We start from the raw sequence: 57,050 nt of genomic DNA, 5'->3' as shown, positions 1-57,050 counted from the left end.
GCGCCTGCCGCGCGCACCGCAGCCCCAGCTCCTCGACGGCGACGACGCAGCCGAAGCGCTCGGAGAACAGCTCGGAGAGGAGCCGCGGGATCGGCTCGCGGGGCTGTTCGCCGTCGAGCCAGCGCCGTACCCGCGAGGTGTCCGTGCTGATGTGGTGGGCGCCGATCTGGCGAGCCCTGCGGTTCACCTGGCGCGCCAGCTCGCCCTTCGACCAGCCGCTGCGCACGAACCACGAGCCGAGCAGCTCGTTCGGGCGCTTCTGCGCGCTACTGCCACCGCCACCGTCGCCGGTCACGTGTCACGCCCCCATCCGGCCCGGCCGCCGTACCCGGAGCCCACGTGCCTCCGGCATAGGCGTTCGCCGAGCGATTTTCGTCGCTGTGAGCACCGAAAGTAATCCTACGATCACTGTCTCCGCGAGGGCGAGAGCGAAATCGCCACCATTCGCCACCCCTTCGAATGAACCTTTCGCCAGGCACACGCGCTTCACTTGACGCGGGGACGGGGTCGCGAGGCCGCACCCTGGCACACTCCTCCGTCACCCTCCGCTGCGCGGACGTCACCAGCGGTCGTAACCATCGGCACTCGGGACCCGTTGGAGGGAGCATGGGCTTCACGATCGGCGCCATCGGCAGCGGCATCCGGGAGATGCGGGATCTCCGCGAGACCCGACCCGGCGGACGGCGGCGCGGGCGCGCGCCGGAGGGCACCACCGTGGCGGAGTACACCGGGCTGTGGGGCTGGGCGGTGGTACCGGGCGCGCGCGCCGGGCGCGGCGGCCGGGTGGCTCCGGCCGGGGGGCGTACCGCGTGCTCGTGCGGTTCCGCCCGCTGCCCGGCACCGGGCGCGCACCCGCTGCCGGGGGCCGACGAGGTGCCGGCGGGCGCCACGCTGGACGAGGCGACGCGGGCGTGGGCACGGACGCCGGGTGCGGCGATGCTGCTGCCCGCCGGGCGGACGTTCGACGTGCTGGAGGTCTCCGAGGAGGCCGGGCGGCGGGCGCTGGTGCGGCTGGAACGGATGGGGCTGCCGACCGGGCCGGTGGCGATCGCCCCGCACGGGCGCGCGTGGTTCCTGGTGGCACCGGGGGCTGCGGAGGACCTGCCGGAGCTGCTGTACCGGATGGGCTGGGACGACACCACCGGGCTCGACCTGCGATGCCTCGGCAAGGGCGACCACATCACCGCACCCCCGTCCGACCACGGCGGTCGGGGGCCGGTGCGGTGGCTGCGGGCACCCGGGCTGGAGCAGGCGGCGTACCCGCCGGAGGCCCGGCTGCTGCTGGGCACGCTCGCCTACGTCAGCCACCGGGCGCTGTCGCTGCACGGGGCGCCCGGACGACTGGGCTGAGCCCCTCCGCGCCGCGACCGGCCGGCCGTGCGGCTGAGACCGGCGCCTCGTCAAGCCGACCGAGGGGCACGGGCTGAGGCGGCCGGCTTCCCCCCGGTGCCGGGGCCGGCCACCTCTGGGCGGCGGCCCCGGGTGCACCGGCGAGGAGCGTGGGCCGGGGCGGGCCGGGCGCCGGCCCGCCCCGGAGGGGTCAGTCGCCGATGAGGGCGTCCACGAAGGCTTCGGGTTCGAAGGGGGCGAGGTCGTCCGCGCCCTCGCCGAGGCCGACGAGCTTGACCGGGACGCCCAGCTCGCGCTGGACCGCGACCACGATGCCGCCCTTCGCGGTGCCGTCGAGCTTGGTGAGCACGATGCCGGTGATGTCCACGACCTCGGCGAAGACCCGGGCCTGGACCAGTCCGTTCTGGCCGGTGGTGGCGTCGAGCACGAGCAGCACCTCGTCAACCGGGCCCTGCTTCTCCACGACCCGCTTGACCTTGCCCAGTTCGTCCATCAGGCCGGTCTTGGTGTGCAGGCGGCCGGCGGTGTCGATGAGGACCACGTCGGCACCCTCGTCGGTGCCCTCCTTGACGGCGTCGAACGCGACGGATGCCGGGTCGCCGCCCTCGGGGCCGCGCACGGTGCGGGCGCCGACACGCTCGCCCCAGGTCTGGAGCTGGTCTGCCGCGGCGGCGCGGAAGGTGTCGGCGGCACCGAGCACCACGGACTTGCCGTCGGCGACGAGCACCCGGCCGAGCTTGCCGGTGGTGGTGGTCTTGCCGGTGCCGTTGACGCCGACGACCAGGACGACGCCGGGCCGGTCGACCGCGCCGCGCGTCTCCGTGTGGACGGTGCGGTCCTCGTCGGGGCCGACCAGGGTGAGGAGTTCGTCCCGCAACAGGCCACGCAGTTCCTCGGGGGTGCGGGTGCCGAGGACCTTGACCCGTTCGCGCAGCCTTTCGACGAGTTCCTGGGTGGGGGCGACGCCGACGTCGGCGGCGAGGAGGGTGTCCTCGACCTCCTCCCAGGTGTCCTCGTCGAGGTGTTCGCGGGAGAGCAGCGTCAGGAGGCCCTTGCCCAGGGCGTTCTGCGAGCGGGAGAGGCGGGTGCGCAGCCGCACCAGCCGGCCGGCGGTGGGCTCGGGGGTCTCGATCTCCGGTGCGACGGGGGCGGGCGCCGCCTCGGGCTCGGCGACGGCGCCGGGGGTCTCCGCTTCCGGGAGCCCGACCTCCTCGATCGTTCTGCGCGGCTCCTCGAGCCGGGTCTCGGCGTCCTCGCCGAGGTGCGGTTCCGCGGGGGGCGCGGTGGTGGTCCTGGTGTCCCGGGATCCGGCGGCCTTCTTCTTCCGGCCGCTGACCACGAGCCCGGCGATCGCGGCGAGCGCGAGCACGGCGATCACCGCGGCGAGGATGACGATTTCCATCGGTGCCTTTCGAACGGGCGAGGACCGGCGGTGCCGGTTTCCGGTTGTCGGGACGGGGCCTGTGGCGGGGCCCTTCGGCGCCGCCCAGTATCCCAGAAGGGTCCGGACCGGGGGGTGAGCCCGCCTCCGCCTGTGGAGAACCTGCGGCCCCGGCTCACGGGGAGCCGGGGCCGCAGTGGTGCCGAGGAGCGGGCAGCGGGGTTCAGCCCATCTCCTCCAACGCCTTGCCCTTCGTCTCCGGCACCCACTTGAGCAGGAACGGGACGGAGAGCACGGCGAAGACGGTGTAGAGGACGTACGCGCCCGAGAGGTTCCAGTCGGAGAGGCTCGGGAAGCTGACGGTGATCAGCCAGTTGGCCACCCACTGGGCCGAGGCGGCGACGCCGAGGGCGGCGGCGCGGATGCGGCTGGGGAACATCTCGCCGAGGAGCACCCAGACGACGACGCCCCAGGAGAGCGCGAAGAACAGCACGAAGCTGTGCGCGGCGACCAACGCGACGGTCCCCTGCAGGTCGGGGAGGGTGATGTCCTCCCCGGTGCCGGACTTGGACGAGAACGCCCAGGCGGCGAGGCCGAGCGAGACGGCCATGCCGACGGAGCCGACGAGTGCGAGCGGCTTGCGTCCGACCCGGTCGACGAGCAGCACCGCGATGACGGTGCCGACGATGTTGATGATGGAGGTGGTGAAGCTGTAGAAGAACGAGCCCGCCGGGTCGATGCCGACCGACTGCCACAGCGAGGCGCTGTAGTAGAAGATCACGTTGATGCCGACGAGTTGCTGGAAGACGGACAGGCCGATGCCGATCCACACGATGGGCAGCAGGCCGAAGCGTCCGCCGAAGAGGTCGCGCAGGGTGGGCTTGTGCTCGCTGCGCATCGACTCCTGGATCTGCGCGACGCGGGCGTCCAGGTCGACGTCGGCGCCCTCGACGCGGGCGAGGACGCCGCGGGCCTCGGCCGAACGGCCGGCCGCGATGAGGTAGCGGGGCGACTCGGGGATGACGAAGGTCAGCAGGCCGTAGAGGACGGCGGGGAGGACCATGACGCCGAGCATCCACTGCCAGGCCTCCAGGCCGGCGAGGACGCCCCGCTGGTCGCCGTCGGCGAGGTTGAGGATGCCGAAGTTGACCAGCTGGGAGACGGCGATGCCGATGACGATGGCCGCCTGCTGGAAGGACGCCAGCCGGCCGCGGTAGGCGGGCGGGGCGACTTCGGCGATGTAGGCGGGTGCGACGACGGAGGCCATGCCGATGGCCACGCCGCCCAGGACGCGCCAGAGCGCGAGGTCCCACAGGGCGAAGGGCAGCGCGGAGCCGACGGCGCTCACCGTGAAGAGCACGGCGGCGATCTGCATCACGCGGATACGGCCCACCCGGTCGGCGAGCCGCCCGGCGGTGGCGGCGCCGACGGCGCAGCCGATCAGAGCGGCGGCGATCACCTGCGCCAGCACCTCGGCGCCGACGGCATAACGGTCCTGCACGGCGACCACGGCTCCGTTGATCACGGAGCTGTCGTAGCCGAACAGGAACCCGCCCATGGCCGCGGCGGCGGCGATGAAGACGACATGGCTGAGGTGCTGTGGCCGGGCGCCCTGCGCATCCGACTGCACCTGGGTGGCGCTGGTCACGGTGTTCTCCATATGAACGTAAGAACGGCTCCGCAGACACTATGCGTTCAACAACCGAAGTCAAGAGTGCGAAACGTCACGCCAGACGCCCAGGAGACCTCACAGGGCGCCTTCACCATGTGAAGAATGCGGGAAGAACGAAACGGGGCGCGAGGAGGTCAGCCGGAGTCAGCCGAGGCGCTGGCTGATCACCTTGGAGACGCCGTCGCCCTGCATCGACACGCCGTACAGCGCGTCCGCGACCTCCATCGTCCGCTTCTGGTGCGTGATGACGATGAGCTGGGAGCTGTCCTTCAGCTCCTTCATGATCCGGATCAGCCGCTGGAGGTTGGTGTCGTCCAGCGCCGCCTCCACCTCGTCCATCACGTAGAACGGGCTGGGCCGCGCCTTGAAGATGGAGACCAGGAGTGCGACGGCGGTCAGCGAACGCTCACCGCCGGAGAGCAGCGACAGCCGCTTGACCTTCTTTCCTGGCGGGCGGGCCTCCACGTCGACGCCGGTGGCCAGCATGTCGTCCGGGTCGGTCAGCACCAGGCGGCCCTCGCCACCGGGGAAGAGCCGGGAGAACACGCCTTCGAACTCTCGCGCGGTGTCGTGGTAGGCCTCGGTGAAGACCTTCTCGACCCGCTCGTCGACCTCCTTCACCACCTGGAGCAGATCGGCACGGGTCTTTCGCAGGTCCTCCAGCTGCTCGCTGAGGAACTGGTGCCGCTCCTCCAGCGCCGCGAACTCCTCCAGCGCCAGTGGGTTGATCCTGCCCAGCTTGGTGTACGCCCGCTCCGCCGCGCGCAGCCGCTTCTCCTGGTCCGCGCGGACGAACGGCACCGGCTGGTTGCGGGGGTGCTCGGGGTCCTCCGGCAGTTCCTCGCCCTCGGCCGGCGGGGAGGGCGGCACGAGCTGGTCGGGACCGTAGTCGGCGGCCAGCCCGGCCGGCTCCACACCGAGTTCCTCCAGCGCCCGGGTCTCCAACTGCTCGATACGCAGGCGCTTCTCCGCGCCGAGCACTTCGCCGCGGTGCACCGAGTCGGTGAGCTTGTCGTGCTCGTCCTTCAGCTCGCGCCCCTCGTTCCGTTCGGCCGCCAGCGCCTGTTCGCGTGCGGCCTTGGCACGTTCGGCGTGCTGCCGTTCCTCGTCGGCCCTCCGGAGCGAGACCTCGACGTACGCGAGGAGCTGCCGGGCACCCGACGCGACGGCCGTCGCCACCTCGGCCTCCCGGCGCATCCGGGCGCGGCGCGCCTCGGCGCGCGCCCGCGCCTCCCGCTCGGCGCGCGCCGCGCGGGTCAGCGAGTCGGCCCGTCCCGCCAGGCCCTTCACACGTTCCTCGTGGGTGCGCACCTGGAGGCGCGCCTCCATCTCGGTCTGCCGCGCGTTCGCTCCGTCGGCGGCCAGGCGGTCGCGGAAGGACGTGTCCGGCTCGTCGTCCTCCTCCTGCGCCTCCTCGGCCACGGCGAGGCGCTCGGCCAGGACCTCGGCCTCCTCGGTGGCCCGCTGCAACGCCTCCTCGGCGCGGGTCACGGCGGCGGCGGTGCGTTCCGCCTCGCCGGCCGCGGCCCGGGCCTGCCCCCCGAGAGTGCCGAGGCGCCCGGCGACCTTGGACTTCTCCCGGTCGGCGGCGCTGCGGCGACCGCCCAGTTCCTCGACCTCGCCGGCGCGGGCGCGGCGCGCCGCGGCGGCGTGCTCCTTCGCTCGTGCGGTCTCCTCACAGCGGAGGGCCAGTTCGTCCCGCTCGGCGGCGGCCTCGTCCACGGCAGCCTGCGCCTCGAGGAGGCTGGGTGCTCCGGCCGAGCCGCCGTGGGCGAAGTGGCTGCCGAGGGTGTCGCCCTCGGCGGTCACGGCGACCAGCTCGGGGTGGGTGGCGACGAGCAGTTCCGCGTCCTCCAGCGTGCCGACCACGACCACGTCGCGCAGCAGCCGCCGTACGGCGGGCATCAGGTCCGCCGGTCCCTGCACCAGAGCGCCCGCGGCGGGCCACGGGGACGGCGGCTGCACCGTGGGCGCACCGCCGGGGTGCGGCGCCGGAGGTCCTGACGGCACGGGCGTCCCGCCGGGCGTCGGCTGCGGCGCTCCGACCGCGTCCCGCTCCCCGTCGCCGGGTCCCTCGCCGGAGGGCGGTCGGCCCGTTCGTACGGCGCCCTCCCCCGGAGGCCCGGCGGCGGATACCTCCGCCTCGGCGGCGGGGCGGGTCTCGCCGGCGGGGCGGGTCTCGCCGGCGGGGCGGGTCTCGGCGGGGAGTGCCGCGGGCGGGTCGCCGCCGTGGCGGCGGGCGGGCGGAACGGTGTCGGCGACGAGGGTGTCGCCGCTGTCCGCGGCGGAGGCGGGCGGAGCGGCGTCGGTGCGCTGGGCGGGAACGTCCACCGGGCCGGCGAGCAGCAGGGACGCGCGGCCCGCGTCGTGCTTGCGCAGCAGCCGCAGCGCGTCCGCGGCGGTGGCCGGGTCGGCGACCGCCAGCGCGTCGGCCGCCGCGCCGAGGGCGGCGGCGACCGGTACTTCGTGTCCGGGCCGGACGGTGAGGAGTTCCGCGGCCGGGCCGAGCAGGCCGGTGAGCCGGTCGGTGGCGGCGAGCAGGGCCTCGGAACCGTCCTTGCGGCGCAGCCCGAGGGCCAGCGCGTCGTGCCGGGCGGAGGTGGCGGCGTGTTCGCGCTCCGCGGCCACCGCCGCGTCGCGGGCGGCGCCGGCGGCGGTCTCGGCGTCGGCGAGACGGCGCTTGGCCTCCTCGTGCGCGGCGGCGAGTTCCTCGTCTCCGGCGTCCAGTCCGTCGACCTCCGCCTGGAGTGCCTCGTACTCCTCCCTCGCCTGGGCGGCGCGCGTCAGCGCGTCCTCGTGGGAGGCGGCGAGCCGGTCGATCTCGGCCTGCGCCGACGCGGCGCGGCTACGGGCCGCCCCTGCCTGCGCGTTGAGCCTGGCGAGTCCTTCGCGGCGGTCGGCGAGTGCGCGCGCGACGTCCTTGAGGCGCCGGTCCTCCTCGTGCAGCCGGCGTTCCAGCTCGGCGCGGTGCTCGACCGTGTCGTCCAGGGCGCGGGACGCCGCCTCCAACGCGGCCTCCAGTTCGGCCTCCTGCTCCCGTACGCGGTCGGCCTCGCGTTCCAGATCCTCCGGATCACGGCCGCGTCGCTCCTCCTCCGGCTGCGACGTGGCGCTCCTGACCCGTGCGTCCGCGAGGCTGACGGTGCCGCGTACGCGCTCGGCGAGCTGGGAGAGTTCCTGCCAGGTCTCCTGGGCGCGGCGCAGCCGGGGGGCGAGGGTGCGCACCTCCTGTTCGAGGTCGGACTCCCGCTTGAGCGCCGTCTTCAGCGCGGCCTCGACGGACTCGCGGCGCTCCTTCAGCGCGGCCTCGTCGGCGACTTCGGCCTTCAGCGCCTCACGGAGCGTCACCAGGTCGTCGGCGAGCAGGCGGAGGCGGGCGTCGCGCAGGTCGGCCTGGATGACCTGCGCGCGGCGGGCGACGGCGGCCTGGCGGCCGAGGGGCTTGAGCTGGCGGCGGAGTTCCTCGGTGAGGTCCTGTACGCGGGCGAGGTTGGCCTGCATCGCGTCGAGCTTCCGCAGCGCCTTCTCCTTGCGCTTGCGGTGCTTGAGGACGCCGGCCGCCTCCTCGATGAACGCCCGGCGGCCGGTGGGGTCGGCGTGCAGCACGCCGTCGAGCTGGCCCTGGCCCACGATGACGTGCATCTCCCGGCCGATGCCGGAGTCGGAGAGCAGCTCCTGGATGTCGAGCAGCCGACAGGTGTCGCCGTTGATCTGGTACTCGCTGCCGCCGTTGCGGAACATGATCCGCGTGAGGGTGACTTCGGCGTACTCGATGGGCAGGGCGCCGTCGGCGTTGTCGATGGTGAGCGAGACCTCGGCGCGGCCGAGCGGCGGACGCCCGGTGGTGCCGGCGAAGATGACGTCCTCCATCTTGCCGCCGCGCAGCGACTTGGCTCCCTGTTCGCCCATCACCCAGGAGAGGGCGTCGACGACGTTGGACTTGCCGGAGCCGTTCGGGCCGACCACGCAGGTGATGCCGGGCTCGAAGCGCAGCGTGGTGGCGGAGGCGAAGGACTTGAATCCTCGCAGGGTGAGGCTCTTCAGGTGCACGCCGTCGGACTCTACCGTTCAGGTCCGCCCGGAGGCCGTCTCCCGCCCCGGCACGCCTCGCCGGATGCTCTTGGTTTCGGCCCGTCGGGCCGGGGGCACATCACTCGGTAAGCGGGCCGGGAACGGACGGTAGCCGGGAGACGGAGGGGGTCACCGCAGGGCGAGGCGAAGGAGGAACGACGAAGGGACGCCGGAGCGCCCCTTGAGTTCCCTGAGCGGTGCCGTACGCCGGGAGTTGACCGGCGTGCGCCCGACCGACCTGCCCTTGTGGGGGGTGTCAGGTGAGCGCGGGCTCCGCCGTGGACACGTCGATGCCTTCGAGCAGCGAGTCTTCGCGACGTGCGGCAGCGGACAGCGCGTCGTTCTCCGCCTGGATCCGTACGATCTCGGATTCCAGGTCCTGTACACGCTGCTGAAGCCGTCGCATCTCGGAGAGGACTCGGGGGTCGGAGCCGCCGACGTAACCGAGAAGCGCCTTTGCCATGATGGATGGTCCTCCACACTGAATGACCGACCGGAACGGGTGGTGGGTCGTGAGGGAATCGCACCCGCGGTGTCTGCTCTGTATTTGTCTCTTCAGGGCACACAAATCAGGTGCGCGGGGTGATTCCAGAGTCTCACCAAATGCGGGGACGGTCAACACGATCACGCTCCGCCACCCGGGGGGCCTCGTCTCGACGGCTCGGACTGTCGCGCTCATGAGCCGGAGGCGGCGCCCCGGGGAACTGCGGAGATCACCTTCCGCGGAAGCCTTGCATGCCTGGCCAGAAATGGCAACCAGTCCTTGACACGCTCGTCGATCATCGGATTTCGAAGCCTTCGTACCCTCCTCGGGGAGCTCCCCAGATCTCGGTGACGCCGTCCACGCGTCCCGGCGTGTCGCCGGCGCGGAGCCAGTCGAGCAGCTCTTCGCACAGCGCGGGTGACCCCTCCGCCACGACGTGAACCCTTCCGTCTCCGAGGTTGACGGCGAACCCCTCGAGCGCACCGATGCGCAGCGCCGCCTCCCGGGTGAACCAGCGGAAGCCCACTCGCTGGACCCGTCCGCGCACCCACACCGTCATGCGCACCGACTCGGCCCCGGGCGCGGCCGTTCGCGACGTGTCCTCCGTCACCTGTCGTCCCTCGTCTCCGGTCGCCACCTGCACGTCCGGAAAGGTATCCGGCGATTGGTCCGGTAGTTCCAGCGGGGCGGGGGTGAATGCCGTAGTCTCCCGGGGCAATGGAGTCACCCGTACGGGTGAGTGCCACCCCTGTAGCCGAGTCATGCGAGGACGGCAGAGATGGGCCGCCACAGACGTGCCACCCCCACCAGCGCCGCCCCTCAGCGCTCCCGGACCCCAGCCGGCGACCCGGCCGCGGGAACCGTACGGACGCCGGCCCCGGCACCCCGCTACGGCCGGCACCGGGGGGCGCGCCGTCGCCCCGCCCCGGTGCGCTCCGGCCTGCTGGGCGCGTCGGCGGCGCTGGCCGTCGGCGCGGTAGGCGTCTCCTCGGGCCTCATACCGGGGCCCGACGGTGTGTTCACCGTCGGGGACACCGGGACGAGCGGACGGGTGCAGGCGGACGGCGCCTCCGTCACCCCCTACGGCGGCACCTCCGGTTCCCCCTCGGACCGCGCGTCGCGCGGCGCCGAGCGTGACGGGCTGCGGGACGGGGCCGCCTCGCCCTCCGACAAGGCGTCGAAGACGCCGGAGGAGCAGAAGAAGGAGGAGAAGTCCGCCGCGCCGACGAAGACGGCCGAGCCGTCGGACGCCCCGAGCCGGACCGGCTCGCCCGGCGGCAGCGCCTCCGACGGCGACGAGACCCGGAGCGCCCCCGCCCGGACCCGGTCCGCGGACCCGGGAACCGGCGGCTCCGGTGAGGGATCGGGCGGCGGCTCGTCGCAGGACACCTCCGCCGAGGCGCAGGTGCTCAGCCTGGTCAACGCGGAGCGCGCGAAGGTGGGTTGCTCGCCGGTGACGGCCGACTCGGAGCTGGCGGCGCTGGCCGAGGGCCACAGCCGCGACATGGCCGAGCGCGGCTACTTCTCGCACACGACGCCGGACGGCAGGAGCCCGTGGGACCGGGCCGACGCTGCGGGCGTCGACAACATGGGCGGCGAGAACATCGCCCGCGGCCAGTCCGACGCCCAGGCCGTCATGGACGCCTGGATGAACAGCGACGGCCACCGCGCGAACATACTGAACTGCGACTTCCGGACCCTGGGCGTGGGCGCGCACTTCGCGCAGGGCGGCCCCTGGTGGACGCAGGCGTTCGGCTACTGACGGCGGGCGGCGGGACCGGCCGTGCCGGTGCCGCCGCCGCTCGCACCGGCCGGACGGAGTGAGCGCGGCGCGTACGGCCGCTGGCAGCGCGGGCAGAAGTAGCTGGACCGGTTCATCCACTGCCTGCGGCGCATCGCCGTGCCGCAGCGCCGGCACGGCTCGCCCTCCCTGCCGTACGCGTCCAGCGAGCGGTCGAAGTAGCCCGATTCGCCGTTCACGTTGACGTACAGGCTGTCGAAGCTGGTGCCGCCGACGGCCAGCGCGGCGTGCATCACGTCCCGGACGTGGCCGAGGAGTTCGGCGGACCGGGGCCGGGTGAGCGTCGCGGTCGGCCGGTCGTAGTGCAGCCGGGCCCGCCACAGCGCCTCGTCGGCGTAGATGTTGCCGACCCCGCTGATCAGCGACTGGTCGAGCAGCGCGCGCTTGATCGTGGTGCGGCGCCGGCGGAGCGAGGCGGCGAACGCGCCCTCGTCGAACCGCGGGTCGAGCGGGTCGCGGGCGATGTGGGCGATGACGTCCGGCAGCCCGTCGGCGGCGCCCTGGGCCTCGGGATGGAGGGACAGGCCGCCGAAGGTGCGCTGGTCCACGAAGCGCAGTTCGGTACGCGCGTCGTCGGCGAACCGGAAGCGGATGCGCAGGTGCTTCTCCTCCGGGGCGTCCTCGGGCTGGATCAGCAGCTGCCCGCTCATCCCCAGGTGCGCGAGGATCGAGGTGCCCTCGCCTGCAAGGGGAATCCACAGGTACTTGCCGCGGCGGTGGGCGGTACCGAGGGTGTGACCGGTGAGGCGCGCGGCGAAGTCGGCCGCGCCGGCGGGGTGGCGCCGGACGGCACGGGGGTGGCGGACCTCGACGGACGCGACGGTGCGCGCGGCGGCCCACCGTTCCAGGCCGCGGCGCACGACTTCGACCTCGGGCAGCTCGGGCAACGGGCTCTCCTCCGGAGGGTGGAAGGCGCCTGCTCCGCTTCCGGCCCGGACGCCGGTCCCGGAAGCGCCGGGCGGGTCCGCGGGAAACAGGCCCGCCCGGCGCCACCGGGCATGTGCGGTCAGGAAGCCGGGGGCGGTTCGGGAGCCGGCGTTGCGGCGGAACCGTCCGCAGCCGACTGGGCCGCGGCGTGGATGGCGCGGTACGCCGCCTCCGCGGCCTGCTGCTCCGCTTCCTTCTTGCTGCGGCCGGTGCCGGTGCCGTACGCGACACCACCGACGCGGGCGGCAGCCGTGAAGGTCTTCTCGTGGTCGGGCCCGGTCTCGGTGACCGCGTACTCCGGGACGCCGAGCGCCTCGGCGGCGGTCAGTTCCTGGAGGCTGGTCTTCCAGTCCAGTCCGGCACCGAGTCCGGCCGACTTCTCGATCAGCGGGTCGAAGAGCCGGTGCACCAGCGTGGACGCCGCCTCCAGGCCCTGGTCGAGGTAGACGGCACCGATCACCGCTTCGAGGGTGTCGGCCAGGATGGACGCCTTGTCGCGTCCGCCCGTGCCCTCCTCGCCGCGTCCGAGCCGAACGAAGGAGCCGAGTTCGAGGCCGCGGGCGACGTCCGCGAGGGCGCGGGAGTTGACCACGGCGGCGCGCAGCTTCGCGAGCTGCCCTTCGGGCAGGTCGGGGTGCGTCCGGTAGAGGGTGTCGGTGACCACGAGGCCGAGGACGGAGTCGCCGAGGAACTCCAGTCGCTCGTTGGTGGGCAGCCCGCCGTTCTCGTACGCGTACGAGCGGTGTGTCAGCGCACGCACCAGAAGGGCGGACTCGAGTCGGTACCCGAGCCGCCCTTCCAGAAGCGTGAGGGACGAGGCCGCGTCCACCAGGTCCGCCGGGGCCGCCTCGGGCGGCGTCGTGGCGTCTGACATGGAGCGTGTCACCCGCCGATCAGACCTCGAGAACCTGACGCTTGTTGTAGGTGCCGCAGCTCGGGCACGCGATGTGCTGCTGCTTCGGCTCCTGGCAGCGCTCGCACTTCACCAGGGTCGGGACCGCAGCCTTCCACTGCGACCGGCGGTGGCGCGTGTTGCTGCGCGACATCTTCCGCTTCGGAACAGCCACGGCTACTTCTCCTGCTTCTCGTCGGCGCCCGGTGCGGCGCCGTTCTGATCGTCCTTCTCGCCGTCCCGGATGGTCTCGGCGAGTCCCTGCAGTGCCGCCCAACGGATGTCGACGGCGTCGTCGTGCCCGTGGTCCGGCTCGTCCGCGAGCCGCGCCCCGCAGTCGGGACACAGGCCCGGACAGTCGTCCTGGCACACCGGCTGCAGCGGCAGCGACAGCACCACCGCGTCCCGCAGCACGGGCTCGAGGTCGAAAAGATCGCCCTCGAGGAAGAGCGTGTCCTCCTCCTCGGCGTCGTCGCCGGTCTCCGCGCTTCCGCGGCTCCGGTCGTCGGCGTCGGGGTAGGAGAACATCTCCTGGAAGTCCGCCTCGGCCTCCTGCTCCAGCGGCTCCAGACACCTTACGCACTCCCCCCGCAGCGGCGCATGTGCGGTGCCTGTGACGAGCACCCCTTCCATGACCGACTCCAGGCGGAGATCGAGCTCCACGGCCGTACCCTCCGGCACCCCGAGGAACTCCACCCCCATGTCCGCGGGGGCGGGGACCGAGCGGGACAGGCGCTTCATCGCACCGGGCCGCCTGCCCAGCTCGCGTGTGTCGAACACGAGCGGGTCACGGTGGTCGAGCGGGGCGTTCAGAGCTTCCTGCCTTCTACGGGGTGGGCTGGTGCCGTCCGGGGCCGGTCACGGCCCGCGGTGCGGACGCCGTCCGGGCAGCCCGCAGCGCGGGCGCAGGTACGGCCGAAGAGACAGGATACGGCACGGGCCGCCCGGTACCCAATTCGGGACGGGCGGACGTCGTCTGCCGGGGTCAGCCGCGGCCGTCGCCGCCCGGGCCGTACGGGCCGGGGTCGTAGGACCGGCCGTAGTCCTGCGGATACCCCTGGTCGCCCTGGTACGTGCCGTCGCCCCGGTACGCCGGGTCCTGCTCCCGGCCGTACTGCGGCGGGTAGCCCGCGTCCTGCTGGTACTGGTCGGCGGCGTACTGCTGCTCGTAGCGGGCGACCTGGTCCAGGTCGATCATCCCGGTGTCGAAGAAGCTGGTCTCGTCCAGCGCCGCGGCAGGCTGTCCGCCGTACTGCTGCGCACCGTAGCCGGGCTGCTGCGCGCCGTAGTACGGGTCCTGCGGGTAGCCGGCGCCCTGCCCGGCGTCGTAGTAGGCGCCCTGGCCGTACGGGTCCTGCCCTGCCGCGGCCGGCTGCGCGTACGGGTCGGCCGGCTGCTGCGGGACGGCCCCGGGCGGGACCGTTCCCGGCGGCATCGCGTCCGGCACCTGCGGCGGCACGGCGGTCGCCGGGGACGCCTGCGCCGGCACGTCCGCCAGACCGGCGAGGTAGTCCGCGTCGCTGGTGTGCGGCGCCTGGTCCCCGCCCAGGTCCTGCGCGGCCAGGTGGGCGCCGAGTTCGTCGACCGGGCGGTGCCCGAGGAGCTTCTGCCGCCCGCGGCCGACCGCCTCCAGCGTCTTGGTCAGCACGGCCGCGACGGAACCGAGGCGGGCGTCCACGTACTCGTCGGCGCGGTGCCGCAGCTCCTCCGGGTCGGCGGTGCGCTCCGGTGCGTCGTCGTCGGCGTCCTCGTACCCGCCCTGCGCGCCGCCGAGCAGCTTGTCCCGGCCCCGCTCGACGGAGCCGATGGTCTTGCTCAGCACGACCTCGAAGTTGGCGAGCTTGCTGTCGACGTAGTCGTCGGCCTCCGCGCGGATCTCCTCCGCCTCGCTCCGGGCCTCGGCGAGGATGCGGTCGGACTCCTGCTGCGCCTGCCGGGCGATCTCGGTGCCGGCGACCAGCGAGCCGCGTTCGGCGCGGGCGCCCTCGATGATGCGCTGCGCCTCCTGCTGCGCCTCGGCGACCATCTGCTCCCGGCCGCCGAGCAGTTCCTGCGCCTGCGCGAGGGAGCCGGGCAGCGCCGCCCGCACCTCTTCGAGCATGGCGAGCAGTTCGGCCCGGTTCACCACGCAGGAAGCCGACATGGGCATCGACCGGGCACCGTCGACGGTGGCCACGATCTCGTCGAGTCTCTGCTGTACGTCCACGGGTGTGACTGTACGGCCCGGGAGCCCGCAGGGGCGACGCTACTTCCGGGAGAGCCGTTCGTTCAGCGCGGTCAGCACCTGCGGCGGCACCAGGTGCGAGACGTCCCCGCCCCAGGCGGCGACCTCCTTGACCAGGCTGGAGGAGAGGAACGAGTAGGTGGGGTTGGTCGGCACGAAGAGCGTCTCGACACCGGAGAGGCCGTTGTTCATCTGCGCCATCTGGAGTTCGTAGTCGAAGTCGCTGACGGCGCGCAGTCCCTTGACGATGGCCGGGATGTCGCGCTGCTTGCAGTAGTCGACCAGCAGGCCGTGGAAGGCCTCGACCTCCACGTTGCCGTAGTGGGCGGTGACCTGGCGGATGAGGTCGATGCGCTCGTCGACGGTGAAGACGCCCTGCTTCGACTTGTTGATCATCACCGTGACGTGCACCACGTCGTACAGCTTCGAGGCCCGGCCGATGATGTCGAGGTGCCCATTGGTGATCGGGTCGTACGACCCCGGACAGACGGCGCGGCGCACTGGCGTCTCCTCGCTCTCGGAACTCAGCATGACTGGGGAGTAACCTCCCGTGCGGCGGCGCGACCGTACCAGAGCGTGCCCTCGCCGTAGCGGCGGGACCGCAGCCCGGTGTACCCCTCCGGCCAGCCGAAAACGCCGCCCCGGGTGCTCCGTTCCACGGTGGCGAGAGCGTCCTCGGTCAGCCAGTCCCCGGTACGGAGTGTGAGGAGGATCTCGCGGAGGTCGTCGTCGGACACGGCGTAGGGCGGGTCGAGGAAGACCAGGCCGTACGGCACCTCCGGCCCGGGCCCGGCGAGGATCTGCTCGGCGCGGGCCGCACGCACCTGAGCGCCGCGCAGTCCGAGCGCCCGTACGTTCTCCCGGATGGTGCGCGCGGCGCGCGCGTCCGACTCGACCAGCAGGGCGTGGGACGCGCCACGCGAGAGCGCCTCCAGGCCGACCGCGCCCGAGCCTCCGTACAGGTCCAGCACGCGCAGGCCGCGCCAGGCGGCCGGACCGCCGAGCTGGGCCTCCCAGCTGGAGAACATGCCCTCCCTGGCCCGGTCGGACGTGGGGCGGGTGCCGGTACCCGGCGGCACCGCAAGCCGTCTGCCGCCGGCGACGCCGGCGATCACGCGGGTCATGGGCTCGGGTCCTCCGTGCGGTGCGGTGCGGTGCTGCCGGCCGCGCGGGCGCCGCGTGCGCGGCCCCGCGGGCACGGTCCACGATATGGCGTGGCCGCCCGGCGCCGCCGCCTCACCCCTTGTCCAGGTAGTCGGCCCGCTCCTTGTCCAGCAGGGCGTCCAGCGCGGTGCGCAGCTCCGGGTGGGCCGCCAGCTCCGGATCCCCGGCGACCAGGGCGGTGGCCTCCCGGCGGGCGTCGGCGATGACGTCCTCGTCGTCGATGACCGCGAGCATCCGCAGCGACGAGCGCACCCCGGACTGCGCCTGCCCCAGCACGTCGCCCTCGCGACGCTGTTCGAGGTCGATGCGGGAGAGCGCGAAGCCGTCGGTGGTGCTCGCGACCGCGTCCAGCCGGGTGCGGGCGGGCGAGGCCTCGTGGGCCTCGGTGACCAGCAGGCAGAGTCCGGCCGCCGCTCCGCGGCCGACCCGGCCGCGGAGCTGGTGGAGCTGGGAGACCCCGAAACGGTCGGCGTCCATGATCACCATCACGGTGGCGTTGGGGACGTTGACGCCGACCTCGATGACGGTGGTCGCCACCAGCACGTCCACCTCGCCGTCGGCGAAGGCGCGCATCACCCCGTCCTTGGCGTCCGGCTGCATGCGGCCGTGCAGCGCGGCGACGCGGAGCCCGGACAGCGGGCCGGAGCCGAGTTGTTCGACCAGGTCGAGGACGGCGAGCGGCGGCCGGCGTTCGCCGTCGGCGTCCGCAGCGGCGCCCCCGGAGGCGTCTGCGGAAGCGCCGTCCTCCGCGGCGTCGCTCCCGGTCTTCTCCCGTGCGCCGGCAGCCGGTTCGTCCTCGTCCCCGATCCGCGGGCACACCACGTACGCCTGGTGCCCGGCCTCGGCCTCCTCCCGTACGCGCTCCCACGTACGGGCGAGGAAGTGCGGCTTGTCGGCGGCGGGCACCAGGTGGCTGGCGATGGGCGAACGCCCCGCCGGCAACTGGTCCAGCACGGACGTCTCCAGGTCGCCGAAGACGGTCATGGCCACCGTGCGCGGGATCGGCGTCGCGGTCATCACCAGCAGGTGCGGTGGCTGCTTGCCCTTGGAACGCAGCGCGTCGCGCTGCTCCACCCCGAAGCGGTGCTGCTCGTCGACGACGACCAGGCCCAGGTCGTGGAACTGCACCTTGTCCTCGATCAGGGCGTGGGTGCCGATGACGATCCCGGCCTCTCCGGTGGCGAGTTCCAGCAGCGCGCGGCGGCGGGCCGCGGTGCCCATCGAGCCGGTGAGCAGCACCACCTTGGTGCCGTGCTCGGCGCCGCCGAGCATGCCGCCCTCGGCGAGTTCGCCCATCATCTCGGTGATCGAGCGGTGGTGCTGCTGGGCGAGGACCTCGGTCGGGGCGAGCAGGGCGGCCTGGCCTCCGGCGTCCACGGCGGTGAGCATCGCGCGCAGCGCGACCAGGGTCTTGCCGGAGCCGACCTCGCCCTGGAGGAGGCGGTGCATGGGGTGTTCGCCGGCGAGGTCGTCCAGGATCTCGCGGCTGACCTGCTGCTGCCCTTCGGTGAGGGTGAACGGCAGGCGGGCGTCGAAGGCGTGCAGCAGACCGTCCTGGGCCGGACGGCGCGGCACGGCGGGCAGGTGCGACTCGGCGAGCCGGCGCCGCGCGAGCACGGTCTGGAGGACGAACGCCTCGTCCCATTTCAGCCGCGCCCGTGCGTCGTGGAGATCGGCCCGCGTGTGCGGCCGGTGCACCTTGCGGAAGGCCTCGGGGAGCGGGATCAGCCGGCGCGCGTCGCGGAGCGGGGCGGGCAGCGGGTCGGTGAGGGCGGACCAGCCGGTGGCCTCCATGGAGGTCAGCACGGTGTCCACGGCCTGCTCGATCTTCCAGGACGAGAGCTGGGCGCACGCCGGGTAGAGCGGCAGCAGCGCGCTCGCGAACCGTTCGACGGTCTCACGGTCGTCGCCCTCGTCGTCGAGCAGCTTGAACTCCGGATGGGAGAGCTGGAGCTTCCTGTTGAAGACGCCCACCTTGCCGGCGAACATGCCGCGGCGACCGGGAAGCAGCTTCTGCTTGGCGGCGAACACCGCGCGGCCGAAGAAGACGAGCTGGAGGCGGCCGCTGCCGTCGGTGAGGTTGACCTCCAGGCGCTGGCCGCGGCCGCGGTTGAAGGAGTGCACGCGGGCGTCGGCGATGCGGGCCACGACGGTGACGTGCTCGTCGAGCGGCAGGTCGGCGAGCTTCGTGAGTTCGCCGCGCTCCGCGTACCGGCGCGGGTAGTGGTGCAGCAGGTCGCCGACCGTGTGCAGGTCGAGGTGGTCGGCCATCACCTTCGCGGTGTTGCCGCCGAGGGCCTTCTTCAGGGGTTCGTCGAGCGAGGGCACGTGCTCCATTGCACACCATGACGGTGACAGTGCGGCGTACGCCGCCGCCGGGAGCCTCCCGGTCACTCCACGCCGACGAGCAGCGGGCCGGCGCCGGCACGGCCCTCGTAGACCACCGTGTCCACGCCCAGGTGGCCGCGGCGCACCTGCGCCTCCAGGCGCGCGGCGAGCCCGTCCGGGGCGTGGGGGCCGACGACCAGGGTGACCATCTCGCCGCCCGCGGCGAGCATGCGTTCCAGCACGTCGGAGGCGGTGCCGGCGACGTCGTCGCCGATCACCGCGACGTCACCCTCGACCAGGCCCAGAACGTCCCCGGCCTGGCAGACGCCGGCCGTGGTCCACGCCTCGCGCGCGGCCACCGCCACCTCGCCGTAGCGGGTGGCGCCGGCCGCGGACGTCATGGCGACGACGTCCTCGTCGAACCGCGCGCCGGGGTCGTGCACGGCGAGGGCGGCGATGCCCTGGACGGCGGCGCGGGTGGGGACGACGGCGACGCGCACGCCGTGGGTGCGCGCGCGTTCGGCGGCGCGTACGGCGGTGGCGTGCAGCTCCGGGTCGTTGGGGAGCAGCACGATCTCCCGTGCTCCGCAGCCGCGTACGGCCGCGGTCAGGGTGTCCTCGTCGGCGCCGCCGCCGGCCGGTGCGCGGACGACGCAGGCGCCGGCCTCCTCGCACAGCCCGGCCAGGCCCTCGCCGCGGACGACGGCGACCACGGCGCGGGTCCGCTCCGGCGGCGGCTCCCCCGCGCAGTCCGGCGTCGCCCCGGCCGTGTGCCGGTCCGGAGCGGAGGCGAGGTGGGTGATGCGGACGCGGTGCGGCCGCCCGGCGGCGATCCCGGCCTCCACGGCGGCGCCCGCGTCGTCCACGTGCACGTGGACGTTCCACAGGCCCTCACCGCCGATGACGACGAGGGAGTCTCCGAGGCCGTCGAGGGCGCCGCGCAGGCGGTGCACGGCGTCCTCGTCGGCGTCCAGCAGGTACATCACCTCGAACGCCGGCGAGGGCTGCTCTTCTCCGTCTGCGCGCGGGGCGTGCCGGGGCTCCGGGGCCGGACGGGGAGGGTTGTCCGGTGCGGCGGGCGGCCGAGCCGGTTCCGGCGGGTCGGGCTCCTCGCCGGAGAGGGTCGCGGCGAGGGCGTCCAGGACGACGAGCAGGCCGCGCCCCCCGGCGTCGACGACTCCGGCGCGGGCCAGTACGGCGAGCTGGCCGGGAGTGGCGGCCAGGGCCGTCCGGGCGCCGTCACGGGCGGCTCGGGCGACGGCCGCGCCGTCGTTCCCCGGGGTGGCCGCGGCGGCGTCGGCGGCGGCGCGGGCCACCGAGAGCATGGTGCCCTCGACGGGATGGGCGACCGCCTCGTACGCGGCGTCGGCGGCCCGGCGCAGGCCGCGCCGGAGCAGGTCCGCGCCGGAGGGCTCCCCTCCGCCGTCGGGGTCGGCGTAGACCTCGGCCATGCCGCGCATCAACTGGGCCAGGATGGTGCCGGAGTTGCCGCAGGCGCCGAGCAGGGCACCGTGTGCGGCCGTCCGCATCGCCTCGGCGACGGTGCGGCACTCGGCCTCCGGCGCGCGCAGCGCCCGGTCCGCGGCGGCGAGGGTGAGGCAGAGGTTGCTCCCGGTGTCGCCGTCGGCGACGGGGAAGACGTTGATGGTGTCGATGTCCTCGCGGCCGCGCCGGAGCGCGTCCAGGGCGCGGGTGCACCAGTGCCGTACCGCTGCGGGATCGAGCGTGGACGGCACGGGGCGGCCTCCTTGGGAGGGGGTACGGGACGGGCGCCATGCTAGGACCTGTCCGGGGGCGTGGGGCGTGGGGCGTGCGCCGCCGCCTCGGGTGCACCGGCCCCTCGCCTGGACCGCTCTCTCCGCAGAGAGCGGAGCCGGTTTCCCTGTTCGCGCGGGACCGTTGTATGCTGCTCCGGTTGCCCGATGTGGTCGGGCGCGAAATCTTCCCGGGCCCCGCCGGTCAGGCTCCTGCACCAGCGACGCCGGGATTCACCGTAAGCGCATCTGAAGTCTTTGGAGTGACCCGTGGCTGCCAACTGCGACGTCTGCGGCAAGGGGCCGGGCTTCGGCAACAACATCTCCCACTCGCACCGCCGTACGCCGCGTCGCTGGACCCCGAACATCCAGCGCGTGCGTGCCGTGGTCGGCGGGACGCCGAAGCGCCTCAACGCCTGCACCTCGTGCATCAAGGCCGGCAAGGTCTCGCGCTGACGTCAGCGCGGCCACCTGCTGGTTGCTGCGAAGCCGGTCCGCCTCGGAGGCGGGCCGGCTTTCTCGTGTGCGCGGAACGTACGCGCCCGTGTGCGCGGAACGTACGCGCCCGTGTGCGCGGCACGTACAGGAGGCACGCGCGCCGGGCCCGGGGCGTCGCCTGCCGGAGCTCAGCGACGGGTGCGCCAACCGTGGTCGACGGGTCCGATGCCGCCGCCCAGTGCGAAGCCTGCGGCGATCGCCCCGGTGACGTAGTCCTTGGCGGCGGCGGCCGCGTCCGGCACCGTACGGCCCTTCGCCAGTTCCGCGGCCAGCGCGCTCGCCAGCGTGCAGCCGGTGCCGTGCGTGTGGCGGTTGTCGTGCCGGGGGGCACGCAGCCAGTGTTCCTCCGCGCCGTCGGTGAGCAGGTCGACGGCGTCCCCGCGAAGATGCCCGCCCTTGATCAGCGCCCAGCGCGGTCCGTGGGCGAGGACCGCCTCGGCGGCCTTCCGCAGGTCGTCCGCCTCCCGCACCCGCACACCGGTGAGCTGCGCCACTTCGTCCAGGTTGGGCGTGGCGACGGTCGCGGCCGGGAGCAGCGCGTCGCGCACGGCGTCCAGAGCGTCGGACGCGAGCAGCGCGTCGCCGTGTTTGGAGACCCCCACCGGGTCCACCACGACCGGGACGGCGACCTCGGCGAGCAGGTCGGCCACCGTCCGCACCAGTGTGGCGGAGGACAGCATGCCGGTCTTCACCGCCCGCACTCCGATGTCGTCCACGACGCTGCGGAACTGGGCGCGGACCGCCTCCTCGGGCAGGTCCCAGGCACCCTGCACGCCCAGCGAGTTCTGCGCGGTGACGGCGGTGAGCACGCTCATGCCGTGGGTGCCCAGTGCCAGCATGGTCTTCAGGTCCGCCTGGATGCCGGCGCCGCCCCCGGAGTCGGACCCGGCGACGGTCAGCACGCAGGGGGGCGCGGCCGCGGACGGTGGCGTGGTCATGGCTGCGAATGTACCCGGCCCGGCCACGGCGGCTCAGTCCTGGTCCGGGCCGAAGTGGTCCCAGCCGCCGGCCCGGTCCCACGGCGCGCCGTCGACGGTCACCTGCGGCGTGCCCGTGGGGGGAAGCACCTCGCCGATCACCCGCCAGCGCGCCGGGAGTTTGCGGTCGCGCGGGAAGGTGGCCACGATCGCGTGGTCCTCTCCCCCGGTGAGCACCCACTGCAGCGGGTCGACGCCGACCGCCTGGCCGATGTCCGACATCTGGAGCGGCACGTCCAGCTGCCGGGACCGCACGTCGATCCGCACGCGGCTCGCGACGGCTATGTGGCCCAGGTCCGCGATCAGCCCGTCGCTGACGTCGGTCATCGCGGTGGCGCCGAGCCCCGCGGCGGCCGGCCCCGCGTGGTACGGCGGCTCCGGACGGCGGTGGGCCTCGACGAACGCGCGCGGCGAACGGAAGCCGCGGGACAGTACGGCGTGCCCGGCCGCCGACCAGCCGAGCCAGCCCGTCACGGCGACCACGTCGCCGGCGCGGGCGCCGGAGCGGGTGACGGCCGCCTTGTCCCGGAGGTCGCCGAGCGCGGTGATGGCCACGGTGATGACGTCGCCGCGGGTCACGTCCCCGCCGACCACCGCGGCTGCGGCGACGCGGGCCTCGTCGCGGATGCCGTCCATCAGCTCCGTCGGCCAGTTCACCGGTAGTTCGGCCGGCACGACGAGGCCCAGCAGCAGCGCGGTGGGCACCGCGCCCATCGCCGCGACGTCCGCCAGGTTCTGAGCTGCGGCCTTGCGCCCCACGTCGTACGCTGTGGACCAGTCGCGGCGGAAGTGCCGCCCCTCGAGCAGGATGTCGGTGGTCGCCACCACACGCCGGTCGGGAGCCGCCACCACCGCCGCGTCGTCGCCGGGTCCCAGGTGCACGGACGGTGTGGTGTCCAGGCGGGACGTCAGCTCCCGGATGAGTCCGAACTCGCCGAGTTCGGCCACGGTGCTGGGGTGGTGGGGGTTTCCCCCCGGAGAACTCAGCATGCTTCTGCCCCTTCACGTTCCGCACGCGCTGCGCGCGCTCCACGGTCCTCGTCCGCCGGGCGGCCCGCACGCGCCGGCCGGCCCGCGCCGGCGCGCCCGTGGGTCTCCCGGCACCGGCGACGGCGCGGTACCGTAACCTCCCTCTTCCCCACCATGATCCCCGAAGCGACCGGCGGACCGGTCGCCGCAGCCGCCCTGGAGGTCCTGTGGTACAGGCGTACATCCTCATCCAGACCGAGGTCGGAAAGGCGTCGACCGTCGCCGAGGTCGTCGCCGGGATAGAGGGCGTGATCCAGGCGGAGGACGTGACCGGCCCGTACGACGTCATCGTGCGTGCGCAGGCCGACACGGTCGACGATCTCGGGCGCCTGGTGGTGGCGAAGGTGCAGCGCGTGGAGGGGATCACCCGCACCCTGACCTGCCCGGTCGTTCATCTCTAGCTCCCCCGTATGCTCGCCCGGTGAGTTCCGCATCGTCCACCTCGTACCGCGGTCGCGCAGCCCGCCGGTTCCTCCCTGTGTACGGGCGGCTGCTGCTCGCGTTCGCCCTGTGCGGGGCGGCGGCGGGCTGCTCCACGGACGACGCGGGTCCCGCCGTCCCGGCCCCGTCCGGCGAGGCCGCCGAGGCGTGCCGGGCGCTGCACGCGGCACTGCCGGAACGGGTCGCCGGGCTGGAGCGCGAGGAGGCCCGGGAGAGCTCCCCCTACACGGCCACGTGGGGCGACCCGGCGGTCGAGCTGCGGTGCGGAGTGCCGGAGCCCGAAGTGCTCAGGCCCGGGAGTGAACACTACAACCCCACCTCCGACGCGGCGGAGGTGAACGGCGTCTCCTGGCTCCTGGAGGAGCAGGACGAGGGATACCGCTTCACGACGACGGAGCGGGCGCCGCGTGTGGAGGTGACCGTTCCGGCCGCGTACGCACCGGAGATCGGCGCGCTGACCGACCTCGCGGACGCCGTGCGCTCCGCGGTCCCCCGCCGGGGCTCCTGACCTCCCGGGTCTCGACCCGGCCCGACGGGGCGCGGCAGCGACGCCCGGCGCGCGCCGGGCGTGCGGGCGCGCGCGGCGGTCAGCGCAGGCCGGTGGGGCGGCGGAGCGCGGCCTGGAGGAGACGGTCGACCAGCTCCGGGTAGCCGATGCCGGCCTCCTGCCACATCCGCGGGTACATGGAGATCGGCGTGAACCCCGGCATCGTGTTGATTTCGTTGATCACGAACTCGCCGTCCTCGCAGAGGAAGAAGTCGGCGCGGACCAGGCCCTCGCAGGAGACGGCCTCGAACGCGGCGACGGCCAGCTCGCGGACGCGTGCGGTCTGCTCCTCGGTGAGCGGCGCCGGGACGACGCCGGTCGCGGAGTCGATGTACTTGGCCTCGAAGTCGTAGAAGTCGTGCGCGGAGACCGGCGGGATCTCCGCCGGAACGCTGGCACGCGGACCGTCCTCGAACTCCAGCACTCCGCACTCGATCTCGCGGCCGCGCAGCAGCGACTCGACGATGATCTTCGGGTCGTGGCGGCGGGCCTCTTCGACCGCGTCGTCGAGACCGGCGAGGTCGTCGACCTTGCTGATGCCCATGGAGGAGCCGGCGCGCGCCGGCTTCACGAAGACCGGCCAGCCGTGCTCGCCCGCGAAGTCGACGATCTTCTTGCGCGCGGCGGCCGGGTCGGACTCCCACTCGCGGGGGCGGATCGCGACGTACGGGCCGACGGGGAGCCCGAAGGAGGTGAAGACCCGCTTCATGTACTCCTTGTCCATGCCGACCGCGGAGGCCAGCACGCCCGCGCCGACGTAGGGCACACCGGAGAGCTCCAGCAGTCCCTGAAGGGTGCCGTCCTCGCCGTACGGGCCGTGCAGGACGGGGAAGACGACGTCGACCTCGCCCAGCGCCTTGGGCACCTGGCCGGGCTCGGAGAGGACGACCTCACGGCTCCCCGCGTCCACCGGCAGTACGACGCCCGCATCGGACTCCGCGAGCTCGGTGACGGCGGGCAGCCGGCGGTCGGCGATGGCCATCCGCTCGGGGTCGTCGCTGGTGAGCGCCCACCGCCCGTCGGCGGTGACGCCGATGGGGAGCACCTCGTACTTCTCGCGGTCGATGGCGCGCAGGACCGCGCCCGCCGTGAGGACGGAGACGCCGTGCTCGGAGCTACGGCCGCCGAAGACGACGGCGACGCGGGGCTTGTCGCCGGCGGCCTTCGACACGCCGGCGCTGGGGCTGGTGCTGGGGGTCTCGCTGCTCATATCGCGTCGACTTTACCGTCTGGGAGGGCCCGTGGACCCTCACACACCCTCGGCCTTCGCGCTGCGCGACATGAGTTCCTTGAGTGCGACCAGCGGCGGCGTGCCCTTGTGCACGATGCTCACCACCGTCTCCGTGATCGGCATGTCGACGCCGTGCCGCCCGGCGAGATCCAGCACGGACTGGCAGGACTTGACGCCCTCCGCGGTCTGCCTCGTCGCGGCGACGGCCTCCTCCAGGGTCATGCCGCGGCCCAGGTTGGTGCCGAAGGTGTGGTTCCGGGAGAGCGGGGAGGAGCAGGTGGCGACGAGGTCGCCCATGCCCGCCAGGCCGGCGAACGTGTGCGCGTCGGCGCCCATGACGAGCCCGAGGCGGGTGGTCTCGGCGAGGCCGCGCGTGATGAGCGAGCCCTTCGCGTTGTCGCCCAGCCCCATGCCGTCGGCGATGCCCACGGCGAGGCCGATCACGTTCTTCACGGCGCCGCCGAGTTCGCAGCCGACGACGTCGGTGTTGGTGTAGGGCCGGAAGTACGGGGTGTGGCAGGCGGCCTGGAGCCTGCGGGCCACGGATTCGTCGCGGCAGGCGACGACGGAGGCCGCGGGCTGCCGGGCGGCGATCTCCTTGGCGAGGTTGGGGCCGCTGAGCACGGCCACCCGGTCCTCGCCGGCGCCGGTGATCTCGGCGATGACCTCGCTCATCCGCTTGGCGGTGCCGAGTTCGACGCCCTTCATCAGGGAGACGAGCACGGTCTCCGGATGCAGCAGGGGCGCCCAGCGGCCGAGGTTCTCGCGGAGGGTCTGGGAGGGCACGGCGAGGACGGTGAACTCGGCGTCGCGGGCGGCCTCGGCCGGGTCGGTGGTGGCGGTGACCGCGGTCGGCAGTTCGACGCCGGGCAGGTAGTCGGGGTTGGTGCGGGTGGTGTTCACGGCCTCGGCGAGGTCCGGGCGGCGGCCCCACAGGGTCACCTCGCAGCCCGCGTCGGCGAGCACCATGCCGAACGCGGTGCCCCAGGAACCGGTTCCGTAGACGGCGACGCGGCTCACGCGTTCCTCCCCTCCTCGGCGCGCGGGGCCCGAGGCGACGCGGCCTGCTGCGGCTGCGCCGCGGACGGCTCCGGGCCGGACCCTTCACCGGCGCACGCGGCGTCCTGCTGCGGACGGGGGCGTACGGAACGGGTGGCGCGTGCGGCGGCGGCCTTGCGGTGGTCGTAGCGTTCGGCCGGCGGCTTCTCGCCGCGGATGTCGGCGAGCTCCGCGGCGACGGCGTCCATCAGGGTGTCGGTGACGGCACGCAGGATCTCCGCCGTCGGTTCCCGGCCGTGGAACGCGGAGAGGTCGACGGGCGGACCGGCCTGCACGGTCAGGGTCTTGCGGGGGAAGAGCCGGAGCCGCTTCTTCCGGGCGTACGGCGGCATGACGTGGTTGGCGCCCCACTGGGCCACCGGGATCACCGGGGCCCGGGTCAGCAGAGCGACGCGGGCGGCACCGGTCTTGCCGGTCATCGGCCACAGGTCGGGGTCGCGGGTGAGCGTGCCCTCGGGGTAGAACGCGACGCATTCGCCCTCGTCGATGGCCTCCACGGCAGCCTTGAAGGCCCCCACCGCGTCCGCGGTCTCGCGGTAGACCGGAATCTGGCCGAGGCGGCGCATGAAGCCGCCCACGAAACCGCCCTTGAAGAGGGAGTTCTTGGCCAGGAAGCGCGGGACGCGCCCGGTGTTGTACTGGTAGTGCGCGTAGGAGAGAGGGTCGAGATAGGAGTTGTGATTGACCACGGCGATAAACCCGCCGTCGGCCGGAATGTGCTCCATTCCTCGCCAGTCCCGCTTGAACAGCACCAGTAGCGGCGGTTTCACCAAAACCGCGGCTAGGCGGTACCAGAAGCCGATTTTGCGGCGGGACACCGGGACACCATCTCCTCTTGGCCGATCGGGACAGCCGCCCAAGTGTGGTGCCGCCGTACGCACTCTGTCGAGCGGATAGCTGTCGTGCACACCGTAACCCCGCGGTCCTCGGGACGGGACGGGCCCGGGGGAGGTCACCGGCCCGGGAGGGCGGCGGGGGAGGCACCGGGGGCGCGGAGGAGAATGGGCGGGATGAACGGCGACGTGGTGGGGGCGGGCGGCATCGGCTGGCGTCTGGTGATGCCCTTGAAGCCGCTGGCCCGGGCCAAGAGCAGACTCGGCGCGACGGCCGGCGACGCGGTACGGCCCGGCCTCGCCCTGGCCTTCGCCCAGGACACCGTGAGCGCGGCGCTGGCCTGCCCGGAGGTACGCGGTGTGGTGGTCGTCACGGACGACCCGCGCGCGGCGGCGGAACTGGCCGCGCTGGGCGCGGACACGGTGCCGGACGCCCCGGGGCGCGGCCTCAACGCGGCGCTGGCCCACGGCGCGCAGGCGGTGCGGTCCGGTCCGGGGGGAGCGGAGATCCCGGTGGCCGCGCTGGGCGCCGACCTGCCCGCGCTGCGCCCCGAGGAGCTGGGCCGGGTACTGGCCGCGGCTGCGGCGCATCCGCGGGCGTTCGTTGCGGACGCCGCGGGCGTGGGGACGACGCTGCTCGCCGCGCGACCCGGCAGCCCGCTCGCACCGGCGTTCGGGGGCCCGTCCCGGAGGCGTCATCTGGCGTCGGGGGCCGTGGAACTGGACGCCGCGGCGCTGGACGGCCGGGAGGTGGCGAGCGTACGGCGGGACGTGGACACGGCGGAGGACCTGCGGGTGGCGCTGCGGCTCGGGGTGGGGCGGCACACCGCCGCGCGGACCGGGCCGGCGGCGCGTACGCTACCGGCCATGCAGGCCACCTCGTACACCTACGACCCCGGGACCAGGACCGGCAGCGTGCTGCTGGACGACGGCACGCCCCTGCCGTTCGACGCGGCGGCCTTCGACGCCGGGGGGCTGCGGCTGCTTCGGCCCGGCCAGCGGGTGCGCATCGAGGTCGAGGGCGAGGCCGACGCGCGCCGGATCGTCCTGGTGACGCTGCAGACCCTCTGAGAGCCGTCGGGCGGGCCCGGGTGCCGGGGAACGCCCGCGGGCCGGGCTCCCCCGAGGGAGCCCGGCCCGGCGCGGAGACGTTCCTGCTGCCCGGGTGCGCGGTCAGCGCCTGCGGGCGGTGGTCTTCTTCGCGGTCGTCTTGCGGGCCGAGGTCTTGCGGGCGGGGGCCTTCTTGGCGACGCTCCGCTTGGCCGGGGCCTTCTTGGCGGTGGCCTTCTTGCCGGTGGTCTTCTTCGCCGCCGACTTCTTGGCCGTGGACTTGGCGGCCGTCTTGCGCGCGGTGGTCTTGCGCGCGGTCGCCTTCTTCGCGGTGGTCTTCTTGGCCGGGGCCTTCTTCGCCGCGGCCTTCCGCGCGGTGGCCTTCTTGGCGGTGGCCTTCTTCGCCGCCGCCTTCTTGGTGGCGGCCTTCTTGGTGGAAGTGCCACCGGAGAGGCTGCCCTTCGGCGCCTTCTTCACGGCCACGTCGTTCTTGGGGAGCTTCTTGGCCCCGCTGACCAGGTCCTTGAATCCCTGGCCCGCCCGGAAACGGGGCACCGAGGTCTTCTTGACCCGGACCCGCTCACCGGTCTGCGGGTTGCGGGCGTATCGCGCCGGGCGGTCGACCTTCTCGAAGGAGCCGAACCCCGTCACCGAGACCCGGTCGCCCGCGACCACTGCGCGGACGATCGCGTCCAGGACGACATCGACCGCGTCCGCGGCCTGCTGGCGTCCACCGAGCTGATCCTGAATTGCTTCAACGAGCTGCGCCTTGTTCACGTCTTCCCCTTCAACCAGACGGTGCCGGAACTATCGGGTCCAAGCTTTTTCGCACGGTAGGCAGATATATACCGCAAATCAAACGCGAAACGGGCGAATCACCCTTGTGCCGCAATGAAGTCGACCGTCAGGAAGGCCCGTCGGAGCCCGCCGCACCGGTTTCACCGCGGCGTCGCCCGTCGCGTACTCCGCCTCGTTCGGCCGGGAACCGCCCCTCGTCGATGTCCGTCATGAGCCGTGCCAGACGCCGCTCGGCGTCCGCCGGATCGTGTTTGGAGGCCGCCGTGACGACGAGCAGCTTCCGCGTCAGCGCCACCCGTACGCCCTCCGGGACTTGCAGGGTGCGTACGCGTGTGTGCGCCTCCTTCAGGCGGGCGGCGAGTCGGTCGTAGAGCTCGAGTTGACCGTCGCTGTCCATGTTCCGATTGTGCCATCTGAGGTGAGTTGTCACCTTGCGGGGACCCAACACGACGACGCGCCCCCGCCCTGCAGGCGGGGGGCGCGTGGGCCGCGGGGCGTCCGTGGCGGCTGTTCCGCCCTCGCCGGAAGCCGTCAGGCGGCCTGGGTCCGGGGCTTGAAGGCCGGGCGGCGGCTCTCGTAGGCCGCGATGGCGGTCTCGTTCTGGAGGGTGAGGCTGATGTCGTCCAGCCCTTCCAGGAGCCGCCAGCGCGCGTTCTCGTCGAGCTCGAAGTCGGCGTCGACTCCCTCGGCCAGGACCTTGCGCCGCTGCAGGTCGACGGTCACCGGGGCCTGCGGGTCGCGCTCCGCCAGCTGCCACAGCCGCTCCACGGTCTCCTGCGGGAGCACCACCGTGAGCAGGCCGTTCTTGAGCGAGTTGCCGCGGAAGATGTCGGCGAAGCGGGAGGAGACGACGGCCTTGAACCCGTGGTTCTGGAGCGCCCAGACGGCATGCTCGCGGGAGGAGCCGGTGCCGAAGTCGGGACCCGCGACGAGCACGGTGCCGCCCGCGTACCGCGGCTGGTTGAGGACGAAGTCCGGGTCCTTGCGCCAGGCCTCGAACAGCCCGTCCTCGAAGCCGTCCCGGGTGACCTTCTTCAGCCAGTGGGCGGGGATGATCTGGTCGGTGTCCACGTTGCTGCGGCGCAGCGGTACGGCCCGGCCGGTGTGGGTGGTGAAGGCTTCCATGGCTCAGGCCTCCTGGAGTGCGGGGACGTCGGCGAGGTCGGCGGGCGAGGCGAGGCGGCCCAGCACCGCGGTGGCGGCGGCGACCTGCGGCGAGACCAGGTGGGTGCGTCCGCCCTTGCCCTGCCTGCCCTCGAAGTTGCGGTTGGAGGTGGACGCGGCCCGCTCCCCCGGTTCGAGCTGGTCGGGGTTCATGCCGAGGCACATCGAACAGCCGGCGTGCCGCCATTCGGCGCCGGCAGCGGTGAAGACCTTGTCCAGGCCCTCCGCCACGGCCTGGAGGGAGACCCGCACCGAGCCGGGCACCACCAGCATCGTGACGTCATCGGCGACCCGGTGCCCCTCCAGTACGGCGGCGGCGGCGCGCAGGTCCTCGATGCGGCCGTTGGTGCAGGAGCCCACGAAAACGGTGTCGACGGGGATCTCACGCAGCGGCTGCCCGGCGGACAGACCCATGTACTCCAGCGCCTTCTGGGCGGCGTACCGGTCGCTGTCGTCGGCGAACGACGCCGGGTCGGGCACGGACGCGGAGAGCGGGGCGCCCTGTCCCGGGTTGGTGCCCCAGGTGACGAAGGGTGCCAGCTGGGAGGCGTCCAGGACGACCTCGTGGTCGAAGGCCGCGTCGTCGTCGGTGCGCAGCGTCCGCCAGTACTCCACCGCGGCGTCCCAGTCGGCGCCCTGTGGGGCGTGGTCGCGGCCCTTCAGGTAGGCGAAGGTGGTCTCGTCCGGGGCGATCATGCCGGCGCGGGCGCCCGCCTCGATGGACATGTTGCAGATGGTCATCCGGGCTTCCATCGAGAGCTTCTCGATCGCCTCGCCCCGGTACTCGATGACGTAGCCCTGCCCGCCGCCGGTGCCGATGCGGGCGATGACGGCGAGGATCAGGTCCTTGGCGGTGACGTCCTCGGGCAGTTCGCCCCGCACCGTGACCGCCATCGTCCGGAACGGGGCCAGCGGCAGGGTCTGGGTGGCGAGCACGTGCTCGACCTGGCTGGTGCCGATGCCGAAGGCCAGCGCGCCGAACGCGCCGTGCGTGGCGGTGTGGCTGTCGCCGCACACCACGGTGGTGCCGGGCTGGGTCAGTCCCAGCTGCGGTCCCACCACGTGGACGATGCCCTGCTCGACGTCGCCCAGCGGGTGCAGCCGGACGCCGAAGTCCGCGCAGTTCTTGCGCAGGGTCTCCAGCTGGGTGCGGGAGACGGGGTCGGCGATGGGCTTGTCGATGTCCAGCGTGGGGGTGTTGTGGTCCTCGGTGGCGAGGGTGAGGTCGGTTCGGCGCACGGGGCGGCCGGCCTTGCGCAGCCCGTCGAAGGCCTGCGGGCTGGTCACCTCGTGGAGGAGGTGGAGATCGATGAAGAGGAGGTCGGGTTCGCCCTCCGCACGCCGGACGACATGGTCGTCCCAGACCTTCTCCGCGAGTGTCCGTGCCATCGCTTTCCCTCCGTGACCGGCAGCGCCGCCGGGCACATGTCGTTGCCCTTCGCCTCCCGTACGCGCCCGGGGGGCGCGTGGCGACTCTCACTCCAGACTGGAGGGTCCGGGAGGAAATTGAACTTGCGTTTCATACTCTGAGACGTGAGTATCGACGCATGGACAACAGTAGCGGCGCCACGAGCGGAGTGGGTGTTCTCGACAAGGCGGCTCTGGTGCTCAGCGCGCTGGAGTCCGGGCCGGCGACCCTCGCCGGGCTGGTCGGGTCGACCGGGCTGGCACGCCCGACGGCCCACCGGCTCGCGGTGGCGCTGGAGCACCACCGCATGGTGGCGCGGGACATGCAGGGCCGGTTCATCCTCGGCCCGCGGCTGGGTGAGCTGGCTGCGGCGGCCGGCGAGGACCGGCTGCTCGCCTCGGCCGGACCGGTGCTCACGCACCTGCGGGACATCACCGGGGAGAGCGCGCAGTTGTACCGGCGCCAGGGCGACATGCGGATCTGCGTGGCGGCGGCCGAGCGGCTGTCCGGTCTGCGGGACACCGTCCCGGTCGGGTCGACGCTGCCGATGAAGGCCGGGTCGGCGGCGCAGATCCTCATGGCCTGGGAGGAGCCGGAGCGGCTGCACCGAGGGCTCCAGGGGGCCCGTTTCACGGCGACGGCCCTGTCCGGCGTCCGGCGGCGCGGCTGGGCGCAGTCGATCGGCGAACGGGAACCGGGGGTGGCCTCGGTGTCCGCGCCGGTGCGTGGCCCGTCGAACCGCGTGGTCGCGGCGGTGTCCGTGTCCGGGCCGATCGAGCGGCTGACGCGGCACCCGGGGCGTATGCACGCGCAGGCGATCGTGGACGCGGCGGCGCGGCTGAGCGAGTCGCTGCGGCGCAGCGGCGGAAGCTGATTCCTCGCGGCCGACCCCCCGGGGGCCCGGCCGCGGAACGCGAAGAGGCCCTCCCGGAGGGAGGGCCTCTTCGGTGAGCGGGAGGTCTTCGCGACCGTGTACCCCCGACCGGATTCGAACCGGCGCTACCGCCTTGAGAGGGCGGCGTGCTAGGCCGCTACACAACGGGGGCTTACCGCTGATCCTCCGAAGAGGATCCGTACCCCCGACCGGATTCGAACCGGCGCTACCGCCTTGAGAGGGCGGCGTGCTAGGCCGCTACACAACGGGGGCATCGATCTGCGAGGAGCTGCTGCTCTGCGAGATCGCGCTGGGCTACCAGGACTCGAACCTAGACTAACTGAACCAGAATCAGTCGTGCTGCCAATTACACCATAGCCCACCAAAACGCAACCCCTTGGGGGGATTGTGTCCGGGTGGCCGCCTCCCGGTGGTCCGGCCTTCCGGCCCGCCCCGTTCGGCGACAGGAAGAACATTACCCGATCGAGGACCGTGCTCCAAAACGGGTTCCCGCGCGGCCACAGGCCCGTGGGCCGGCGAGGGGCCGGGGACGTCGCGAGGACGTCTCCGGCCCTCACGGGGCCGGGCGCGGGTCTCAGCCCTCGGGCTGGGCGGCGAGTTGGGCCAGTGCGGCGTCGACCCGGGCGAGCGTGCGCTCGCGGCCGAGCACCTCCAGCGACTCGAACAGCGGCAGGCCGACGGTACGTCCGGTGACGGCCACGCGCAGCGGCGCCTGCGCCTTGCCGAGCTTGAGACCGTGGGCCTCGCCGGCGGCCAGCACGGCCTCCTTGAGCGGGTCGGCGGCCCAGGAGGGGCCGTCCAGCTCCGCCAGGCGCGAGTGGATGGACCGCAGCACGTCCGCGGCCCCCGGCTTCATCGCCTTCTGCCAGGACTTCTCGTCCCGCACCGGCTCCTCGAGGAAGAGGAAGTCGACGTTCTGCGTGATTTCCGAGAGGACCGTCAGCCGGGTCTGGGCCAGCGGCGCCAGCGCGTCGAACGCCTCCTGGTCGAACGCCTCGGGCTTCCAGGGCGCGAACGGGTCGCGCAGCCAGGGCGCGCAGGCGGCCGTGAAGTCGGCGGCCGGCATCTCCCGGATGTGGGTCGCGTTGATGGCCTCGCACTTCTTCAGGTCGAAGCGCGCCGGGTTGGCGTTGACGTCCGCCACGTCGAACGCCGCCACCATCTCCTCCAGGGTGAAGACGTCCCGGTCCTCGGCGATCGACCAGCCCAGCAGCGAAAGGTAGTTGAGCAGACCGGCGGGCAGGAAGCCGCGCTCGCGGTAGAGGTTGAGCGAGGACTGCGGGTCCCGCTTGGAGAGCTTCTTGTTGCCCTCCCCCATCACGTACGGCAGGTGACCGAACGCCGGTACGGTGCCGCCGCCCACACCGATCTCGGCAAGCGCCCGGTACAGCGCGATCTGGCGCGGCGTGGAGGACAGCAGGTCCTCGCCGCGCAGCACGTGCGTGATCTCCATCAGCGCGTCGTCGACCGGGTTGACCAGCGTGTACAGCGGGGCGCCGTTGGCGCGCACGATGCCGTAGTCGGTGACGTTCTCCGGCTGGAAGGTCAGTTCGCCGCGCACCAGGTCGGTGAAGGTGATCGGCGTGTCCGGCATCCGGAAGCGGACGATCGAGGCACGGCCGGCCTCCTCGTACTGGGCGACCTGCTCGGCCGGCAGGTCGCGGCACAGACCGTCGTAGCCGGACGGACGGCCCTCGGCCCGCGCCAGCTCGCGGCGCGTCTCCAGCTCCTCGGCGGTGCAGTAGCAGCGGTAGGCGTGACCGGCGTCGAGCAGCTTCCCGGCCACGTCCCGGTAGAGGTCCATGCGCTGCGACTGGCGGTACGGGCCGTGCGGGCCGACCTCCCCGCCGGAGGCGCCGTCGAAGGCCGCCGGGCCCTCGTCCCAGTCCAGGCCGAGCCAGCGCATGGCGTCCAGCAGCTGTTCGTAGGACTCCTCCGAGTCGCGGGCGGCGTCGGTGTCCTCGATGCGGAAGACCAGCGTGCCGCCGTGGTGCCGGGCGAAGGCCCAGTTGAACAGCGCGGTGCGGACGAGACCGACGTGCGGGTTGCCGGTCGGCGAGGGACAGAATCGGACGCGTACGTTTGCGTCAGCCACGATTGACAACCTTGTTGGTGAGAGTGCCGATGCCTTCGATGGTGACGGCGACCTCGTCGCCGGGGTGAAGGGGGCCGACCCCTGCCGGGGTGCCCGTGAGGACGACGTCGCCCGGGAGCAGCGTCATGGCCTCGGTGATGTGCACGATCAGATCCTCCACCGGGCGGACCATCTCGCTGGTGCGGCCCAGCTGGCGCTGCTCGCCGTTGACCGTGCACTGCACGGCCAGGTCGGCGGGGTCCAGCTCCGTCTCGATCCAGGGCCCGAGCGGGCAGGAGGTGTCGAAGCCCTTCGCCCGCGCCCACTGGCTCTCCGCGCGCTGCGCGTCACGGGCAGTGACGTCGTTGGCGCAGGTGTAGCCGAGGATCACGTCGCGCGCGCGCTCGCGGGGCACGTCCTTGCACATGCGGCCGATCACCACGGCGAGCTCCGCCTCGTGGTGCACCTCGGACGAGAAGCCGGGGTAGACGACGGGGTCCCCGGGCCCGGCGACGGAGGTCGAGGGCTTGAAGAAGACGACCGGGACGTCCGGGACGGTGTTGCCCAGTTCCCTGGCGTGCTCCGCGTAGTTGCGGCCGATGGCCACGACCTTGTTCGGGAGCACCGGGGAGAGCAGGCGGACCTGTTCGGCGCCGAGGGGGAGTTTGTGGCCCGAGCGCTCGAAGTCGGCGAAGGGATGGCCCTTGATGATCTCGAGTTCGTCGCCCTCGACGACGCCGAAGGCGACGTTGCCGTCGAGGGAGAAGCGGGCGATGCGCACGGGGATTTCCTTGGGGCTCGGCGTCTGCGGGTGCGCCCCTCAGCCTATTGCACGCCTCCGCGGACGCCGGACGGGCTCGGCCCTGCCGGAGCCCGTCCGGTGTCCGCGGGGATCGGGGGTTCTGTCAGCGGAGCCGGGCCATCAGCGCGTGCTCGACCAGGGTGATCAGCGCGCTCTTGGCGTCGGCGCGGTGCCGGGCGTCGGTGGTGATGATCGGCGCGTCCGGCCCGATCTGCAGCGCCTCCCGCACCTCCTCCGGCGTGTACGGCTGATGGCCCTCGAAGCCGTTGAGCGCGATCACGAACGGCAGACCGCTGTTCTCGAAGTAGTCCACCGCCGGGAAGCAGTCCGCCAGCCGGCGCGTGTCCACCAGCACCACGGCACCGATCGCACCGCGCACCAGGTCGTCCCACATGAACCAGAACCGGTCCTGACCCGGCGTACCGAACAGGTACAGGATCAGATCGTCGTCCAGGGTGATGCGGCCGAAGTCCATCGCCACCGTGGTCGTGGTCTTGTCCGCAGTGTGGGTCAGATCGTCCACGCCGGCCGACGCGGAGGTCATCACGGCCTCGGTACGCAGCGGATTGATCTCCGACACCGCGCCGACGAACGTCGTCTTGCCCACGCCGAAGCCGCCGGCCACCACGATCTTGGCCGAGGTCGTGGACCGGGGGGCGGGGACGCCGCCCCCGCCTCCGTGCGCCGGCTGCCCCGCCTGCGGGCTAGAGCTTGCGAAGTCCACTGAGCACCCTTTCCAGCAAGGTCACGTCGGGGGCGCCGCCGGGCTCGGCGTTGCCGCCGGGCTGGTGGATGGCCACCATCCCGGCCTCGGCGAGGTCGGCGACGAGAATCCGGGCCACGCCCAGGGGTATCGCCAGCAGCGCGGAGACCTCCGCGACCGACTTGACCTCACGGCACAAGTGGCAGATGCGCTGGTGCTCCGGGAGCAGGCCCTGGAGGTGCGCCGGGTCGGCGCTGGTGCTCACCAGGGCCTCGATCGCCAACTGGTAGCGGGGACGGGTTCGGCCACCCGTCATGGCGTAGGGACGCACCAACGGCTGGTCGCAGTCATCGCCGTAGGAGGCGTGGTGTTGCGGCGCACCGTAAGGGCCGGGCGAGGCGTGCGGCGGGATCATGGCTCCTCCGGGCGAGGCATTCTGTCGGCGATGCGGACTGTGGTGCTCATGTGGGGGGAGCTGACACTCAGTTGAGGATGCTGCCTTGCAGTTCCGCGCGGACGTCCGGGGTGAGCACGGTGCCCGCGCGGTCCACGAGGAGGGCCATCTCGTACCCGACGAGGCCGATGTCGGCATCGGGATGGGCGAGGACGGCGAGGGAGGAGCCGTCCGAGATGGACATGATGAAGAGGAAGCCGCGCTCCATCTCCACGACCGTCTGGTTGACGCTGCCGCCCTCGAAGATGCGGGACGCCCCGGCGGTCAGCGAGGTCAGCCCCGACGCGACCGCCGCCAGCTGGTCGGCACGATCGCGGGGGAAGCCCTCGGACATCGCGAGGAGCAGTCCGTCCGCGGAGACCACCACCGTGTGGGACACCCCGGGGGTGTTGTCCACGAAGTTGGTGATCAACCAGTTCAGGTTCTGCGCCGCCTGGCTCATCGGGCTCACACTAACGCTCCTGATCGTAGGTGCTGCCGGGGCCGAAGCCCTGTCGGTCGTTCTGGTGGGCATCGCTCGCGTTGCGTCCCCTTCGGACGCCGCGGTGCAGGTTGCTGAGCCTGCCGCGTACGTCCTCGGGGGCGCGGGAGACCTGAGGGCCGCCCTGCGGGCTCTGCGCCGCGGTGCCCTCGACCAGGTTGGCCCTGGGCACCCGTCGCGGGAGGCCGGAGTGCGTGACACCGCCGGCCTGCGGGTTGCGCAGCTTCTCGGCCCGGCCCCAGCGGTCGTCGTTGGCCGAACTCCACTGGTCGCCGGTGTTCTCCGGGGAGCCCGGCTGCTGCGGCAGGGACTGCTGCGGCTGCTGGGACGGAGATTCCGCTTGGACCTGGTGCTGCGCTGCCGGTCCCTCTTCGTGCGGCCGTCGCCCCGGGTCCCGCCGCGGGAGTCCCGCGCCGGTCGTGGAGTGGTAGCTGCTCGGTGAGGGGCCCGGTCGTTCGAAGCCTACGCGCTCACCGGTGCCCTCGTGAACGCCGGGAGCGGATTCCGCTTCCGGCCAGCCCGAGGTCCGGTGATCATAACCGGGCTGGTCACCGGCCGGGAACTCCGGGCCGGGGTCGTATCCGCTCTGCCCGTATCCGGACCGGTCTGCGGCCCCCGCGGCATAGCCGCCGCTCGAGGGCCCGCCGTCCGTTTCGTACCCGGGGCGGGCTCCGTAACCGTCGCCGGCTCCGTAACCGTCGCCGTACCCGGTGCCGTAGCCGTCGCCGGTCTCGTTCCACACACCCTCCGGCTCGTCGGGCCGACGGCCCTCCAGCGCCGCGCGGCGCTCCTCACGCAGGAGCGAGCGGCCGAGGGCGTCGTACTGCGCCCCGTCCGGGACCGGCTCGCCCTCGGAGGCGAAACGGGAGTCGTCGAAGCCCAGGTCGGCGGCCGAGCGCAGGTGCTGGTCGAAGACCGGCTGCGCGGCAGCGGGCTGCTCGGGCATGATCCTCGAGACGGTGAAGTCCTGCTCGACCTCCTCCGCGCCGCCACCGTGCGTGATGGCCTCCGGAAGCATGACCAGCGAGGTGGTGCCGGCCTGCTCCCCCGAGGGCCGCAGCTGCACGCGGATGCCGTGCCGGTCGGCCAGGCGGCCGACCACGAACAGGCCCATCCGGCGGGAGACGGCGGCGTCCACGGTCGGCGGGTTCGCCAGCTTGTGGTTGATGTCCGCGAAGTCCTCCGCGGTCAGGCCGATGCCCTTGTCGTGGATCTCGATCATCACCCGGCCGTCCGGCAGGCGCGTGGCGGCGACCTCGACCCGGGTCTGCGGCGAGGAGAACGAGGTGGCGTTCTCCAGCAGCTCGGCCAGCAGGTGCACGAGGTCCGTCACGGCCGCGCCGTGGATCTCGCTGTCCGGGACGGAGGACATCCCGACCCGCTCGTAGTGCTCCACCTCCGAGGACGCGGCGCGCAGGATGTCCACCAGCGGCACCGGCCGGCTCCAGCTGCGGCCGGGCTCCTCGCCCGCGAGGACCAGCAGGTTCTCGCCGTTGCGGCGCATGCGGGTGGCCAGGTGGTCCAGCCGGAAGAGGTTCTCCAGCTGGTCGGGGTCGGCCTCGTTGTTCTCCAGTTCGGTGATCAGGGCGAGCTGGCGCTCGATGAGGCCCTGGTTGCGGCTGGAGAGGTTGGTGAAGATCGCGTTGACGTTGCCTCGCAGCAGCGCCTGCTCCGCCGCGAGCCGGACGGCCTCGCGGTGCACCTGGTCGAAGGCCCGGGCGACCTCGCCGATCTCGTCGGTGCTGGTGATGGGGATGGGCTCGACGCGGGTGTCGACCCGGCCGGGCTCGGTCCGGGAGAGCTGGTCGACGAGCATCGGCAGGCGCTGCTCGGCGACGTCGAACGCGGCCGTCCGCAGCGAGAGCATGCTGCGGCTCATGGAGCGGGCCATGAGCGCGGCGAGCGCGAAGGCGATCAGCAGCGCGGTGAGCACGATGGCGCCGGTGACGAAGGTGTCGGTGCGGGACTCGGCGGCGATCTGCTCGGTCTCGGCCACGGCGCTGTCGACCAGCTCGGTCTCCACGGCCCGGTAGGCGTCGAACTTGGCCGTGGCGGCGGCGGACCAGGTCTGCGGGGTGACGCCCTGCCGGCGCAGCTCGCTCGCCTCGGCACCGCCGGCGATCGCCCGGATCATGTCCTCCATCGGCGGCGGGGCGACGAACGGTTTGCCCTGGGCCTCGGCCGCCTGCCGGGCGGCGGCGACCCTCTCCTTGCCTGCCTGCTGCGCCTGCCGCATGTCCTTCTCGAAGAGCGCGATGTCCTGGGGGCGCCCACCGCCGACGAACTCCTCCACGGCGATCCGCTCGAGGTAGGCGTACGAGGAGAAGGCCGTGAGCTGGCGCTTCAGCTCGGCGGGATCCTCGGCGGGCTTCAGCAGCAGGTGCATGCCGATGGAGCGCTGGAGCGACTCCGCGCCCTTGGCGAGAGCGACGGCGTAGACCGACCGGCCGTAGGAAGTGACGTTGCCGGAGCCGAGACCCAGTTCGTTCGCGAACTGCATCAGGAAGTGCTGGACCTCGGTGTAGCCCTCCTCGGTCTTCACACCGTCGAGCCTGCCCGTGTAGGCGACCTGGCGCAGCTTCTCCAGCTGCGGCTCGGCCTCGCGGAACTGCTCCAGACGGCGCTCGAGGCCCGGCTTGGCCGGCATGTTCTCGGCCTCGGCGTCGAACGCCTCCTTGGCGCGGTCCGTGGCCGCGCGCAGCTTGAGGACCGTCGGATCGTTCCTGCGGCCGTCGAGGAGGGGTTCGGCGGTGCGATCACGCTCGTTGAGCAGGGCGTTGCTGTAGTCGTACGCGGCCTCGACGAGGCGGGCGATGTCGTGCGCCTCCTCGGCCTCGTTCCAGGTGTCGACCGAGCTCTGCACCCGGAATCCGCCGAAGACGAGCGCGACCAGCACGGGAATCAGCAGGATCGCGTTCAGCCTGGTGGGCACGCGCCAGTTGCGCACGGACAGCCGGCTGCCGCTCGGCGGGACCGGCTCGGACGGCCGTCCACGCTCCGCCGACACGCGGGCGGGCGGGGTGAAATTGCCCCGTGACCCGTCCGTGTCCTGCGGAGCGGAGTCCTTGTTCCTACGCCTCACTCGAATTCTCACCTCTCGGCGCGTGGCCCCTCGAATTGGATGAAGCCGTACCTACTGCTGAGTTCAGCGAATTCCAGCACGTGGGGGCGCCGCTTTCCAAACACTTGACGGAGCCCTCGATTCGTGGCAGCACGCAAGGTTCGAATCACTGCAAAAGGGACAAGAGGGGCGAAAGCTCAAGTATTTGTGCGCAGAACGAAACGTTCTGCTCGCCCGGCGTGTCGACGGCCCGTCAATCAGCTGCGGAAACGTTATGAAACGTGCCTCAACCATGGCGAAGAACACACTCGGGACCGGAACGGCCGAGTGGATCAACTCGTCCCGCTGCGGGACGAGTTGATCGCGAGGAGCGTCACTTGAGGCGGGCCAGCAGCGCGTGCTCGACCAGGGTGATCAGCGCGCTCTTCGCCTCGGCGCGGTGCCGGGCGTCGGTGGTGATGATCGGCGCGTCCGGCCCGATCTGCAGCGCCTCCCGCACCTCCTCCGGCGTGTACGGCTGATGGCCCTCGAAGCCGTTGAGCGCGATCACGAACGGCAGACCGCTGTTCTCGAAGTAGTCCACCGCCGGGAAGCAGTCCGCCAGCCGGCGCGTGTCCACCAGCACCACGGCACCGATCGCACCGCGCACCAGGTCGTCCCACATGAACCAGAACCGGTCCTGACCCGGCGTACCGAACAGGTACAGGATCAGATCGTCGTCCAGGGTGATGCGGCCGAAGTCCATCGCCACCGTGGTCGTGGTCTTGTCCGCAGTGTGGGTCAGATCGTCCACGCCGGCCGACGCGGAGGTCATCACGGCCTCGGTACGCAGCGGATTGATCTCCGACACCGCGCCGACGAACGTCGTCTTGCCCACGCCGAAGCCGCCGGCCACCACGATCTTGGCCGAGGTCGTGGACCGGGGGGCGGGGACGCCGCCCCCGCCTCCGTGCGCCGGCTGCCCCGCCTGCGGGCTAGAGCTTGCGAAGTCCACTGAGCACCCTTTCCAGCAAGGTCACGTCGGGGGCGCCGCCGGGCTCGGCGTTGCCGCCGGGCTGGTGGATGGCCACCATCCCGGCCTCGGCGAGGTCGGCGACGAGAATCCGGGCCACGCCCAGGGGTATCGCCAGCAGCGCGGAGACCTCCGCGACCGACTTGACCTCACGGCACAAGTGGCAGATGCGCTGGTGCTCCGGGAGCAGGCCCTGGAGGTGCGCCGGGTCGGCGCTGGTGCTCACCAGCGCCTCGATCGCCAACTGGTAGCGCGGACGCGTACGGCCGCCCGTCATCGCGTACGGACGCACCAGCGGCTGGTCGCCGTCATCGCCGTAGGAGGCGTGGTGTTGCGGCGCACCGTACGGGCCGGGCGAGGCGTGCGGCGGGATCATGGCTCCTCCGGGCGAGGCATTCTGTCGGCGATGCGGACTGTGGTGCTCATGTGGGGGGAGCTGACACTCAGTTGAGGATGCTGCCTTGCAGTTCCGCGCGGACGTCCGGGGTGAGGACGGTGCCCGCGCGGTCCACGAGGAGGGCCATCTCGTACCCGACGAGGCCGATGTCGGCATCGGGATGGGCGAGGACGGCGAGGGAGGAGCCGTCCGAGATGGACATGATGAAGAGGAAGCCGCGCTCCATCTCCACGACCGTCTGGTTGACGCTGCCGCCCTCGAAGATGCGGGAGGCCCCGGCGGTCAGCGAGGTCAGCCCCGACGCGACCGCCGCCAGCTGGTCGGCACGATCGCGGGGAAAGCCCTCGGACAACGCGAGGAGGAGGCCGTCCGCGGACACCACCACCGTGTGGGACACCCCGGGGGTGTTGTCCACGAAGTTGGTGATCAACCAGTTCAGGTTCTGCGCCGCCTGGCTCATCGGACTCAACTAACGCTCCTGCTGGTAGGTGGGGCCGATGCCGCGGCCGTCCGCACCGGCCTGACGGCCCTGCTGGATGCCACGACGGAGATTCGTCAGCCGCCCGCGCACGTCATCCGGCGCACGCGAGACCTGAGGACCGGACCGGGCGGTGCCGTCCTGCTGCTGCGCGGTCCCCGCCACCAGGTTGGCACGGGGCACGCGACGCGGCAGGCCGGACGTGGTGACGCCCCCGGCAGCGGGCTGGCGCAGCTGTTCCGCCTGACGCCAGCGCTCGTCGTTCGGGGCGGCACCCCAGTTGGCTCCCGTGTCGTGGGAGCCGCCGGTGCCGGGGCCTTCGCCGTTCGGCATGCCGCGCGCGGGCTGCCGCGGCGGCATCTCGGCGGAGGCGGGGCCGGGGCGCGGGGTGTGCGCCTGCGACTGCGGGTCACCGTTCCCGGACGCCGGGGTACCGGCGTTCCGGTTCTGGGACCCGGAGGAGCCGCGGAACCAACTCGATTCCATCGACTCGAAAATCGGGGTACGGGTGTCGGCGCCGGCCGGCGGCCCTGCGGGGATGCCGAAGTCGTCGTTCCCGTAGGACGGGCCGCCCTGACCGAGTTCTGCCGGGCCGCCTTGGCCCGGGCCTCCGTACGACGGGCCTCCGTACGACGGGCCGCCGTAGGAGGGACCGCCCTGGCCCGGTCCGGACGCGGACGGTCCGGCGGGCAGGGCGAACTCTCCGGTGTCCTGCGGCCCGGCCTGCGGGTGTGCGGCCCGGGGGTAGTCGCCGGTGGCCGACTCGTCGTGACCGCGCGGGGTGTCCGCCGCAGCCCAGCTCGGCCGGGGCGGCTCCAGCGCGCCGCCGGGCGCCGGACGCCCCGCCGGGGGCGGTCCGTCGAAGTCGGGGCGCTCGAACTGGGCGGTGTCACCAGGGCCACCGGGGCGGCTCGGGCCGCCGCTCTGTGGCCTCGGGAAGCCGCCGGCACCTGCTGCGGACGGGGCGCCGCCGCCGGGCAGCTCGCCTGCGGGGCCGCCGCCGCGCACCGGCAGTCCGGGGCGCTGCGGGCCGCCCGCACCGGCTCCCGGCGCGCCGCCGCCGAAGAAGTCGCCGCCGGACGCCTGCGGGGCACCGGAGCCCGCGCCGACGGGCGTACCGCCGCCGACGGGACGCTTGGGCAGACCGGAGGGACTGCCGCCCGGCTCGCGGCCGGGCAGTGCGGGGCGGGCTGCGCCTCCCCCGACCTGCCCGCGGGAGGCGCCGCCCAGCGGGGACTGGCCGGCCGACGGGGAGCCCGCGCCGCCGCGGGGCTCGCGCTGGAGCGCCGCGGCGAGGCCGCCGCCCTTGGGGGCGCCGGCGCGGGCGCCGGGCTTGCCCTTGGGCGCCTGACCGCCCTGGGCGACGTCGACCGGGAGCATGACCAGCGCGGTGGTGCCGCCGGAGTCGGAGGGCCGCAGCTGGATCCGGATGCCGTGCCGCAGGGACAGGCGGCCGACCACGAACAGACCCATGCGGCGGGAGACGGAGACGTCCACGGTCGGCGGGTTCGCCAGCCGCTCGTTGATCGCGGAGAGGTCTTCGGGGGACAGGCCGATGCCGGTGTCGTGGATCTCGACCAGCACCCGGCCGTCGGGCAGTGCGTGGCCGGTGACCTTGACCTTGGTCTGCGGGGAGGAGAACGAGGTGGCGTTCTCCAGCAGCTCGGCGAGCAGGTGGACCAGGTCGTTGACCACTCGGCCGGCGACCTCGGTGGAGGGCACCGAGTTGAGTTCGATGCGCTCGTACTGCTCCACCTCGGAGGCGGCGGCGCGGAGCACGTCGACGAGCGGGACCGGCCGGGTCCAGCGGCGTCCCGGCTCCTCGCCCGCGAGGACGAGGAGGTTCTCGCCGTTGCGGCGCATGCGGGTCGCGAGGTGGTCCAGCTTGAACAGCGAGGACAGCTGGTCCGGGTCGGCCTCGCGGGACTCCAGTTCGGAGATCAGCGACAGCTGGCGCTGGATGAGGCCCTGGCTGCGACGCGAGAGGTTGGTGAACATCGCGTTGACGTTGCCCCGCAGCAGGGCCTGCTCGCCGGCGAGCCGCACGGCCTCGCGGTGGACGTCGTCGAACGCCGCGGCCACCCGGCCGATCTCGTCCCGGCTGTGCACGCCCACGGACTCGACGGAGGTGTCGACGTCCTGCGGCTCGGCCTCGGACATCTGCTTGACCAGCTCGGGGAGCCGTTTGCGGGCGACGTCCTGGGCGGTGTCCTGGAGGCGGCGCAGCGACCGGACCATCGAACGGGCGACGACGAAGGCACCGACCAGCGAGATGCCCAGCACGAGCAGGATGAGGGCACCGTTGATGATCGCGTTGCGCTGCGACTCGGAGCGGAGCGTACGGGCTTCCTGCTCCATGTCGTTGAGCAGGGACTCCTCGATCTTCTCCATCTCGTAGATCTTGGTGGAGTCCTGGTCGTACCAGTCGAGGTAGGAGCGGTCCTCCTGCGCGATGCCGTCGTCGGAGCTGAGGACCCGGTCGCGGTAGGTGTTCGCGGCGCTGATGTTGACGATGCCGCCGTCCAGCGGCTCCAGCAGGTCCTCGGACTCCTGCGGTCCGTAGACGGCGCGGAACGAGCCGAGGCTGGAGGCTTCGGCCTCCATGGCGCTCTTGGCGTACAGACGGTCGTTCTCGGACAGCTCGGGCCCGCCCTTGTGGGCCAGGCCGGCGCTGATGATGGCCCGCTGGATGGAGGCGTACTCCTTCGCGGAGGAGAAGGAGGCCAGCGCGCGGGTGCTCTGGATCATGTCCGGGTTGCTGGTCGCCTGCGCCATGTCCTGGGAGAGGGACAACAGCGAGTCGATGAGCCGGCTGTACCGGTCGACGGTCTGCGAGGTGTACTTCGGGTTCTCGTACGCGTTCTCGCGGATGCTCTTGAGGTCCTGGAGCTGACGGCTGATGTCGTACACCGTGGCCTGGACACCGGCGAGCACCTGGTCGTCGGGGTTGATGTCCCCGGAGGCCTCACGGAAGGCGGCGCGCGCCCGGTCCGTGGCCTCGCGGGTCGAGACGACCGAGTCGTCCTTCTCGTTGCCCGTGCTGACCAGCGGGCCGGCCGCCTTGTCCCGCTCCTCCTGGAGGGCGGCGGCGAGTTCGGTGGCGTGCTCCGTCATCTCGGTGAGGAGCCGCATGTTGTCGAGCTGATCGACGTTGGAGAGGGAGTCCTCGATGCGGAGGGCGCCGAGGGTGGTGGCCGCGACTACCGGGAGGGCCAGCAGTGAGACCAGGCGCGTGCTGATGCGCCAGTTGCGCAGGGCCAGACGGGACCCCGGCCCGCCGGACTCCCGGGTCCTGCCGCCGGCGGTGCCGCCGTCCGCGGACCGGCCGCTGGACAGCGTCTCCGTGGTCTCGGATTCCTGGACGGCCGCCGTCGGGCTGCTCTCCCGGGCACGCTGGGGCGAGGAGCCGCGGTCGGTCGCACCGCGCAGCTCCGGGTCTCCCGCAGCGCTGCCATCCCTCTTGAAACGTCCCTGCACTAGCGTCGCAACCTCTGGACCAGGCGTCCCCCCGCTCAGCGCAGCGGGACGGTATCGATAGGGGGGTTTCCCGGGCCCCCAGGGCGGTCGTGAGTGACCGGCGCGTCCCGTTCGACCGCCGCGCGGCGCTCCTGTGCGCCCCCTGCGCGCCGGCTGTTCTCCCGCGGCGGTCCGTGGAATTCCAGCACAGTGCCGGATCTGCAACAAGGCCTGTGGATGACCCTGTGACATAGGTGACGCTCTGGAGACATGCGATCACCTCCCGTGGAGGCGCCCACCCGATATACCGGACGTATCCGCACGAGCATGGCGGCTCACCTCCCTGCCCCGGTAGCGAGCAGTGCGGCGCACTTCGTCACGATTCTCCCGTTCGCCCCTTTTGTTGCTCCCCGCAGCCTGACCGCTATGCCGGTTTTGTTGGTGAGTAAGTGAGGAAACTCACAGGCCAGGGGTTGTCTGAATCACATGGCTCTGGGGAATCGGGGGCCTACGCTCGGCTTTTACACGCCGTACCGAAACGACAAGCGACTCGCTGGGGAACCCGACACGTGAAGACGACGATGCGCATCAGCACCATAGCCAACCCCCGCCGCACCACTCTCGCGCACCTCGACAGCGCGGACGAGCTGGCACCGCAGTCGGTCGAAGGGCTGGGGGAGACGGAGCTCCCCGTGCAGACCGCAAATCCGCTCCGCACCGTGCTGATGGACGACCCGCGCAGCTGACGACCCGCGCGCGCCGCACACGCGGAAGCCCCGTGCACCGAGGTGTACGGGGCTTCATCGTGCCGTCTCCCGGGACGGCCGGGGGATCAGTGGCGCCAGCTGTGCGGGGCCCGGAAGCCCGGCGTACGCTCCAGACGGCGCCAGCCGGCCTTTCCGGCAGCACCGCGGGCGGCGGCCGCGCTGTGGCCGGCGGCGGCCTGGAGCGGGGCGGCGGTCGCACGCGCCAGCAGCAGGGCGGTGACGGCGGCGAGTTCCTCGTCGCTCGCGTGGCCCTTCTCGACGCGGACCAGTCGGGTGCCTGCAGTGCTCACTTCGTTCTCCGTCTCTCTGCGTCGGTCGGTCGGGGTGTGCTGCGCGGTGCGGGACGGGCCCGTCACTGGGGCGGGTTGCCGTGCTTGCGGGAGGGCAGGTCCGCGTGCTTGCTGCGCAGCATCCGCAGCGAGTCGACGAGCACCTGCCGCGTCTGCGCCGGGTCGATCACGTCGTCGACCAGCCCCCGCTCGGCCGCGTAGTACGGATGCATCAGCTCCGCCTTGTACTCCTTGACCATCCGGGCCCGCATCGCCTCCGGATCGTCCGCCGCCGCGATCTGCCGCCGGAAGATCACGTTCGCCGCGCCCTCCGCGCCCATCACCGCGATCTCGTTCGTCGGCCACGCGAACGTCAGGTCCGCCCCGATCGACTGGGAATCCATCACGATGTACGCACCCCCGTACGCCTTGCGCAGCACCACCGAGATCCGCGGCACCGTCGCGTTGCAGTAGGCGTACAGCAGCTTCGCCCCGTGCCGGATGATCCCGCCGTGCTCCTGGTCCACTCCTGGGAGAAAACCCGGAACGTCGAGCAGCGTCACGATCGGGATGTTGAACGCGTCGCACATCTGCACGAACCGCGCCGCCTTCTCACTGGCCTCGATGTCCAGCACACCCGCCAGCACCTGCGGCTGGTTGGCCACGATCCCCACGACCTGGCCACCCATCCGCGCCAGCACGCACAGGATGTTCCCCGCCCACCGCTCGTGGACCTCCAGCAGCTCACCGTCGTCGACGAGTTCCTCGATGACGGCCCGCATGTCGTACGGGCGATTGCCGTCGGCCGGGACCAGGTCGAGGAGGGACTCGGTGCGGCGGGCGACCTCGTCGGAGGTCTCCGCCACGGGCGGGTTCTCGCGGTTGTTCTGCGGGAGGAGGGACAGCAGGTACCGGACCTCCTCCAGGCACGTCTGCTCGTCGTCGTACGCGAAATGACACACGCCCGACGTCGCCGCGTGCACGTCCGCACCACCCAGACCGTTCTGCGACACCTGCGCACCGGTCACCGCCTGCACCACATCCGGACCCGTGATGAACATCTGCGAGGTCTCCCGCACCATGAACACGAAATCCGTCAACGCCGGCGAATACGCCGCACCCCCCGCACACGGCCCCAGCATCACACTGATCTGCGGAATCACCCCCGACGCCCGCGTGTTCCGCTGAAAAATCCCCCCATACCCCGCCAGCGCCGAAACACCCTCCTGAATCCGCGCCCCCGCACCGTCGTTCAACGACACCAACGGCGCACCCGCCGCGATCGCCATATCCATGATCTTGTGAATCTTCGCCGCATGCGCCTCCCCCAGCGCACCACCGAAGATCCGGAAATCGTGGGCGTACACGAACACCGTCCGCCCCTCGACCTCACCCCACCCCGTCACCACACCATCGGTGTACGGCCGCTTCGCCTCCAGCCCGAACCCCGACGCACGATGCCGCCGCAGCGTCTCCACCTCACGGAACGACCCCGCATCCATCAGCAGATCGATCCGCTCCCGAGCCGTCAGCTTGCCCTTCGCATGCTGCGCCTCCGTCGCCCGCTCACTCGGCCCTCCAAGGGCCTCGTCACGGATCGCGTGCAGCTCGGCCACTCGGCCGCGGGAGTCCTGAGGCAAATCGGTCATGTGCAGACCCTACGAAACGACCCCGCGTCGCGCCGTCGTCAGATTCGTACAGTCTCCGCGCCGGATAAATGGCCGCCACGAACAGAACCTGGCGCTTCCCGCCACGCGACACAGCGAACTCTCCCACGGCAGCGGTCTGTAGCTGTGGGATCCCTACAGGACGGTACGCGTGCGGGTGGCGCGCGGGGGTTCACCTCCCTGGCCGCACCCGTACGCGCCCGAGCCTGCCGGGCGTTGTCGGGACCCTACTCCCCCGGTGTCGCACCCGCGCGCAGCAGTCCGTAGGTGTAGGCGTCCTCCAGCGCCTGCCAGGAGGCCGCGATGACGTTCTCGGCGACGCCGACCGTGGACCACTCGGCGGCGCCGTCCGAGGTGGAGATCAGCACGCGGGTGGTGGACTCGGTGCCGTGCGTGCCCTCCAGGATGCGGACCTTGTAGTCGACGAGCTCCAGCCGGGCGAGTCCGGGGTAGATGCGCTCCAGGCCCACGCGCAGCGCGCGGTCCAGCGCGTTGACCGGGCCGTTGCCCTCTCCGGTGGCGACGACGCGTTCGCCCTTGGCCCACAGCCGCACCGTCGCCTCGTTGGCGTGCGAACCGTCGGGGCGGTCCTCGACGATGGCGCGCCACGACTCCAGCCGGAAGAAGCGCTCGGCCCTGCGGTCCGGCCCGCCGTGCACCTCGTCGCGCAGCAGCAGTTCGAAGGACGCGTCGGCGGCCTCGTAGGTGTAGCCGCGCAGCTCCTTCTCCTTGACCCGTTCGACGATCCGGCCGACGAGGTCGCGGTCGCCGCTGAGGTCGTACCCCAGCTCCCTGCCCTTGAGCTCGACCGAGGCGCGGCCCGCCATGTCGGAGACCAGCATGCGCATGGAGTTGCCGACCTGTTCGGGGTCGATGTGCTGGTACAGGTCGGGGTCGACCTTGATGGCGGAGGCGTGCAGGCCCGCCTTGTGCGCGAAGGCGGAGGTGCCGACGTAGGGCTGGTGGGTGGACGGGGTCAGGTTCACCACCTCGGCGACGGCGTGCGAGATGCGGGTCATCTCGGCGAGCGCACCCTCCGGGAGCACCCGGCGGCCGTACTTGAGCTCCAGGGCGGCCACGACGGGGAAGAGGTTGGCGTTGCCGACGCGCTCGCCGTACCCGTTGGCGGTGCACTGCACGTGGGTGGCGCCGGCGTCGACGGCGGCCAGGGTGTTGGCGACGGCGCAGCCGGTGTCGTCCTGGGCGTGCACGCCGAGGCGGGCGCCGGTGTCCGCGAGCACCGCGCGGACCACGGCCTGGACGTCGCCGGGGAGCATGCCGCCGTTCGTGTCGCAGAGCACCACGACGTCCGCGCCGGCCTCGTGCGCCGTCCGCACGACCTGCGTGGCGTACGCGGGGTCGGCGCGGTGACCGTCGAAGAAGTGCTCGCAGTCGACGAAGACCCGGCGGCCCAGACCGCGGAGGTGGGCGACGGTGTCGCGCACCATGGCCAGGTTCTCCTCCCGCGTGGTGCGCAGCGCGAGTTCGACGTGCCGGTCGTGGGACTTGGCGACCAGCGTGACGACCGGAGCACCGGACTCGGCGAGGGCGACGACCTGCGGGTCGTCGGCCGCCGCGACGCCCGGACGGCGGGTGGCGCCGAACGCGACGAGCTGCGCGTGCCGGAAGTCGATCTCTGCCAGGGCGCGCTGGAAGAACTCGGTGTCGCGCGGGTTGGCCCCTGGCCAGCCGCCCTCGATGAAGCCGACACCGAAGTCGTCCAGGTGCCGGGCGATGGTGAGCTTGTCGGCGACGCTCAGGTTGATGCCTTCGCGCTGCGCTCCGTCGCGCAGCGTGGTGTCGAAGACGTGGAAGTCGTCTCCGGGGCGGGCGTCCCGGGGGTGGACGGCGTCACTGGGGGCGTCCTGCGGCATGGTGGTCAGGGCTCCTGTCGGGATGAGCGATCCGGAAGGCACGGTTCCACTTGTCCCCATCATCCCTCGCGCTCCGCTTCCTGCGGGGTGGGCCGGAAAACGAAAAGACCCCTCGCTGGTCGCGAGAGGTCTGCGCGCGGGTCTGGGACACGGTGGTCGCCGACGCATCCGGTCGGATGCGGTCAGCGGTCACGGCGGACCGGCGCGCTGTCACCGATAATCATGGTGAACGAGAGCACGCGACGAGCCTCGCACAGGTCGGTCCGGCCCACCATCGCATCTCACCATCCGGACATCGGCCGGACGCCGTCCCAGCACCACGCCGCACAACACGCCGGACGCGCGGTGGGACCGCGCGTCCGGAGCCGTGGCGTCGTTCAGCCGAGCCGGTGCATCCAGCCGTGCGGGTCGGGGGCGTGGCCGGTCTGGAGCGCGAGCAGCGTCTCGCGCAGCTTCATGGTGACCTCGCCGGGCTCACCGTCCCCGACGGCCCACTCGCCGCGGGCCGACTTCACGTGGCCGACCGGGGTGATGACGGCGGCGGTGCCGCAGGCGAAGACCTCGGTGAGGGTGCCGTCCTCGTTGCCGCGGCGCCAGTCCTCGGTGGAGATGCGCGCCTCGGCGGTCTTGTGGCCCAGGTCCTCCGCGATGCGGAGCAGCGAGTCACGGGTGATGCCGGGCAGCAGGGTGCCCGTCAGCTCGGGCGTGACGATCCGGGCGTCCGCTCCGCTGCCGTAGACGAAGTAGAGGTTCATGCCGCCCATCTCCTCGATGTAGCGGCGCTCCAGCGCGTCCAGCCAGACCACCTGGTCGCAGCCCTGCGCCGCAGCCTCCTTCTGGGCGACCAGGGAGGCGGCGTAGTTGCCGCCGGTCTTGGCCTCGCCCATGCCTCCGGGAGCGGCGCGGACGTACTCCTCGGAGAGCCAGACCGAGACCGGCTTCACGCCGCGCGGGAAGTAGGCACCGGCGGGCGAGGCGATCACGATGAACAGGTACTCGTTCGCGGGGCGGACGCCCAGCCCCACCTCCGTGGCGAACAGGAAGGGGCGCAGGTAGAGCGACTGCTCGCCCTCGCTCGGCACCCAGTCGCGGTCCTGCTTCACCAGTAGGTCGCAGGCCTCGACGAAGGTCTCGACCGGAAGCTCCGGCATGGCCAGACGCCGGGCGGAGCGCTGGAAGCGGCGCGCGTTGGCGTCGGGGCGGAAGCTGGCGACGGAGCCGTCCGCCTGCTTGTACGCCTTGAGGCCCTCGAAGATCGTCTGCGCGTAGTGCAGCGTCGCGTTCGCCGGGTCGATGGACAGCGGCGCGTACGGCTGGAGCTGCGCGTCGTGCCAGCCGCGGCCCTCGGTCCAGCGGATGGTGACCATGTGGTCGGTGAAGTGGCGGCCGAAGCCGGGATCGGCGAGCACGGCCTCGCGCTCGGCGGCGGACAGCGGCTGCGCTGAGGGCTTCAGGTCGAAGTCGATGCGGGGCGTCGTCGTCATGTGAGCGCGTCCTTCGGTGAGTGTCGTGGCGGACCGCGACGCCGTTACCCCTGTTCCCGGGAGTAGTAGGACGTCCGAGCTTCCCTCCCTGCGCGGTCCCGCATCCGATTATCGCGCGCGGGCCGCCGTCCGGCTGACGGGGGTGGCGGTCCTGGGTGCATGGTGACACCCGGCCGCGTGCTTGCCCAGCGGACGGGCGGCGGGCGCCCGTCCGCGGAGTCCGGGTCTACCCGGTGACCCGGGCGGCGATGGCGTCGCCCGTCGCGTCGGTGCTGCGCGGTCCGGAGCGCTCGGCGAGGTCGGCGGTCACGGCGTCCTCGACCCGGACGGCCTCGGTCTCGTGGCCGAGGTGCCGCAGCAGCAGGGCGACGGACAGGATCGTCGCCGTCGGGTCGGCCTGCCCGGTGCCCGCGATGTCGGGCGCGGAGCCGTGCACGGGCTCGAACATGGAGGGGAACGTGCCGGTGGGGTTGATGTTCCCCGAGGCGGCGAGGCCGATGCCGCCGGTGACGGCCGCGGCCAGGTCGGTGAGGATGTCGCCGAACAGGTTGTCGGTGACGATCACGTCGAACCGTGCGGGGTCGGTGACGAAGAAGATCGTCGCCGCGTCGACGTGCAGGTAGTCGGTGGTGACCTCGGGGTACTCGCGGCCGATCCGGTCGAAGGTGTTCTTCCACAGGTGGCCCGCGTGCACCAGCACGTTGTTCTTGTGGACGAGGGTCAGCTTCCGGCGCGGCCTGGCGCGCGCCCGCTCGTACGCGTCGCGCACCACGCGCTCCACGCCGTACGCGGTGTTGACGCTCACCTCGGTGGCGACCTCGGCCGGCGTTCCGGTCCGCAGGCTGCCTCCGTTGCCCGTGTACGGGCCCTCGGTGCCCTCGCGGACGACGACGAAGTCGATGTCCGGGCGGCCCTGAAGGGGCGTCGCGGTCTGCGGGAAGAGCTTCGACGGGCGGAGGTTGACGAAGTGGTCGAAGGCGAACCGCAGCTTGAGCAGCAGGCCGCGCTCCAGCACGCCGGAGGGCACGGTCGGGTCGCCGATGGCGCCGAGCAGGATCGCGTCGTGCCCGGCGAGCCGTTCGAGTTCCGCGTCCGGCAGGGTCTCGCCGGTGGCGTGCCAGCGGGCGGCGCCGAGGTCGTACTCCCGGGTCTCCAGCTTCACGTCCGGCGGGAGAACGGCGCCGAGGACCTTGAGGCCCTGGGCGACGACCTCCGGGCCGATGCCGTCACCGGGGATCACTGCGAGGCTGAGGCTGCGAGACATACCGGGACCCTACTCTCCGTCCCATCCACCGACACGACGCGTCCAGCATCCGGACGCGTCGTGTCGTGTGGTTCTGCTCCGGGGCAGGCGCGCGCCGGGACGGTGCCGGTACGGGTGCTGCCTGTCCGGGGTACGGCGGTTCAGTGGCCGGTGGCGCCGCCGTTGTCCCGGCGGTCCAGGGCGCGCTGGAGCGCGGCGGCGGCGTTCTGACGGTCGCTGTCGCGGCGGGTACGGCGGACGGCGGCGTGGCGGGCGCGGCGGCGGGCTGTCTCGTGCATGGGGGGCTCCTTCTGCGAGGCGTCGAGTTCTGCGAGCGCCGGGGCGGGCATGCCTCGGGGCTGGGAATGCGGATGCAACGCGCCGGAAGGGGCGGGGGCGAACGGTGCGGCAGGGGTCACCTGCGTACGGGCACCGCGCCTCGTCCGCCGGTCGCTGATGGAGCGACGAAACATATCGGCTGCTACCACGGTAAGAGCCCGGGGCCCCGATGTCTCGTTTTTACTTGGGCTTCCTACTATCTGAGACGCCGAAGGCTCCGACCTGCGGTTTCTCTCCGTGACCGGGCGAGGGCCGACGAGGTGTCAGGGCGACGGCGACGCCGCCTCCAGCACGGCGGGCAGGTCCGTGAGGACGCTGATGCGCGGCGAGAAGGCGGCGGCGGTACCGCCGTTCCGGTCCAGCCACACGCCCGTCAGCCCCGCGGCGACGGCGGCCTCCGCGTCCAGGTCCAGCCGGTCCCCGACGTACGCCACCTCGTGCGGCGGCAGGTCCAGGGCCGCGCAGCCGGCGAGGAAGGCGGCGGGGTCCGGCTTGGCGACGCCGAGCCGGTCGGAGCACAGGAGCACCTCGAACCGGTCGCGGATGCCGAGGCGGGTGAGCTTGCGTTCCTGGTTGCGTACCGAGGAGTTGGAGAGCACGCCGTGCCGGTGGCTGTGCGCCAGCGCGTCCAGTGCGGCGACGGTGTCGGGGAAGAGCGTCCAGGCCGCCTCGTACCGGGTCACGTACCGGCCGAACCAGGCGTCGGCGTCCTCGTCGGAGAGCCGTTGGCCGAGGAACTGCCGGGCACGTTCACGGCGGTGGTCGAGGAAGGCGATCTCGCCGGAGGTGAACCGGGCGTACTGCTCCTCCATCACCGTCCGCCACCGGGCGAGCGCCGCTTCCGGCGAGGCGTGCCGGGACAGCAGCCCCTCCGCCTCGATGTGGGCGAGCGCCGCGGCGTCGTCGGAACCGGTGTAGTCGAACAGGGTGTCGTCGACGTCCCAGAGCACGGCGCGGATCGGCATGCGGCCCACGGTAGCGCGAAGGCCCGCGCCCCGTCGGGGCGCGGGCCTTCGACGGGCCGGAGCCCGTGGGGTCAGCCCATGTGCGGGTAGCGGTAGTCGGTCGGGGCCACCATCGTCTCCTTGATGGAGCGCGGCGACATCCAGCGCAGCAGGTTGAACTTCGAACCCGCCTTGTCGTTGGTGCCGGAGGCGCGGGCGCCGCCGAACGGCTGCTGGCCGACGATGGAGCCGGTGGGACGGTCGTTCAGGTAGAAGTTGCCGGCCGCGAAGCGCAGCTTGGCGCTCGCCTCGGCCAGCACCTGCCGGTCCTGCGCCAGCACGGCGCCGGTCAGGGCGTACGCGGAGACGGACTCCATCTGGTCGAGCATCGTCTCCCACTCGGCGTCCTCGTAGACGTGGACGCCGATGATCGGGCCGAAGTACTCCGTGGAGAAGAGCTCGTTCTCCGGGTCGGTGCAGGCGATGACCGTCGGGCGGACGAAGTAGCCGACCGAGTCGTCGTAGGTGCCGCCCGCGACGATCTCGCAGGTCGGGTCCTCCTTGGCGCGGTCGATCGCGGCCTTGTTCTTGGCGAACGCGCGGTCGTCGATGACGGCGCCGACGAAGTTCGACAGGTCGCTGACGTCACCCATGGTCAGGCCCTCGGTCTCGGCGACGAGCTGGTCCTTGAAGCCGCCCTCCCACACCGAGCGCGGGATGTAGGCGCGGGACGCGGCCGAGCACTTCTGCCCCTGGTACTCGAACGCGCCGCGGATCATGGCGGTCTTCAGCACGGCGCGGTCCACGCTGGGGTGGGCGACGATGAAGTCCTTGCCGCCGGTCTCGCCGACGAGGCGCGGGTACGAGCGGTACTTCTCGATGTTCTCGCCGACCGACTTCCACAGGTACTGGAAGGTGGCGGTGGAGCCGGTGAAGTGGACACCGGCCAGGTCGGGGTGCGGCAGCGCGACCTCGGAGACCTCCTTGCCGTCGCCGGTGACGAGGTTGATCACGCCCTTGGGCATGCCCGCCTCCTCCAGCAGCTCCATGAGCAGGATGGCGGAGTGCGTCTGCGTGGGCGACGGCTTCCAGACCACGACGTTGCCCATCAGCGCCGGCGCGGTCGGCAGGTTGCCCGCGATGGCGGTGAAGTTGAACGGCGTGATGGCGTAGACGAAGCCCTCCAGCGGACGGTGGTCCAGCCGGTTCCAGACGCCGTGCGGCTGCATCGGGGGCTGCTCGGTCAGCAGCTCGCGCGCGAAGTGCACGTTGAAGCGCCAGAAGTCGATCAGCTCGCAGGGAGCGTCGATCTCGGCCTGCTGGGCGGTCTTGGACTGGCCCAGCATGGTGGAGGCGGCGATGGTCTCGCGCCACGGGCCGGCCAGCAGGTCGGCGGCCTTCAGCAGGATCGCCGCGCGGTCGTCGAAGGACATCGCGCGCCAGGCCGGGGCGGCGGCCAGTGCGGCGTCGATCGCCTCCTGGGCGTCCTGGCGGGTGGCGTTGGCGTAGGTGCCGATGACCGCCTTGTGGTCGTGCGGCTGCACGACGTCGAAGCGCTCGCCGCCGCCCATCCGCTTCTCCCCGGCGATGGTCATGGGGAGGTCGATCGGGTTCTCGGAGAGCTCCTTGAGCTTCTTCTCCAGCCGGGCCCGCTCGGCGCTGCCGGGTGCGTAGGTGTGCACCGGCTCGTTGTACGGGGCGGGGACGTGGGTCACGGCGTCCATGGGTCGCGTGCTCCTTCGCGGTTCGAGGTTGTCTGAAGGCAAAGTCGGTGCGGAGGGGGCCGGGGGTGACGGCCCCGCTTCGAGGCTAACGGCCCCTCGCCGGGGCGAGCCGCCGCTAGCGGCGGCTGATCAGGCTCCGGAGGAAGAAGGCGAGGTTCGCCGGGCGCTCCGCGAGGCGCCGCATGAAGTAGCCGTACCAGTCGGTGCCGTAGGGCACGTAGACGCGCATACGGTGACCTGCCGCGGCCAGCCGCTCCTGTTCCGCCTCGCGGATGCCGTAGAGCATCTGGAACTCGTAGCTGTCGATCTTGCGGCCCGCGGTGCGCGCCAGCTCCTGCGTGATGGCGACCATGCGCGGGTCGTGCGAGCCGATCATCGGATAGCCCTTGCCCGCCATGAGGATCTTCAGGCAGCGGACGTACGCCCGGTCGACCTCGCGCTTGTCCTGGTGGGCGACCTCGGCGGGCTCCTTGTAGGCGCCCTTCACCAGTCGCACCCGGGAGCCTTCCCCGGCGAGCGCGTGGCAGTCCTCCTCGGTGCGGAAGAGGTAGCTCTGCACGACGGCGCCCGTCTGCGGGAAGCGCCCCCGCAGCTCGGAGAGGATACGGAGGGTCGAGTCGACCGTGGTGTGGTCCTCCATGTCGAGGGTGACCGTGGTGCCGGCCTGCGCGGCGGCCTCGACGACCGGGAGCACGTTGCCGTAGGCGATGTCCTCGCCGCCGGGCAGCGCCTGGCCGAATGCGGAGAGCTTCACGGACATCTCGGCCCGCTCCCCCAGCCCCTCGCCGGCCAGGGCCTCTGCCAGGGCGAGGTAGGCGTCGCGGTTGCGCACGGCCTCCGAGCGGTCCGTGATGTCCTCGCCGAGGTGGTCGAGGGTCACCTCCAGGCCGCGGTCCGCGAGGTCGCGTACGGCGGTCAGCGACTGGTCGAGCCGCTCCCCCGCGACGAAACGGTCGACGACCGGCCGGGTGACGGGCGCGGCCGAGACCGCGCGACGGATGGCGTCGCTGCGTGCGGCGGCGAGAAGCACGGGACCCAGCACGGGCACCTCCACTTTTCACGGTGTTTCCTCGGACGACAGGGGTGAGCCGCCCACCGTGCAAAGTTAAGGATCACTCCGGTACCGGGCCATCGACAGCTGTCACGTATCCGTGTCCCGGATCTCAGACAGATGTATGAGAATGAGCGGAGGAGCACGCGGGACGGGACAGGAGGCGGAGCCGGATGCGCGAGGACTACCAGACGCTGGTCGACGACGTCTCCGCCTCACTCGGGACCCCGGCGACGCTGGAGGACCGCGACTTCACCCTGATCGCCTTCGCCGCCCACGAGGGCGACGAGGAGCGCGGCCCGGACGCGGACCTGGACCAGGTCCGCACGCGGACCATCCTTCAGCGGCGTTCCACGGCGGCGGTCCGGAAGTGGTTCGAGAGCTTCGGCATCACCCGGGCGCGGGAACCGGTACGCATCCCGCCGGACCCGGCGGCCGGGGTGCGGACCGGGCGGCTCTGCCTGCCCGTGCGGCACGGCGGCGTGGTGTACGGCTACGTCTGGCTGCTGGACGACGGCGCGCTCGACCTGCGCGACCCGCGGGTGGCCCGGGCCCAGCAGACGGCGACCCGGATCGGCGCGCTGCTGGCCGCCGAGGCGCAGCAGGGCGCCCACGCGGGCGCCCTGCTGCGCGAGCTGCTCACCGGCCCTGCGGCCGGGCGGGCGGAGGCGGCCGAGGAGCTGCGGACCACGCTGGGCGCCACGCTGGACGGGCCGCTGGCGGTGGTGGCGGTGGCCCCGTGGGAGCCGTCGGACACGGCCCCGGACACGGGGACCCTCACCTCGCCGGGCG

51 protein-coding genes, 3 tRNA genes and 1 pseudogene (2 of these 55 cut by a window edge) are annotated in these 57,050 nt (G+C 72.6%); 9 read left to right on the top strand and 46 right to left on the bottom strand.

The window, feature by feature from the left end:
• Window positions 1-295, bottom strand: the 5' portion of a protein-coding gene (locus RM572_RS08090; RefSeq protein WP_311672580.1) for a hypothetical protein. 1,289 nt of this gene lie to the left of the window's left edge; the window shows 295 of its 1,584 coding nt (coding positions 1-295); the start codon lies at window positions 293-295; its stop codon lies off the left edge, out of view.
• Window positions 296-606: 311 nt separating this feature from the next.
• On the opposite strand from RM572_RS08090, the gene RM572_RS08085 reads away from it, so the two are divergent.
• Window positions 607-1,350 carry a bifunctional DNA primase/polymerase gene (locus RM572_RS08085; RefSeq protein WP_311672579.1) on the top strand — a complete coding sequence of 248 codons (744 nt, stop codon included), beginning with the start codon at window positions 607-609 and terminating at the stop codon, window positions 1,348-1,350.
• Between the two features lie 190 nt (window positions 1,351-1,540).
• Here RM572_RS08085 and ftsY read toward each other — a convergent pair whose 3' ends face one another.
• The 5 genes from ftsY to RM572_RS08060 all read right to left on the bottom strand — a co-directional run bounded on the left by ftsY (window position 1,541) and on the right by RM572_RS08060 (window position 9,568).
• A complete protein-coding gene (gene ftsY / locus RM572_RS08080) occupies window positions 1,541-2,752 on the bottom strand; it encodes a signal recognition particle-docking protein FtsY (protein ID WP_027763857.1) in 1,212 nt (403 codons plus the stop codon).
• 202 nt (window positions 2,753-2,954) lie between these two features.
• Complete coding sequence (locus tag RM572_RS08075; RefSeq protein WP_311672578.1) at window positions 2,955-4,391, bottom strand: sugar porter family MFS transporter; 1,437 nt, start codon at window positions 4,389-4,391, stop codon at window positions 2,955-2,957.
• Between the two features lie 156 nt (window positions 4,392-4,547).
• Window positions 4,548-8,453 (bottom strand): AAA family ATPase, encoded by a 3,906-nt coding sequence (locus tag RM572_RS08070; RefSeq protein ID WP_311672577.1) that lies wholly within the window; start codon window positions 8,451-8,453, stop codon window positions 4,548-4,550.
• Window positions 8,454-8,730: 277 nt separating this feature from the next.
• On the bottom strand, window positions 8,731-8,937 hold the full coding sequence (locus RM572_RS08065; RefSeq protein ID WP_027763854.1) for a hypothetical protein: 207 nt from the start codon (window positions 8,935-8,937) through the stop codon (window positions 8,731-8,733).
• Window positions 8,938-9,253: 316 nt separating this feature from the next.
• The gene (locus tag RM572_RS08060) at window positions 9,254-9,568 is read right to left on the bottom strand and encodes an acylphosphatase (RefSeq protein ID WP_311672683.1); all 315 of its coding nucleotides are present in this window, start codon (window positions 9,566-9,568) and stop codon (window positions 9,254-9,256) included.
• A 168-nt stretch (window positions 9,569-9,736) separates the two neighbouring features.
• Here RM572_RS08060 and RM572_RS08055 point away from each other — a divergent pair, with 168 nt between their 5' ends.
• On the top strand, window positions 9,737-10,720 hold the full coding sequence (locus tag RM572_RS08055) for a CAP domain-containing protein (RefSeq protein ID WP_311672576.1): 984 nt from the start codon (window positions 9,737-9,739) through the stop codon (window positions 10,718-10,720).
• On the opposite strand, the gene mutM is transcribed toward RM572_RS08055, so the two are convergent.
• The 9 genes from mutM to RM572_RS08010 all read right to left on the bottom strand — a co-directional run bounded on the left by mutM (window position 10,714) and on the right by RM572_RS08010 (window position 20,030).
• Window positions 10,714-11,646, bottom strand: a complete 933-nt coding sequence (gene mutM, locus RM572_RS08050) for a bifunctional DNA-formamidopyrimidine glycosylase/DNA-(apurinic or apyrimidinic site) lyase (RefSeq protein WP_311672575.1) — start codon at window positions 11,644-11,646, stop codon at window positions 10,714-10,716. The genes RM572_RS08055 and mutM overlap by 7 nt on opposite strands.
• Before the next feature lie 119 nt (window positions 11,647-11,765).
• Window positions 11,766-12,560 carry a ribonuclease III gene (rnc, locus tag RM572_RS08045; protein WP_311672574.1) on the bottom strand — a complete coding sequence of 265 codons (795 nt, stop codon included), beginning with the start codon at window positions 12,558-12,560 and terminating at the stop codon, window positions 11,766-11,768.
• A 19-nt stretch (window positions 12,561-12,579) separates the two neighbouring features.
• Window positions 12,580-12,753, bottom strand: coding sequence for a 50S ribosomal protein L32 (gene rpmF, locus RM572_RS08040; RefSeq protein WP_023527756.1), 174 nt, complete (start codon window positions 12,751-12,753; stop codon window positions 12,580-12,582).
• Between the two features lie 2 nt (window positions 12,754-12,755).
• A complete protein-coding gene (locus RM572_RS08035; RefSeq protein WP_311672682.1) occupies window positions 12,756-13,391 on the bottom strand; it encodes a YceD family protein in 636 nt (211 codons plus the stop codon).
• A 172-nt stretch (window positions 13,392-13,563) separates the two neighbouring features.
• Window positions 13,564-14,784, bottom strand: coding sequence for an ATP synthase F0 subunit B (locus tag RM572_RS08030; protein WP_311672573.1), 1,221 nt, complete (start codon window positions 14,782-14,784; stop codon window positions 13,564-13,566).
• Window positions 14,785-14,823: 39 nt separating this feature from the next.
• Window positions 14,824-15,333: a pantetheine-phosphate adenylyltransferase gene (coaD, locus tag RM572_RS08025; protein ID WP_311672572.1), complete on the bottom strand. Its 510-nt coding sequence runs from the start codon at window positions 15,331-15,333 to the stop codon at window positions 14,824-14,826.
• A complete protein-coding gene (gene rsmD, locus RM572_RS08020; protein WP_311672571.1) occupies window positions 15,327-15,926 on the bottom strand; it encodes a 16S rRNA (guanine(966)-N(2))-methyltransferase RsmD in 600 nt (199 codons plus the stop codon). The genes coaD and rsmD overlap by 7 nt, the downstream gene beginning before the upstream one ends.
• A 112-nt stretch (window positions 15,927-16,038) precedes the next feature.
• Entirely contained in the window at window positions 16,039-18,303 is a 2,265-nt protein-coding gene (recG, locus tag RM572_RS08015; protein WP_311672570.1) for an ATP-dependent DNA helicase RecG, read from the bottom strand.
• Between the two features lie 53 nt (window positions 18,304-18,356).
• On the bottom strand, window positions 18,357-20,030 hold the full coding sequence (locus tag RM572_RS08010) for a DAK2 domain-containing protein (protein ID WP_311672569.1): 1,674 nt from the start codon (window positions 20,028-20,030) through the stop codon (window positions 18,357-18,359).
• A 288-nt stretch (window positions 20,031-20,318) separates the two neighbouring features.
• Here RM572_RS08010 and rpmB point away from each other — a divergent pair, with 288 nt between their 5' ends.
• Entirely contained in the window at window positions 20,319-20,504 is a 186-nt protein-coding gene (gene rpmB, locus RM572_RS08005; RefSeq protein WP_027763845.1) for a 50S ribosomal protein L28, read from the top strand.
• Between the two features lie 170 nt (window positions 20,505-20,674).
• Here the strand turns inward: rpmB and thiD are convergent, their stop codons facing one another.
• Together thiD and RM572_RS07995 are read right to left on the bottom strand one after the other, a co-directional pair.
• Window positions 20,675-21,484, bottom strand: coding sequence for a bifunctional hydroxymethylpyrimidine kinase/phosphomethylpyrimidine kinase (gene thiD, locus RM572_RS08000; protein WP_311672568.1), 810 nt, complete (start codon window positions 21,482-21,484; stop codon window positions 20,675-20,677).
• A gap of 33 nt (window positions 21,485-21,517) precedes the next feature.
• Complete coding sequence (locus tag RM572_RS07995) at window positions 21,518-22,513, bottom strand: thiamine-phosphate kinase (RefSeq protein ID WP_136182211.1); 996 nt, start codon at window positions 22,511-22,513, stop codon at window positions 21,518-21,520.
• A gap of 206 nt (window positions 22,514-22,719) precedes the next feature.
• Here RM572_RS07995 and RM572_RS07990 point away from each other — a divergent pair, with 206 nt between their 5' ends.
• Both RM572_RS07990 and RM572_RS07985 read left to right on the top strand, forming a co-directional pair.
• Complete coding sequence (locus RM572_RS07990; RefSeq protein ID WP_027763842.1) at window positions 22,720-22,953, top strand: Lrp/AsnC family transcriptional regulator; 234 nt, start codon at window positions 22,720-22,722, stop codon at window positions 22,951-22,953.
• 20 nt (window positions 22,954-22,973) lie between these two features.
• Window positions 22,974-23,501 (top strand): DUF3515 domain-containing protein, encoded by a 528-nt coding sequence (locus RM572_RS07985; RefSeq protein ID WP_394813550.1) that lies wholly within the window; start codon window positions 22,974-22,976, stop codon window positions 23,499-23,501.
• Between the two features lie 79 nt (window positions 23,502-23,580).
• Here the strand turns inward: RM572_RS07985 and RM572_RS07980 are convergent, their stop codons facing one another.
• From RM572_RS07980 to RM572_RS07970, 3 genes are read right to left on the bottom strand one after another with little or no spacing between them, the layout of a single operon-like run.
• Window positions 23,581-24,750, bottom strand: coding sequence for a D-alanine--D-alanine ligase family protein (locus RM572_RS07980; protein WP_311672567.1), 1,170 nt, complete (start codon window positions 24,748-24,750; stop codon window positions 23,581-23,583).
• Window positions 24,751-24,789: 39 nt separating this feature from the next.
• On the bottom strand, window positions 24,790-25,791 hold the full coding sequence (locus tag RM572_RS07975; RefSeq protein WP_311672566.1) for an NAD(P)H-dependent glycerol-3-phosphate dehydrogenase: 1,002 nt from the start codon (window positions 25,789-25,791) through the stop codon (window positions 24,790-24,792).
• The gene (locus RM572_RS07970; RefSeq protein WP_311672564.1) at window positions 25,788-26,648 is read right to left on the bottom strand and encodes a lysophospholipid acyltransferase family protein; all 861 of its coding nucleotides are present in this window, start codon (window positions 26,646-26,648) and stop codon (window positions 25,788-25,790) included. Before RM572_RS07970 ends, RM572_RS07975 begins: the two co-directional genes overlap by 4 nt.
• Before the next feature lie 222 nt (window positions 26,649-26,870).
• Between RM572_RS07970 and cofC the strand changes: the two are divergent.
• Window positions 26,871-27,536, top strand: a pseudogene (gene cofC / locus RM572_RS07965) (2-phospho-L-lactate guanylyltransferase); the annotation flags it as partial.
• Window positions 27,537-27,836: 300 nt separating this feature from the next.
• On the opposite strand, the gene RM572_RS07960 reads toward cofC, so the two are convergent.
• The 4 genes from RM572_RS07960 to leuC all read right to left on the bottom strand — a co-directional run bounded on the left by RM572_RS07960 (window position 27,837) and on the right by leuC (window position 31,064).
• On the bottom strand, window positions 27,837-28,490 hold the full coding sequence (locus RM572_RS07960) for an HU family DNA-binding protein (RefSeq protein ID WP_027763838.1): 654 nt from the start codon (window positions 28,488-28,490) through the stop codon (window positions 27,837-27,839).
• Window positions 28,491-28,617: 127 nt separating this feature from the next.
• On the bottom strand, window positions 28,618-28,908 hold the full coding sequence (locus tag RM572_RS07955; protein ID WP_311672562.1) for an SCO5555 family protein: 291 nt from the start codon (window positions 28,906-28,908) through the stop codon (window positions 28,618-28,620).
• Between the two features lie 134 nt (window positions 28,909-29,042).
• Window positions 29,043-29,636: a 3-isopropylmalate dehydratase small subunit gene (gene leuD, locus RM572_RS07950; RefSeq protein ID WP_027763837.1), complete on the bottom strand. Its 594-nt coding sequence runs from the start codon at window positions 29,634-29,636 to the stop codon at window positions 29,043-29,045.
• Window positions 29,637-29,639: 3 nt separating this feature from the next.
• Window positions 29,640-31,064 carry a 3-isopropylmalate dehydratase large subunit gene (leuC, locus tag RM572_RS07945; protein WP_027763836.1) on the bottom strand — a complete coding sequence of 475 codons (1,425 nt, stop codon included), beginning with the start codon at window positions 31,062-31,064 and terminating at the stop codon, window positions 29,640-29,642.
• 158 nt (window positions 31,065-31,222) lie between these two features.
• Between leuC and ndgR the strand changes: the two genes are divergently transcribed.
• Window positions 31,223-31,957, top strand: a complete 735-nt coding sequence (gene ndgR / locus RM572_RS07940) for an IclR family transcriptional regulator NdgR (RefSeq protein WP_027763835.1) — start codon at window positions 31,223-31,225, stop codon at window positions 31,955-31,957.
• Window positions 31,958-32,056: 99 nt separating this feature from the next.
• Here ndgR and RM572_RS07935 read toward each other — a convergent pair.
• From RM572_RS07935 to RM572_RS07875, 13 genes are all read right to left on the bottom strand, one after another.
• A tRNA-Glu gene (locus tag RM572_RS07935) sits at window positions 32,057-32,129 on the bottom strand.
• A 28-nt stretch (window positions 32,130-32,157) separates the two neighbouring features.
• A tRNA-Glu gene (locus tag RM572_RS07930) sits at window positions 32,158-32,230 on the bottom strand.
• Window positions 32,231-32,267: 37 nt separating this feature from the next.
• Window positions 32,268-32,339 (bottom strand) — tRNA-Gln (locus RM572_RS07925).
• 213 nt (window positions 32,340-32,552) lie between these two features.
• Complete coding sequence (gene gltX, locus RM572_RS07920; RefSeq protein WP_311672561.1) at window positions 32,553-34,073, bottom strand: glutamate--tRNA ligase; 1,521 nt, start codon at window positions 34,071-34,073, stop codon at window positions 32,553-32,555.
• The gene (locus RM572_RS07915) at window positions 34,066-34,833 is read right to left on the bottom strand and encodes a fumarylacetoacetate hydrolase family protein (protein ID WP_311672560.1); all 768 of its coding nucleotides are present in this window, start codon (window positions 34,831-34,833) and stop codon (window positions 34,066-34,068) included. Before RM572_RS07915 ends, gltX begins: the two co-directional genes overlap by 8 nt.
• Window positions 34,834-34,957: 124 nt before the next feature.
• Window positions 34,958-35,578: a GTP-binding protein gene (locus tag RM572_RS07910; protein ID WP_394813549.1), complete on the bottom strand. Its 621-nt coding sequence runs from the start codon at window positions 35,576-35,578 to the stop codon at window positions 34,958-34,960.
• Window positions 35,559-35,972, bottom strand: coding sequence for a DUF742 domain-containing protein (locus RM572_RS07905; protein WP_311672559.1), 414 nt, complete (start codon window positions 35,970-35,972; stop codon window positions 35,559-35,561). Before RM572_RS07905 ends, RM572_RS07910 begins: the two co-directional genes overlap by 20 nt.
• A gap of 67 nt (window positions 35,973-36,039) precedes the next feature.
• Window positions 36,040-36,453: a roadblock/LC7 domain-containing protein gene (locus tag RM572_RS07900; protein WP_136185200.1), complete on the bottom strand. Its 414-nt coding sequence runs from the start codon at window positions 36,451-36,453 to the stop codon at window positions 36,040-36,042.
• 10 nt (window positions 36,454-36,463) lie between these two features.
• On the bottom strand, window positions 36,464-39,574 hold the full coding sequence (locus RM572_RS07895; protein WP_311672558.1) for a sensor histidine kinase: 3,111 nt from the start codon (window positions 39,572-39,574) through the stop codon (window positions 36,464-36,466).
• 352 nt (window positions 39,575-39,926) lie between these two features.
• Complete coding sequence (locus tag RM572_RS07890; RefSeq protein ID WP_394813548.1) at window positions 39,927-40,547, bottom strand: GTP-binding protein; 621 nt, start codon at window positions 40,545-40,547, stop codon at window positions 39,927-39,929.
• On the bottom strand, window positions 40,528-40,941 hold the full coding sequence (locus RM572_RS07885; RefSeq protein WP_027765239.1) for a DUF742 domain-containing protein: 414 nt from the start codon (window positions 40,939-40,941) through the stop codon (window positions 40,528-40,530). Before RM572_RS07885 ends, RM572_RS07890 begins: the two co-directional genes overlap by 20 nt.
• A 67-nt stretch (window positions 40,942-41,008) precedes the next feature.
• Window positions 41,009-41,422 carry a roadblock/LC7 domain-containing protein gene (locus RM572_RS07880; protein ID WP_037791317.1) on the bottom strand — a complete coding sequence of 138 codons (414 nt, stop codon included), beginning with the start codon at window positions 41,420-41,422 and terminating at the stop codon, window positions 41,009-41,011.
• Between the two features lie 9 nt (window positions 41,423-41,431).
• Complete coding sequence (locus RM572_RS07875) at window positions 41,432-44,917, bottom strand: nitrate- and nitrite sensing domain-containing protein (protein WP_311672557.1); 3,486 nt, start codon at window positions 44,915-44,917, stop codon at window positions 41,432-41,434.
• A gap of 548 nt (window positions 44,918-45,465) precedes the next feature.
• Between RM572_RS07875 and RM572_RS07870 the strand changes: the two genes are divergently transcribed.
• Entirely contained in the window at window positions 45,466-45,642 is a 177-nt protein-coding gene (locus tag RM572_RS07870; RefSeq protein ID WP_311672556.1) for a hypothetical protein, read from the top strand.
• Window positions 45,643-45,728: 86 nt separating this feature from the next.
• On the opposite strand, the gene RM572_RS07865 is transcribed toward RM572_RS07870, so the two are convergent.
• The 9 genes from RM572_RS07865 to RM572_RS07825 form a co-directional block, all read right to left on the bottom strand.
• A complete protein-coding gene (locus RM572_RS07865) occupies window positions 45,729-45,953 on the bottom strand; it encodes an acyl-CoA carboxylase epsilon subunit (RefSeq protein ID WP_027765236.1) in 225 nt (74 codons plus the stop codon).
• A 62-nt stretch (window positions 45,954-46,015) separates the two neighbouring features.
• Entirely contained in the window at window positions 46,016-47,581 is a 1,566-nt protein-coding gene (locus RM572_RS07860) for an acyl-CoA carboxylase subunit beta (protein ID WP_311672555.1), read from the bottom strand.
• A gap of 245 nt (window positions 47,582-47,826) precedes the next feature.
• Window positions 47,827-49,473, bottom strand: a complete 1,647-nt coding sequence (gene cimA, locus RM572_RS07855; protein WP_311672554.1) for a citramalate synthase — start codon at window positions 49,471-49,473, stop codon at window positions 47,827-47,829.
• Window positions 49,474-49,850: 377 nt separating this feature from the next.
• Window positions 49,851-50,957, bottom strand: coding sequence for a branched-chain amino acid aminotransferase (locus RM572_RS07850; RefSeq protein WP_311672553.1), 1,107 nt, complete (start codon window positions 50,955-50,957; stop codon window positions 49,851-49,853).
• Window positions 50,958-51,183: 226 nt separating this feature from the next.
• Window positions 51,184-52,221 (bottom strand): 3-isopropylmalate dehydrogenase, encoded by a 1,038-nt coding sequence (locus tag RM572_RS07845; protein WP_311672552.1) that lies wholly within the window; start codon window positions 52,219-52,221, stop codon window positions 51,184-51,186.
• Between the two features lie 140 nt (window positions 52,222-52,361).
• The gene (locus RM572_RS07840) at window positions 52,362-52,499 is read right to left on the bottom strand and encodes a hypothetical protein (RefSeq protein WP_136182229.1); all 138 of its coding nucleotides are present in this window, start codon (window positions 52,497-52,499) and stop codon (window positions 52,362-52,364) included.
• 303 nt (window positions 52,500-52,802) lie between these two features.
• A complete protein-coding gene (locus RM572_RS07835) occupies window positions 52,803-53,504 on the bottom strand; it encodes an HAD family hydrolase (RefSeq protein WP_311672551.1) in 702 nt (233 codons plus the stop codon).
• 71 nt (window positions 53,505-53,575) lie between these two features.
• The gene (gene pruA / locus RM572_RS07830) at window positions 53,576-55,207 is read right to left on the bottom strand and encodes an L-glutamate gamma-semialdehyde dehydrogenase (protein WP_311672550.1); all 1,632 of its coding nucleotides are present in this window, start codon (window positions 55,205-55,207) and stop codon (window positions 53,576-53,578) included.
• Window positions 55,208-55,322: 115 nt separating this feature from the next.
• Complete coding sequence (locus tag RM572_RS07825; RefSeq protein WP_311672549.1) at window positions 55,323-56,249, bottom strand: proline dehydrogenase family protein; 927 nt, start codon at window positions 56,247-56,249, stop codon at window positions 55,323-55,325.
• A 182-nt stretch (window positions 56,250-56,431) separates the two neighbouring features.
• Between RM572_RS07825 and RM572_RS07820 the strand changes: the two genes are divergently transcribed.
• Window positions 56,432-57,050, top strand: partial view of a PucR family transcriptional regulator gene (locus RM572_RS07820; protein ID WP_311672548.1) — the start only. Its footprint extends 713 nt past the window's final position; 619 of the gene's 1,332 nt are visible here — the first part of the coding sequence; it begins with the start codon at window positions 56,432-56,434; the stop codon falls past the right edge of the window.

Origin of the sequence: Streptomyces hazeniae, from assembly GCF_031845485.1 — a bacterium.
GTDB classification, from domain to species: Bacteria; Actinomycetota; Actinomycetes; order Streptomycetales; family Streptomycetaceae; genus Streptomyces; species Streptomyces hazeniae.
The sequence above is the reverse complement of the archived record's forward strand: the minus strand, read 5'-3'. Positions and strand labels throughout refer to the sequence as shown.

Bases quoted from the DNA above. Each gene is read 5' to 3' on its own strand.
- RM572_RS07880 (WP_037791317.1), bottom strand. From the start codon at position 41,422: ATGAGCCAGGCGGCGCAGAACCTGAACTGGTTGATCACCAACTTCGTG.
- recG (WP_311672570.1), bottom strand. From the start codon at position 18,303: ATGGAGCACGTGCCCTCGCTCGACGAACCCCTGAAGAAGGCCCTCGGC.
- leuD (WP_027763837.1), bottom strand. From the start codon at position 29,636: ATGGAAGCCTTCACCACCCACACCGGCCGGGCCGTACCGCTGCGCCGC.
- ndgR (WP_027763835.1), top strand. From the start codon at position 31,223: ATGGACAACAGTAGCGGCGCCACGAGCGGAGTGGGTGTTCTCGACAAG.
- RM572_RS07885 (WP_027765239.1), bottom strand. From the start codon at position 40,941: ATGATCCCGCCGCACGCCTCGCCCGGCCCGTACGGTGCGCCGCAACAC.
- RM572_RS07835 (WP_311672551.1), bottom strand. From the start codon at position 53,504: ATGCCGATCCGCGCCGTGCTCTGGGACGTCGACGACACCCTGTTCGAC.
- thiD (WP_311672568.1), bottom strand. From the start codon at position 21,484: ATGACCACGCCACCGTCCGCGGCCGCGCCCCCCTGCGTGCTGACCGTC.
- RM572_RS07845 (WP_311672552.1), bottom strand. From the start codon at position 52,221: ATGTCTCGCAGCCTCAGCCTCGCAGTGATCCCCGGTGACGGCATCGGC.
- RM572_RS07900 (WP_136185200.1), bottom strand. From the start codon at position 36,453: ATGAGCCAGGCGGCGCAGAACCTGAACTGGTTGATCACCAACTTCGTG.
- leuC (WP_027763836.1), bottom strand. From the start codon at position 31,064: ATGGCACGGACACTCGCGGAGAAGGTCTGGGACGACCATGTCGTCCGG.
- rnc (WP_311672574.1), bottom strand. From the start codon at position 12,560: ATGTCAGACGCCACGACGCCGCCCGAGGCGGCCCCGGCGGACCTGGTG.
- RM572_RS08085 (WP_311672579.1), top strand. From the start codon at position 607: ATGGGCTTCACGATCGGCGCCATCGGCAGCGGCATCCGGGAGATGCGG.
- RM572_RS08075 (WP_311672578.1), bottom strand. From the start codon at position 4,391: ATGGAGAACACCGTGACCAGCGCCACCCAGGTGCAGTCGGATGCGCAG.
- RM572_RS07850 (WP_311672553.1), bottom strand. From the start codon at position 50,957: ATGACGACGACGCCCCGCATCGACTTCGACCTGAAGCCCTCAGCGCAG.
- RM572_RS07840 (WP_136182229.1), bottom strand. From the start codon at position 52,499: ATGCACGAGACAGCCCGCCGCCGCGCCCGCCACGCCGCCGTCCGCCGT.
- RM572_RS07980 (WP_311672567.1), bottom strand. From the start codon at position 24,750: ATGAGCAGCGAGACCCCCAGCACCAGCCCCAGCGCCGGCGTGTCGAAG.
- RM572_RS08055 (WP_311672576.1), top strand. From the start codon at position 9,737: ATGGGCCGCCACAGACGTGCCACCCCCACCAGCGCCGCCCCTCAGCGC.
- RM572_RS08065 (WP_027763854.1), bottom strand. From the start codon at position 8,937: ATGGCAAAGGCGCTTCTCGGTTACGTCGGCGGCTCCGACCCCCGAGTC.
- RM572_RS07905 (WP_311672559.1), bottom strand. From the start codon at position 35,972: ATGATCCCGCCGCACGCCTCGCCCGGCCCTTACGGTGCGCCGCAACAC.
- cimA (WP_311672554.1), bottom strand. From the start codon at position 49,473: ATGCCGCAGGACGCCCCCAGTGACGCCGTCCACCCCCGGGACGCCCGC.
- RM572_RS07995 (WP_136182211.1), bottom strand. From the start codon at position 22,513: ATGCTGAGTTCTCCGGGGGGAAACCCCCACCACCCCAGCACCGTGGCC.
- pruA (WP_311672550.1), bottom strand. From the start codon at position 55,207: ATGGACGCCGTGACCCACGTCCCCGCCCCGTACAACGAGCCGGTGCAC.
- RM572_RS07955 (WP_311672562.1), bottom strand. From the start codon at position 28,908: ATGGACAGCGACGGTCAACTCGAGCTCTACGACCGACTCGCCGCCCGC.
- rsmD (WP_311672571.1), bottom strand. From the start codon at position 15,926: ATGACCCGCGTGATCGCCGGCGTCGCCGGCGGCAGACGGCTTGCGGTG.
- coaD (WP_311672572.1), bottom strand. From the start codon at position 15,333: ATGCTGAGTTCCGAGAGCGAGGAGACGCCAGTGCGCCGCGCCGTCTGT.
- ftsY (WP_027763857.1), bottom strand. From the start codon at position 2,752: ATGGAAATCGTCATCCTCGCCGCGGTGATCGCCGTGCTCGCGCTCGCC.
- RM572_RS07860 (WP_311672555.1), bottom strand. From the start codon at position 47,581: ATGACCGATTTGCCTCAGGACTCCCGCGGCCGAGTGGCCGAGCTGCAC.